Source organism: Vibrio sp. Vb0598, assembly GCF_033338935.1.
Lineage (GTDB): Bacteria > Pseudomonadota > Gammaproteobacteria > Enterobacterales > Vibrionaceae > Vibrio > Vibrio alginolyticus.
In genome coordinates this window covers 57,672-115,342 of sequence record NZ_JAWOTP010000017.1, presented here as the reverse complement: position 1 = coordinate 115,342, position 57,671 = coordinate 57,672, and the positions used below count along the sequence as shown (strand labels likewise).

General features: G+C 44.3%; 55 protein-coding genes and 1 other annotated feature (2 of these 56 cut by a window edge). Of the genes, 17 read left to right on the top strand and 38 right to left on the bottom strand.

Annotation, left to right across the window (positions count from 1 at the left end; all coding sequences use genetic code 11):
- A protein-coding gene (gene murQ, locus R7Q38_RS17030; protein ID WP_005381910.1) for an N-acetylmuramic acid 6-phosphate etherase crosses the window boundary here: on the top strand, positions 1-377 show its 3' portion. The gene continues 553 nt to the left of window position 1, outside the view; the window shows 377 of its 930 coding nt (coding positions 554-930); its start codon lies beyond the left edge, outside the window; its stop codon occupies positions 375-377.
- Positions 378-428: 51 nt separating this feature from the next.
- Here the strand turns inward: murQ and R7Q38_RS17025 are convergent, their stop codons facing one another.
- The gene (locus tag R7Q38_RS17025; RefSeq protein WP_005381911.1) at positions 429-701 is read right to left on the bottom strand and encodes a hypothetical protein; all 273 of its coding nucleotides are present in this window, start codon (positions 699-701) and stop codon (positions 429-431) included.
- A 115-nt stretch (positions 702-816) separates the two neighbouring features.
- Positions 817-1,158 carry a DUF2799 domain-containing protein gene (locus R7Q38_RS17020; RefSeq protein ID WP_064368998.1) on the bottom strand — a complete coding sequence of 114 codons (342 nt, stop codon included), beginning with the start codon at positions 1,156-1,158 and terminating at the stop codon, positions 817-819.
- 280 nt (positions 1,159-1,438) lie between these two features.
- On the opposite strand from R7Q38_RS17020, the gene R7Q38_RS17015 reads away from it, so the two are divergent.
- From R7Q38_RS17015 to R7Q38_RS17000, 4 genes are all read left to right on the top strand, one after another.
- Positions 1,439-2,923, top strand: a complete 1,485-nt coding sequence (locus tag R7Q38_RS17015; RefSeq protein ID WP_005381914.1) for a carbon starvation protein A — start codon at positions 1,439-1,441, stop codon at positions 2,921-2,923.
- A 188-nt stretch (positions 2,924-3,111) separates the two neighbouring features.
- Complete coding sequence (locus R7Q38_RS17010) at positions 3,112-4,782, top strand: sensor histidine kinase (RefSeq protein WP_005381915.1); 1,671 nt, start codon at positions 3,112-3,114, stop codon at positions 4,780-4,782.
- 31 nt (positions 4,783-4,813) lie between these two features.
- A complete protein-coding gene (gene btsR / locus R7Q38_RS17005) occupies positions 4,814-5,542 on the top strand; it encodes a two-component system response regulator BtsR (protein ID WP_005381917.1) in 729 nt (242 codons plus the stop codon).
- 71 nt (positions 5,543-5,613) lie between these two features.
- Positions 5,614-6,087 carry a low molecular weight phosphatase family protein gene (locus R7Q38_RS17000; RefSeq protein WP_064368997.1) on the top strand — a complete coding sequence of 158 codons (474 nt, stop codon included), beginning with the start codon at positions 5,614-5,616 and terminating at the stop codon, positions 6,085-6,087.
- 47 nt (positions 6,088-6,134) lie between these two features.
- Here the strand turns inward: R7Q38_RS17000 and ispH are convergent, their stop codons facing one another.
- The 6 genes from ispH to murJ all read right to left on the bottom strand — a co-directional run bounded on the left by ispH (position 6,135) and on the right by murJ (position 13,740).
- Complete coding sequence (gene ispH, locus R7Q38_RS16995; RefSeq protein WP_017636164.1) at positions 6,135-7,100, bottom strand: 4-hydroxy-3-methylbut-2-enyl diphosphate reductase; 966 nt, start codon at positions 7,098-7,100, stop codon at positions 6,135-6,137.
- A 23-nt stretch (positions 7,101-7,123) separates the two neighbouring features.
- Positions 7,124-7,555 carry an FKBP-type peptidyl-prolyl cis-trans isomerase gene (gene fkpB / locus R7Q38_RS16990; protein ID WP_005381922.1) on the bottom strand — a complete coding sequence of 144 codons (432 nt, stop codon included), beginning with the start codon at positions 7,553-7,555 and terminating at the stop codon, positions 7,124-7,126.
- Between the two features lie 144 nt (positions 7,556-7,699).
- Entirely contained in the window at positions 7,700-8,206 is a 507-nt protein-coding gene (lspA, locus tag R7Q38_RS16985; protein ID WP_005381924.1) for a signal peptidase II, read from the bottom strand.
- A 73-nt stretch (positions 8,207-8,279) separates the two neighbouring features.
- The gene (gene ileS / locus R7Q38_RS16980) at positions 8,280-11,108 is read right to left on the bottom strand and encodes an isoleucine--tRNA ligase (protein ID WP_169628311.1); all 2,829 of its coding nucleotides are present in this window, start codon (positions 11,106-11,108) and stop codon (positions 8,280-8,282) included.
- A 64-nt stretch (positions 11,109-11,172) separates the two neighbouring features.
- Positions 11,173-12,108, bottom strand: coding sequence for a bifunctional riboflavin kinase/FAD synthetase (gene ribF / locus R7Q38_RS16975; protein WP_017636167.1), 936 nt, complete (start codon positions 12,106-12,108; stop codon positions 11,173-11,175).
- 69 nt (positions 12,109-12,177) lie between these two features.
- The gene (gene murJ, locus R7Q38_RS16970; protein ID WP_025998736.1) at positions 12,178-13,740 is read right to left on the bottom strand and encodes a murein biosynthesis integral membrane protein MurJ; all 1,563 of its coding nucleotides are present in this window, start codon (positions 13,738-13,740) and stop codon (positions 12,178-12,180) included.
- Between the two features lie 305 nt (positions 13,741-14,045).
- On the opposite strand from murJ, the gene rpsT reads away from it, so the two are divergent.
- Positions 14,046-14,306 carry a 30S ribosomal protein S20 gene (gene rpsT, locus R7Q38_RS16965; RefSeq protein ID WP_005381938.1) on the top strand — a complete coding sequence of 87 codons (261 nt, stop codon included), beginning with the start codon at positions 14,046-14,048 and terminating at the stop codon, positions 14,304-14,306.
- Positions 14,307-14,610: 304 nt separating this feature from the next.
- Here rpsT and R7Q38_RS16960 read toward each other — a convergent pair whose 3' ends face one another.
- A complete protein-coding gene (locus R7Q38_RS16960; protein ID WP_005381940.1) occupies positions 14,611-14,919 on the bottom strand; it encodes an ArsR/SmtB family transcription factor in 309 nt (102 codons plus the stop codon).
- Positions 14,920-15,207: 288 nt separating this feature from the next.
- On the bottom strand, positions 15,208-16,098 hold the full coding sequence (gene nhaR, locus R7Q38_RS16955; RefSeq protein WP_005381942.1) for a transcriptional activator NhaR: 891 nt from the start codon (positions 16,096-16,098) through the stop codon (positions 15,208-15,210).
- Between the two features lie 386 nt (positions 16,099-16,484).
- Between nhaR and R7Q38_RS16950 the strand changes: the two genes are divergently transcribed.
- Positions 16,485-17,630: a Na/Pi symporter gene (locus R7Q38_RS16950; protein ID WP_025768431.1), complete on the top strand. Its 1,146-nt coding sequence runs from the start codon at positions 16,485-16,487 to the stop codon at positions 17,628-17,630.
- A gap of 147 nt (positions 17,631-17,777) precedes the next feature.
- Positions 17,778-18,920 (top strand): flavohemoglobin expression-modulating QEGLA motif protein, encoded by a 1,143-nt coding sequence (locus R7Q38_RS16945; protein ID WP_318114298.1) that lies wholly within the window; start codon positions 17,778-17,780, stop codon positions 18,918-18,920.
- A 70-nt stretch (positions 18,921-18,990) separates the two neighbouring features.
- Here the strand turns inward: R7Q38_RS16945 and R7Q38_RS16940 are convergent, their stop codons facing one another.
- From R7Q38_RS16940 to rppH, 5 genes are all read right to left on the bottom strand, one after another.
- Entirely contained in the window at positions 18,991-19,842 is an 852-nt protein-coding gene (locus tag R7Q38_RS16940; protein WP_005381947.1) for a thymidylate synthase, read from the bottom strand.
- Positions 19,843-19,851: 9 nt separating this feature from the next.
- Positions 19,852-20,673, bottom strand: coding sequence for a prolipoprotein diacylglyceryl transferase (gene lgt / locus R7Q38_RS16935; RefSeq protein ID WP_005381948.1), 822 nt, complete (start codon positions 20,671-20,673; stop codon positions 19,852-19,854).
- A gap of 87 nt (positions 20,674-20,760) precedes the next feature.
- Positions 20,761-21,552 (bottom strand): sulfite exporter TauE/SafE family protein, encoded by a 792-nt coding sequence (locus R7Q38_RS16930; protein ID WP_005385965.1) that lies wholly within the window; start codon positions 21,550-21,552, stop codon positions 20,761-20,763.
- A gap of 6 nt (positions 21,553-21,558) precedes the next feature.
- Complete coding sequence (ptsP, locus tag R7Q38_RS16925; protein WP_104975865.1) at positions 21,559-23,805, bottom strand: phosphoenolpyruvate--protein phosphotransferase; 2,247 nt, start codon at positions 23,803-23,805, stop codon at positions 21,559-21,561.
- A gap of 2 nt (positions 23,806-23,807) precedes the next feature.
- Positions 23,808-24,329, bottom strand: coding sequence for an RNA pyrophosphohydrolase (gene rppH, locus R7Q38_RS16920; protein ID WP_005381953.1), 522 nt, complete (start codon positions 24,327-24,329; stop codon positions 23,808-23,810).
- A gap of 619 nt (positions 24,330-24,948) precedes the next feature.
- Here rppH and mutH point away from each other — a divergent pair.
- Positions 24,949-25,629 (top strand): DNA mismatch repair endonuclease MutH, encoded by a 681-nt coding sequence (mutH, locus tag R7Q38_RS16915; RefSeq protein WP_017635066.1) that lies wholly within the window; start codon positions 24,949-24,951, stop codon positions 25,627-25,629.
- A gap of 15 nt (positions 25,630-25,644) precedes the next feature.
- Here the strand turns inward: mutH and R7Q38_RS16910 are convergent, their stop codons facing one another.
- The gene (locus R7Q38_RS16910) at positions 25,645-25,956 is read right to left on the bottom strand and encodes a DUF6482 family protein (protein ID WP_005381772.1); all 312 of its coding nucleotides are present in this window, start codon (positions 25,954-25,956) and stop codon (positions 25,645-25,647) included.
- 154 nt (positions 25,957-26,110) lie between these two features.
- On the opposite strand from R7Q38_RS16910, the gene R7Q38_RS16905 reads away from it, so the two are divergent.
- On the top strand, positions 26,111-27,145 hold the full coding sequence (locus R7Q38_RS16905; RefSeq protein WP_005381774.1) for an NADP(H)-dependent aldo-keto reductase: 1,035 nt from the start codon (positions 26,111-26,113) through the stop codon (positions 27,143-27,145).
- Positions 27,146-27,276: 131 nt separating this feature from the next.
- On the opposite strand, the gene R7Q38_RS16900 is transcribed toward R7Q38_RS16905, so the two are convergent.
- The 7 genes from R7Q38_RS16900 to xerD all read right to left on the bottom strand — a co-directional run bounded on the left by R7Q38_RS16900 (position 27,277) and on the right by xerD (position 36,008).
- Entirely contained in the window at positions 27,277-27,528 is a 252-nt protein-coding gene (locus R7Q38_RS16900) for a hypothetical protein (protein ID WP_005381776.1), read from the bottom strand.
- A gap of 529 nt (positions 27,529-28,057) precedes the next feature.
- Positions 28,058-29,392: a cyclic-di-GMP-binding transcriptional regulator VpsR gene (gene vpsR / locus R7Q38_RS16895; protein WP_017635067.1), complete on the bottom strand. Its 1,335-nt coding sequence runs from the start codon at positions 29,390-29,392 to the stop codon at positions 28,058-28,060.
- A gap of 243 nt (positions 29,393-29,635) precedes the next feature.
- The gene (gene lysS / locus R7Q38_RS16890; RefSeq protein WP_137281723.1) at positions 29,636-31,153 is read right to left on the bottom strand and encodes a lysine--tRNA ligase; all 1,518 of its coding nucleotides are present in this window, start codon (positions 31,151-31,153) and stop codon (positions 29,636-29,638) included.
- A 34-nt stretch (positions 31,154-31,187) separates the two neighbouring features.
- A protein-coding gene (gene prfB / locus R7Q38_RS16885) for a peptide chain release factor 2 (protein ID WP_100068604.1) occupies positions 31,188-32,286 on the bottom strand; the annotation gives its coding sequence in 2 pieces (ribosomal slippage) (positions 31,188-32,210 and positions 32,212-32,286; 1,098 coding nt in all).
- Between the two features lie 173 nt (positions 32,287-32,459).
- The gene (gene recJ, locus R7Q38_RS16880; RefSeq protein ID WP_017821504.1) at positions 32,460-34,199 is read right to left on the bottom strand and encodes a single-stranded-DNA-specific exonuclease RecJ; all 1,740 of its coding nucleotides are present in this window, start codon (positions 34,197-34,199) and stop codon (positions 32,460-32,462) included.
- A 43-nt stretch (positions 34,200-34,242) separates the two neighbouring features.
- Positions 34,243-35,031: a bifunctional protein-disulfide isomerase/oxidoreductase DsbC gene (dsbC, locus tag R7Q38_RS16875; protein ID WP_005381786.1), complete on the bottom strand. Its 789-nt coding sequence runs from the start codon at positions 35,029-35,031 to the stop codon at positions 34,243-34,245.
- 59 nt (positions 35,032-35,090) lie between these two features.
- Complete coding sequence (gene xerD / locus R7Q38_RS16870) at positions 35,091-36,008, bottom strand: site-specific tyrosine recombinase XerD (protein WP_005381788.1); 918 nt, start codon at positions 36,006-36,008, stop codon at positions 35,091-35,093.
- 157 nt (positions 36,009-36,165) lie between these two features.
- Here xerD and fldB point away from each other — a divergent pair, with 157 nt between their 5' ends.
- A complete protein-coding gene (gene fldB / locus R7Q38_RS16865; RefSeq protein WP_005381790.1) occupies positions 36,166-36,684 on the top strand; it encodes a flavodoxin FldB in 519 nt (172 codons plus the stop codon).
- A gap of 85 nt (positions 36,685-36,769) precedes the next feature.
- Here the strand turns inward: fldB and brnQ are convergent, their stop codons facing one another.
- Entirely contained in the window at positions 36,770-38,080 is a 1,311-nt protein-coding gene (gene brnQ / locus R7Q38_RS16860; RefSeq protein WP_005381792.1) for a branched-chain amino acid transport system II carrier protein, read from the bottom strand.
- Positions 38,081-38,410: 330 nt separating this feature from the next.
- Here brnQ and R7Q38_RS16855 point away from each other — a divergent pair, with 330 nt between their 5' ends.
- Positions 38,411-39,130, top strand: coding sequence for a tRNA1(Val) (adenine(37)-N6)-methyltransferase (locus tag R7Q38_RS16855; RefSeq protein WP_053306891.1), 720 nt, complete (start codon positions 38,411-38,413; stop codon positions 39,128-39,130).
- A gap of 107 nt (positions 39,131-39,237) precedes the next feature.
- Positions 39,238-40,461, top strand: coding sequence for an ATP-dependent RNA helicase SrmB (gene srmB, locus R7Q38_RS16850; RefSeq protein WP_005381797.1), 1,224 nt, complete (start codon positions 39,238-39,240; stop codon positions 40,459-40,461).
- 109 nt (positions 40,462-40,570) lie between these two features.
- Here the strand turns inward: srmB and yaaA are convergent, their stop codons facing one another.
- Positions 40,571-41,347, bottom strand: a complete 777-nt coding sequence (gene yaaA, locus R7Q38_RS16845; protein ID WP_005382848.1) for a peroxide stress protein YaaA — start codon at positions 41,345-41,347, stop codon at positions 40,571-40,573.
- Positions 41,348-41,457: 110 nt separating this feature from the next.
- Positions 41,458-42,891, bottom strand: a complete 1,434-nt coding sequence (locus tag R7Q38_RS16840; RefSeq protein WP_005381800.1) for an alanine/glycine:cation symporter family protein — start codon at positions 42,889-42,891, stop codon at positions 41,458-41,460.
- Between the two features lie 721 nt (positions 42,892-43,612).
- Here R7Q38_RS16840 and R7Q38_RS16835 point away from each other — a divergent pair.
- The gene (locus tag R7Q38_RS16835; RefSeq protein WP_005381805.1) at positions 43,613-43,798 is read left to right on the top strand and encodes a DUF3545 family protein; all 186 of its coding nucleotides are present in this window, start codon (positions 43,613-43,615) and stop codon (positions 43,796-43,798) included.
- A 236-nt stretch (positions 43,799-44,034) separates the two neighbouring features.
- On the opposite strand, the gene R7Q38_RS16830 is transcribed toward R7Q38_RS16835, so the two are convergent.
- The 3 genes from R7Q38_RS16830 to nfo form a co-directional block, all read right to left on the bottom strand.
- On the bottom strand, positions 44,035-44,586 hold the full coding sequence (locus tag R7Q38_RS16830) for a hemerythrin domain-containing protein (RefSeq protein ID WP_005381807.1): 552 nt from the start codon (positions 44,584-44,586) through the stop codon (positions 44,035-44,037).
- A gap of 113 nt (positions 44,587-44,699) precedes the next feature.
- Entirely contained in the window at positions 44,700-45,380 is a 681-nt protein-coding gene (ung, locus tag R7Q38_RS16825; protein WP_005382846.1) for a uracil-DNA glycosylase, read from the bottom strand.
- A 289-nt stretch (positions 45,381-45,669) separates the two neighbouring features.
- On the bottom strand, positions 45,670-46,554 hold the full coding sequence (gene nfo / locus R7Q38_RS16820; RefSeq protein ID WP_017821508.1) for a deoxyribonuclease IV: 885 nt from the start codon (positions 46,552-46,554) through the stop codon (positions 45,670-45,672).
- A 326-nt stretch (positions 46,555-46,880) separates the two neighbouring features.
- Between nfo and grcA the strand changes: the two genes are divergently transcribed.
- On the top strand, positions 46,881-47,258 hold the full coding sequence (grcA, locus tag R7Q38_RS16815) for an autonomous glycyl radical cofactor GrcA (protein ID WP_005381814.1): 378 nt from the start codon (positions 46,881-46,883) through the stop codon (positions 47,256-47,258).
- A 111-nt stretch (positions 47,259-47,369) separates the two neighbouring features.
- Here grcA and R7Q38_RS16810 read toward each other — a convergent pair whose 3' ends face one another.
- The 5 genes from R7Q38_RS16810 to thrL form a co-directional block, all read right to left on the bottom strand.
- On the bottom strand, positions 47,370-48,029 hold the full coding sequence (locus R7Q38_RS16810) for an NADPH-dependent FMN reductase (RefSeq protein WP_213885730.1): 660 nt from the start codon (positions 48,027-48,029) through the stop codon (positions 47,370-47,372).
- A 139-nt stretch (positions 48,030-48,168) separates the two neighbouring features.
- Complete coding sequence (gene thrC, locus R7Q38_RS16805; RefSeq protein WP_054822994.1) at positions 48,169-49,449, bottom strand: threonine synthase; 1,281 nt, start codon at positions 49,447-49,449, stop codon at positions 48,169-48,171.
- Complete coding sequence (thrB, locus tag R7Q38_RS16800) at positions 49,446-50,402, bottom strand: homoserine kinase (protein WP_017635074.1); 957 nt, start codon at positions 50,400-50,402, stop codon at positions 49,446-49,448. Before thrB ends, thrC begins: the two co-directional genes overlap by 4 nt.
- A 20-nt stretch (positions 50,403-50,422) precedes the next feature.
- Positions 50,423-52,882 (bottom strand): bifunctional aspartate kinase/homoserine dehydrogenase I, encoded by a 2,460-nt coding sequence (gene thrA / locus R7Q38_RS16795; protein WP_104975858.1) that lies wholly within the window; start codon positions 52,880-52,882, stop codon positions 50,423-50,425.
- 53 nt (positions 52,883-52,935) lie between these two features.
- Positions 52,936-53,055 (bottom strand) — a sequence feature (Thr leader region).
- A complete protein-coding gene (gene thrL, locus R7Q38_RS16790; RefSeq protein ID WP_074192076.1) occupies positions 52,991-53,068 on the bottom strand; it encodes a thr operon leader peptide in 78 nt (25 codons plus the stop codon). Its footprint overlaps the feature before it by 65 nt.
- A 423-nt stretch (positions 53,069-53,491) precedes the next feature.
- Here thrL and R7Q38_RS16785 point away from each other — a divergent pair, with 423 nt between their 5' ends.
- A complete protein-coding gene (locus R7Q38_RS16785; RefSeq protein ID WP_239939148.1) occupies positions 53,492-53,962 on the top strand; it encodes a ribonuclease regulator in 471 nt (156 codons plus the stop codon).
- On the opposite strand, the gene R7Q38_RS16780 is transcribed toward R7Q38_RS16785, so the two are convergent.
- Both R7Q38_RS16780 and R7Q38_RS16775 read right to left on the bottom strand, forming a co-directional pair.
- Positions 53,959-54,441: a putative 4-hydroxy-4-methyl-2-oxoglutarate aldolase gene (locus tag R7Q38_RS16780; RefSeq protein ID WP_005381822.1), complete on the bottom strand. Its 483-nt coding sequence runs from the start codon at positions 54,439-54,441 to the stop codon at positions 53,959-53,961. The two genes, R7Q38_RS16785 and R7Q38_RS16780, sit on opposite strands and share 4 nt — an antisense overlap.
- Before the next feature lie 64 nt (positions 54,442-54,505).
- Positions 54,506-54,913: a DUF3293 domain-containing protein gene (locus R7Q38_RS16775; RefSeq protein WP_053306886.1), complete on the bottom strand. Its 408-nt coding sequence runs from the start codon at positions 54,911-54,913 to the stop codon at positions 54,506-54,508.
- Positions 54,914-55,274: 361 nt separating this feature from the next.
- Here R7Q38_RS16775 and arcA point away from each other — a divergent pair, with 361 nt between their 5' ends.
- On the top strand, positions 55,275-55,991 hold the full coding sequence (gene arcA, locus R7Q38_RS16770) for a two-component system response regulator ArcA (protein ID WP_005381824.1): 717 nt from the start codon (positions 55,275-55,277) through the stop codon (positions 55,989-55,991).
- Positions 55,992-56,076: 85 nt separating this feature from the next.
- Here the strand turns inward: arcA and R7Q38_RS16765 are convergent, their stop codons facing one another.
- The gene (locus R7Q38_RS16765; protein WP_005381825.1) at positions 56,077-56,526 is read right to left on the bottom strand and encodes a hypothetical protein; all 450 of its coding nucleotides are present in this window, start codon (positions 56,524-56,526) and stop codon (positions 56,077-56,079) included.
- 1 nt (position 56,527) lies between these two features.
- Positions 56,528-57,671: the final stretch of an aerobic respiration two-component sensor histidine kinase ArcB gene (gene arcB, locus R7Q38_RS16760; RefSeq protein ID WP_005381826.1), read on the bottom strand. Its footprint extends 1,211 nt past the window's final position; 1,144 of the gene's 2,355 nt are visible here — the last part of the coding sequence; its start codon lies beyond the right edge, outside the window; it ends in the stop codon at positions 56,528-56,530.

Below are 57,671 nucleotides of genomic sequence, written 5' to 3'. Positions count from 1 at the left end.
TTGCGATTAGCCCCGTTGTTGGACCTGAAGCGTTAACGGGATCCACTCGCTTAAAATCAGGGACGGCACAAAAACTCGTACTAAACATGCTCACTACCGCAAGCATGATTCGCCTGGGCAAAAGTTATCAGAACTTAATGGTAGATGTGAAAGCGACGAATGCAAAGCTAGTTGCAAGAGCGGCTCGTATTGTTATGCAAGCAACAGATTGTACTAACCAAGAGGCTAAAACGGCGCTCAAAGAAACGGACTACGACGCCAAGTTAGCGATTTTGATGATTTTAACCGGGCTGGATAGAGAAAGCGCGACTGAGCAACTGAACGCCAAGCAAGGATATTTAAGAAAAGTCGTGATCGCGCAAACTAATCAATCTTAATCAATAAAGCGCCTCACTTATTTAAAAGTCAGGCGCCTTTTATGGCTTAATTTAGTAGTTCAATCGTTCAATGTGAGTAATACCGACTTTACCTTCAAGGTCACTGAACATATGAACCATTGCTGGGTATGGTTGTGCTCCAGGGTAGACAACTTCTGCATTACAGAAAAACGCATAGTTTTGTCCGGCTACGACTTGAGTAGCCACAACCAAAGGGGAGTATTTGACACCGACAAACCCCTCGATACCTTTAGCAAATACTTCTTTATTCTCTGCTGTGAGTTCATGAAATGGACTCCAGCCACCAGCCATTTGCGTTGACATAATGTGATTCCTTTTTTTGCTGTGCTCACTATCAAGCAATATGAACATAGTTTAATAAGGAAGATTTTGCCACATTTATGTGATGCAGACAGTGTAACAACGGCTTTATTGACTATTAATTTGAGTATTCATTCCAACCACGTTGCCATTCCATGCGGAATTTTTGCGCTTGCTCAGTACCTTCACAAACCCCTTCGTAATACTGACCAGATAACCCCATTTGATACGCAAAAGCAGGATTACAGTACTCACGTAAACCTTCTAAATAACCTTGGTCGTAGTCATTTTGCTTAACACTACCCAACTCACGAAGCTCGCTCATCGTGCGCGATGTGTGTCCGGTTATGCCATCTTGATATCCGATCTGATGCCAATCTCCCGACTTGGCAAGATCTGCTGTCGTTGCTGTGCATCCTGCAAGTAAAGCCAGTGCCAGACCTACCGTTACCTTTTTCATGGTTCTTCCTTAAGTAATTGTTTTCAAAAATAAGCTTACCACTAATTATTGGCGCTTGCCGCTGAGCTTGCAGATTTAACCACTGATGACTCAAATCAGCCGCTCAAGACTGTCATCAACCTTTCGCCATTTTTAAAAACCGCTCAAGCAGCATATCGACCACTCAGTGCTCTATTCGACCACTCATCTACTAACCGAATGCATTTAACACAAGTGACGCATAACATGCATCCTGAGATTAAAAAATTACCCTACCCAACTAAGACCAAGGACAATTGCTATGATGTGGTTTCTAACCTGTGTCGCAGCCCTAATCGGCGGATACTTCATCTACGGCGCTTTCGTCGAGAAGATTTTCGGCATCAATGAAAAACGCCAAACGCCAGCTCACACCAAATCGGACGGTGTTGACTTCGTTCCAATGTCAACAAAGAAAGTTTACCTAGTTCAACTACTTAACATCGCAGGTGTTGGTCCAATTTTTGGCCCGATCATGGGGGCACTATACGGTCCTGCGGCGATGCTTTGGATTGTAGTCGGTTGTATTTTTGCTGGTGCAGTACACGATTACTTCTCAGGCATGCTTTCAGTGCGTAACGGCGGTGCATCTGTACCTACCATTACAGGTCGCTACCTAGGTAATGGCGCAAAACACTTTATGAATATTTTTGCCATTGTCCTATTACTTCTAGTTGGCGTAGTGTTCGTTTCAGCCCCTGCTGGCATGATTACTAACCTCATCAATGATCAAACAAGCTTGAGCGTAAGCATGACTACAATGGTTATTGCTATCTTTGCTTACTACATCATTGCGACGATTGTTCCCGTCGATAAAATCATTGGTCGTTTCTACCCACTGTTTGGCGCCCTACTTATCTTTATGTCTGTTGGCCTAATGACAGCCGTTGCTTTCTCTAGCGAACACACAGTAATGGGTGACTTCCAAGTTTCGGACATGTTCTCTAACCTCAACCCAAATGACATGCCGTTATGGCCTGCATTGTTCATCACTATCGCATGTGGCGCTATCTCTGGCTTCCACGCAACTCAGTCTCCACTGATGGCGCGTTGTATGGAAAATGAGAAAAACGGTCGCTTCGTATTCTACGGTGCAATGATTGGTGAAGGTGTTATCGCGCTAATTTGGTGTGCTATCGCTCTGTCTTTCTTCGGCTCTCTAGACGCTCTATCCGAAGCTGTGAAAAACGGTGGTCCTGGTAACGTGGTATACAGCGCATCATTTGGTCTGCTAGGTGTGTTCGGTGGTATCCTTGCGTTCCTGGGTGTGGTTATCCTACCAATTACGTCTGGCGATACAGCGTTCCGTTCAAGCCGCTTGATCCTTGCTGAATACTTCAACATGGAACAAAAAACGCTACGTAACCGTCTACTGATGGCACTTCCACTGTTCGTTATCGGCGGTATCTTAACTCAAGTAGACTTCGGCATTATCTGGCGCTACTTCGGTTTTGCAAACCAAACAACAGCGGTAATGATGCTTTGGACTGCGTCCGCTTACCTACTGCGTCACAACAAGCTGCACTGGATTACCACTATCCCAGCTATCTTCATGACCACGGTATGTGTCACGTTCATCTTAAACAACAGCTCGCTAGGTTTTGGTCTGCCAATGCAACTATCAACTATCGTAGGTATTGTGTTTGCCCTAGCTGTGACAGGTTACGTTATCAAAACCTCTAAGGGTAAAGGTGAAACTGAACTGGCTGACGAAGAGAAACCACAAGCCGTATCAGAAACAGCGTAATACTCGTCACATCTGAGTGACTAAGATAGGAGCCTGCCAATTGCAGGCTCTTTTTGTTTTATACCCAAGTCACTTTAAGACTCAGAAAGCACAGCATCATTTACTTAGCTGTTCTTATCTATCTGAGCCAAGCATCTTGAGGTTACTTAGGTATACAATAACAACATTGATTCTAGGTTAGGTTCACTATGGAACTGGTCATCTCCCTTTTACAACAGATGTGTGTGTACTTAGTTTTGGCTTACATGCTAAGTAAAACGCCAATCATCTTACCTTTGCTGAGTATTTCTTCGCGCTTAAGCCACCGCCTAATTTGTTACGTACTCTTCTCTGGCTTTTGTATTCTCGGCACCTATTTCGGTCTGCACATCAACGATGCTATTGCCAATACTCGTGCGATCGGCGCAGTTATGGGCGGGCTGTTTGGTGGACCTGTTGTAGGTTTCGCCGTCGGATTTACTGGTGGCATCCATCGATACTCTCTTGGTGGTTTTACCGACCTAGCCTGTGCAATTTCAACCACCGCCGAGGGCGTAATTGGTGGCTTGCTCCACGTTTACCTTATCAAGCGAAATAAAGGCGCATTGCTGTTTAATCCAAGCGTCGTATTCAGCGTTACGTTTGTTGCAGAAGTGGTGCAAATGATTTTGCTGCTCGCCGTCGCGAAACCTTTTGATCAAGCCTATGAACTGGTGTCCGCTATTGCAGCGCCTATGATCATCGCGAATTCATTTGGTGCGGCGTTGTTCATGAGTATCCTGCAAGACAGAAAAGCAATCTTTGAAAAGTTTTCTGCGACGTTTTCGCGTCGAGCGCTCACCATTGCAGATCGCTCAGTGGGAATTCTAAGCAACGGCTTCAACACCGAAAACGCAGAGAAAATCGCGCGTATTATTTACGAAGAAACCAAAGTGGGCGCTGTCGCGATTACTGACCAAGAAAAAATCTTAGCGTTTGTGGGCATTGGCGATGATCACCATAAACCAAACACGCCGATTTCATCGCAAAGCACATTAGACTCCATGGAGAAAAACGACATCATTTATCTTGATGGTGCGGAGCGTCCATACCAATGCTCCATTGCAAAAGATTGCAAGCTCGGATCTGCGCTGATCATCCCACTGCGTGCAGGGAAAGAGGTCATTGGTACCATAAAGCTGTATGAACCGAAGCGTAAATTGTTCTCGACGGCCAACATGTCGATGGCGGAAGGAATAGCCCAGCTTCTATCTAGCCAAATCCTTTATGGCGATTACCAACAACAACAAGCCTTACTCGCCCAAGCAGAAATAAAATTGCTTCACGCTCAGGTGAATCCACACTTTTTGTTTAATGCACTCAATACTATTAGTGCGATTACTCGTCGTGACCCTGACAAAGCGCGCGAGCTAATCCAAAATTTATCGCACTTCTTCCGCAGCAATTTAAAGCAGAACATTAATACCGTGACGCTAAAGGAAGAGCTTGCACATGTGAACTCGTACTTGAGCATCGAAAAAGCGCGTTTTACGGACCGCTTAGAGGTTGAAATCGATATTCAACCTGAATTGCTGGACATCAAATTACCAAGCTTTACACTCCAGCCTTTGGTTGAGAATGCCATTAAGCATGGCATTTCAAACATGCTTGAAGGTGGTAAAGTTCATATATACAGCGAAGCACACCCACAAGGTCACTTGATTACCGTCGAAGACAACGCAGGCAGTTTTGAACCGCCAAAAGAAAACCACTCAGGGCTAGGTTTAGAAATTGTCGACAAACGTCTCACTAATCAATTTGGACGTGATGCAGCGCTAAAAATTACGTGCGAGCCACATCAATTTACTAAAATGAGCTTTATCATTCCCCCAAAATCATAAAAGCACGCTGAAGCAATAAAGGTAATGTTGGATGTTAACCGCACTCGTCATTGATGATGAACAGTTTGCTCGTGAAGAGCTAGCAGAGTTACTGGATGAAACAGGCCAAGTTGAGGTCGTGGGCGATGCCTCAAATGCAATCCTTGGCCTAAAAAAAATCAATGAACTTAAGCCTGATGTGGTGTTTCTCGATATCCAAATGCCTCAAGTCACGGGGATTGAACTACTTGGGATGCTTGATCCAGAAACCATGCCTTATGTGGTTTTTGTCACGGCTTATGATCAGTATGCGATTCAAGCATTTGAAGACAATGCCTTTGATTACTTGCTCAAACCTGTCGACCCATGCCGGTTAACTAAAACGGTCAAACGGCTAAATAAAGTCATTAGCCAATCCGCCCTAACGCAACAACTGTCTGCTATTACACCTGACACGTTGGATCAGATACCGTGCATCGGACACAACCGCATCGTTATCATGGCCACCGACACGGTGGAATGTGCTTACAGTGATATCAGCGGCGTGCATGTACGCTCCACCAGCCAAACCGCGAGCACCCAACTGACATTAAAAACGTTGGAAGAGAAAACCCCTCTAGTCCGCTGCCATCGTCAATACTTAGTCAGTATTAAAGCGATTAGCGAAATCAAGTTACTGGAAAATGGGTTAGCGGAAATCATCACCAAAACAGGCTTTGAGATACCAGTAAGCCGCCGCTACTTAAAGGTGCTCAAAGAGATGCTCGGCATTAGCCACTAACACAAAAACTTCACACATCATCGCTGAGTTTCCGCTAGCGTATAAATAGGACGCTCTGAAAAGACGAGGCGATGATGTATAAAGTTTTATTCATATGTAAGCACAACGCTGGACGAAGCGTCCTCGCGGAGTCAATCGCAACCAATATCCTGTCAGCAGATTTTAGTGTCACCAGTGGAGGCTCACATCCCACAGGCAAGGTGCACCCAGTGGTGCAAAAATATTTAGATGACCACCAACTCCCCATTCCGCATATCCACACACATTCATGGGAGGAGCGAACTCAGTTTCTTCCCGACATCGTTATTATTCTCTGTGATTCTTTACATCAAGAAACCGCTCCTCAGTGGCTTGCAGGTGGTGTTCGAGTAAACTGGCAAGTTGATGCTTTTCCGACCGATGGTTCTGATGAAGACATGTACGCACATTGCGAAAAGGTTGCTCAATCGCTTGAGCGAAGAATCACGAAGATGTCTGATATGATTATCGATGGTTTAGGAAAAGACCAAATTCGTGATTACCTAAATGAGTTAAGAGAGATGTAAAAAAGGCGACCCACAAGGTCGCCTTTTGAATATTCGATAAATGGAGACTAATCCACTTGCTTGATTTGCAGTTCTTTAGGTACTTCAAAGAACATATTCTCTTCACGGCCAAGTACTTCATCAACCGCTTCGGCACCAACGAGTTCTTTGATTCGCTCTAGAATCTGATTAACGAGCTCTTCCGGAGCAGATGCTCCCGCAGTCACGCCGACCTTTGTTTTGCCTTCAAACCACTCAGGTTTGATATCTTCCGGACAGTCGGTTAAGTAGCCAGGTGTCCCTAGCTTTTCAGCTAGCTCTTTAAGACGTGTAGAGTTTGATGAGTTTTTAGAACCCACCACAACCATCACATCTACGTCACCAGCTAATTCACGTACGGCATCTTGGCGGTTTTGTGTCGCATAACAGATATCGTCTTTACGTGGACCTTGGATATCTGGGAACACGCGGCGTAGCTCTTCGATAACATCGGCAGTTTCATCGACAGAAAGCGTCGTTTGGCTTACGTAATGAAGATCGGATGGATCTTTCACAATCGCCTTCAGTTTCTCAACATCGGCTGGAGTTTCAACCAAGTACATACCACCGGTTTCACTGGCGTATTGCCCCATCGTACCTTCGACTTCAGGGTGACCTGCGTGACCAATCAGAACCACTTCCATATTACGACGGCTCGCACGCGCCACTTCCATATGCACCTTAGTTACTAAAGGACACGTTGCGTCAAATACGGTCAAATCACGCAGCTTGGCTTCCTGACGAACCGCCTGCGATACACCATGAGCAGAAAAAATCACAATGTTGTTGTCTGGCACTTCATGCAGCTCTTCAACGAAGATAGCACCACGTTGTTTTAGCCCTTCAACCACAAAACGGTTATGCACCACTTCATGACGCACATAAATCGGTGGCTGATACATCTCTAGCGCACGCTCTACGATGCTAATCGCACGGTCTACACCAGCACAAAAGCCGCGTGGGTTAGCTAATAGGATTTTCATTTCATTGCTCATGGAAATTATCTTTATTGGGTTCGCTATTCTACTGACAAAATTTCAACTTCGAAAGTCACGTCTTGTCCCGCTAGAGGATGGTTGAAGTCCACAGTGACTGAATCGCCTGCAATCTCTGTAATAATGCCCGGGATTTCCATGCCATCAGGGCCACTGAAGGCCATGATTGTACCAACTTCCACTTCTGCATCACCTACAAATTTAGTGCGATCCATATAGTGAATATGATCAGGGTTTGGCATACCAAACGCGTCTTCTGCCTTTAGCTCAATCGCTTTTTGTGCGCCTGTTTCGAGGCCGATCAAGCATTGCTCAAAGTTTTCACTCAAGCTGCCATCACCCATAACAAACTTCGCTGGTTTACCCATGTTATGAGTACTATCTGCAACCGAGCCGTCTTTCATTTTAATCGTAAAGTGAAGGGTTACTACCGATTCATTGGTTATTGTTGTCACGTTAATGCTTCCTTGTTCTTGGGTTATTACGCTGTCAGCTTGGTCTTTTTATACATTGATATGCTGATTGGCGCTCCAACATAATAAAAAGCGTCGCTCGAATCAACGGACGACGCTTAGGGTTATTCGATATATCGCAAAAGGTTACTTGTTAGCGTCTTTTTTACGGAAGCCATCCAGAATAATCATTGCCGCACCAATACAGATCGCCATGTCAGCAAGGTTGAATGCTGGCCAGTGGTAGTTACCCCAGAAGAAGTCTAGGTAATCAACAACAAAGCCATGAACGACGCGGTCAAACACGTTGCCCACTGCACCACCAATAATCAGTGCATAAGCAATGTTGTTCCATTTTTCTTTTGCTGGAAGCTTGCTCATCCAGTAGGTCAAAAGACCCGTCACAACAAACGCGATACCTGTAAATAACCAACGCTGCCAACCAGCTTGATCGCTCAAGAAGCTGAAAGCGGCACCGTAGTTATGAACGTAAAGTAGGTTGAAGAATGGCAACACCTCAATTCGGTTTGCCCATCCGTAGCCCATGTTGTCCATCACCACCAATTTGATGCCAATATCTGCAATAAATACCAGAATTGCTAACCACAGCCAGCGAACTCCAGATTGCTTTAACGTCAGTGCTTTTTCACTCATTACTTTACCTACAAACAGCCCCAGTAAATACTGGGGCTGTTAATTTTAAAAAAAGTTCAGTCGTTCTAGGCAATTACGCGAATTTACGTACTTCACCTTCGCCGTCTACGTTAGACACACAACGACCACAGATTTTCTCGTGACCTTCAATTGTGCCTACGTCTGGCGTGTGGTGCCAACAACGATCACACTTCTCGCCTTCAGCTGCTGCTACTTCAACAAACAAGCCTTCGATATCTGTGGCTTGTGCTGCATCCGTCTTCTCACCTAGAGGCTTAACTTTCGCCGCAGAGGTTAGTAGAACAAAGCGCAGTTCATCTTCAAGTTTGTTGATCTTCGCCGCTAGTGCGTCATCAGCAAATAGAGTCACTTCAGCTTGTAGTGCACCACCAATGGTTTTCTCTTTACGCGCATCTTCTAGAAGTTTGTTAACCGCACCACGAACCGCTTGGATCTCAGTCCAGAATTCGTTGTTCAGCTCTTCACCTTCAGCAAGACCGAATAGACCGTCAAACCACTCACCAGTGAATACGAACTTGTCGCGCTCGCCTGGCATTTCGTTCCATATTTCATCTGCAGTGAACGACATGATAGGAGCCATCCAACGAACAAGCGCTTCAACAATGTAGTAAAGCGCAGTCTGACAGCTACGTTGAGCGTTGCCGCCACGTTTTGCTGTGTACTGACGGTCTTTAATTACGTCTAGGTAGAAAGAGCCCATTTCGATCGAACAGAATTGCATTAGACGCTGAGTCACACCGTGTGTGTTGTACTCTTCGTATGCTTTAACGATCTCTTCTTGTGCTGCTAGTGCACGACCAACCGCCCAGCGATCTAGCGCAACCATCTCTTCAACAGGAACGATGTCTGTTTCAGGGTTGAAGCCGCTCAGATTAGCTAGGAAGAAACGCGCTGTGTTACGGATACGACGGTACGCATCTGCGCTACGTTTTAGGATTTCATCAGAAACCGCAACTTCACCAGTGTAGTCTGTTGAAGCAACCCATAGACGAAGAATGTCAGCACCTAGCTTGTTAGTTACGTCTTTTGGCGCAACCACGTTACCGATAGATTTCGACATCTTACGACCGTGACCATCAACCACGAAACCGTGTGTCAGTACTTGTTTGTAAGGCGCTTCATCTTTCATCGCGATAGATGAAATTAGAGAAGACTGGAACCAACCGCGGTGTTGGTCAGAACCTTCTAGGTATAGGTCTGCACTGTTGCCGTTGTACTCTTCACGAGCATCAACAACAGAGAAGTGAGTGACACCTGAATCGAACCATACGTCTAGCGTATCTAGCACTTTTTCGTATTGGTCAGCGTCAGCACCTAGTAGTTCAGCGGCATCTACATCCCACCATGCTTGAATGCCTTTCTCTTCAACCAGCTTCGCGACTTTCTCGATCAGCTCTAGCGTGTTTGGATGAAGTTCTGCTGTTTCTTTATGAACAAACAGAGCAATTGGCACACCCCAAGTACGTTGACGAGAGATACACCACTCAGGGCGACCTTCGATCATACCTTCGATGCGGCTTTGACCCCACTCAGGCATCCACTCTACATTCTTGATTGACTCTAATGCTTTAGCACGTAGGCCAGCTTGGTCCATAGAAACGAACCATTGAGGTGTAGCACGGAAGATGATTGGAGTCTTATGACGCCAACAGTGTGGGTAGCTGTGCTCGTAAGCGTGGTGGTGTAGTAGTGCACCTTTTTCTTTTAGTACTTCTACTACTGCATCGTTCGCTTTAAATACGTGCTGACCAGCAAATAGCTCTGTATCTGGTAGGTAAACACCGTTTGAGCCAACTGGGTTTGCTACTTCTAGGTTGTACTTGTTACCAACCGCGAAGTCTTCTTGACCGTGACCAGGAGCAGTGTGAACAACACCAGTACCTGAATCAGTCGTAACGTGATCACCAAGGATCGCCGGTACAGTGAAATCGTAGAATGGGTGTTGGAATTGAGAAAGCTCTAGGTCCGCACCTTTAGCAAAGCCAAGGTTGTGGAAGTGCTCGATACCCGCACGGTCCATTACGTCTTTCGCTAGCTCAGCAGCAACGATGATACGCTCAGCGTTGTCGCCTTCTGTTTGGATAAGCACGTACTCTAGATCATCACGTAGACATACTGCGCGGTTTGCAGGCAGTGTCCAAGGTGTTGTTGTCCAGATAACGATAGATACGTCACCGTGACCTTCATGACCTTCTGTCAGTTCAAATTTAGATAGCAGTGCCGCTTCGTCAGCCGCTTTAAAACGAACGTCGATAGATGGCGATACTTTATCTTTGTATTCTACTTCCGCTTCAGCAAGAGCAGAACCACAGTCTGTACACCAGTGAACAGGTTTGAAACCTTTTAGCAGGTGACCATTGCTTGCGATCTTACCAAGAGCACGAATAATGTTCGCTTCAGTTGCGAAATCCATAGTGCGGTATGGCTTGTCCCACTCACCCATGATACCAAGGCGTTTGAAGCTCTCTTTCTGACCTTCAACCTGACCTGCTGCGTATTCACGACATTTCTCGCGGAATTCCGCTGCTGTCACTTTTTGGCCTGGCTTACCTACTTTCTTCTCTACCATTAATTCGATTGGTAGACCGTGGCAGTCCCAGCCTGGGATGTAAGGTGCGTCAAAACCTGAAAGTGTTTTGGATTTAATAATAATGTCTTTAAGAATCTTGTTTAGTGCGTGACCAATATGAATGTCACCATTTGCGTAAGGAGGGCCATCGTGCAATACGAATGACTTTTTGCCTTTCTTAGCTTTACGGATTTCACCGTAAAGATCTTCTTTGTACCAACGCTTAAGCATTTCTGGCTCACGATTGGCCAGGTTGCCGCGCATTGGAAACCCTGTTTCAGGTAAGTTCAGGGTATCTTTATACTCACTCATCGATTCTTAATTCCGTTATATTGGGCGAAAATTAGACATTATGTTGAACGGTGGAATAAACCGCTCAACGCTTAAGCTGACGCAGCCACACCCTTGCTGCTTCAGCATCCAATTCGATTTGTTGTTTAAGTGCTTCAAACGACTCAAACTTTTGCTCATCTCGAAGTTTATGCAAAAGTTCCACTTCTAGTTGCTTGCCATATAAATTGGCATGAAAGTCGAATAAGTGCACTTCTAACTGTTGGCGAACACCATTGACGGTTGGTCTTTGACCAATATTAGCAACACCACCAACTGGCTTATTTCCTAAGCCAAGCGCTTGAACAACATAGACTCCGGAAACCGGAGAAACACAGCGTTTCAAAGGAATATTTGCAGTAGGGAACCCAATGGTTCGACCTAGCTTTCTTCCATGAGAAACACGACCGCTGATGCTGTAGTTTCTTCCCAGCATCTGTTGCGCGGAATGCAAATCGTCACGCGCCAGCGCTTGACGGATAGCCGTACTGCTGACACGTAATTGTTGTAAACAAAAGCTCTGGGTACTTACGACATCAAAGCCGTATTTTTCCCCTGCTTCCTGCAGCATTGCAAAGTTACCTGTACGGCCTTTGCCAAAGCAGAAATCATCACCAACGACAAGAAACTTAACACCCAAACGCTCGACCAACAAGTCACGGATAAACTCTTCCGCGGTTAAATTTGCAAAATGGCGATTGAAATTGACACACAGTAAGCGGTCAATATCGAGCTTACTCAATTGCACGAACTTATCGCGTAATCGAGTCAACCTTGCAGGTGCCTTGTCTTTGGCAAACAGCTCCATCGGCTGAGGTTCAAAGGTCATCACAACAGAAGGCAAGGATAGCCTGTCCGCTTGCTCAGACACTTGCTGCAATACTTGTTGATGGCCTTTATGGACACCATCGAAATTGCCAATAGTCAGCACACAACCATGATGTCGCGGGTTGATATTGTGAATGCCTCTAATCAGTTCCATTGGATACTGCTTTCTGCCTCTGTTTTACTTTACACTGTGTGAAACTGACGGATTATATACTAATCACCCTCAGTCTGTCCCAGCTTTTAGGTCTTTTAAACGCGCACCAGTTAAAAATAGAACCACTAGGTAAACTACGGCTCCTAAACCGATCAACATCCCTAGCACCGCGCTTCGGTGAGCAAAGCTCCAGCCCAGCCATACTGACATATCTTCCAGTTGCCATAAGATTGCCGCCACCATCGCCGCGCCAGCAATAGCTAAACGTATAATAAAGAAGACGGTTCGCTTAGTGATTTGGTATACCTCTGCGATGTGCAGGCCACGATACAGCAGTGCCATATTCACAAATGCCGATAGTGCCGTCGCGATAGCCAAGCCAACGTAGCCATAGAAGTACGCAAAAATTGCATTAAATACCATGTTGGTCACCATCGCAATGATGCCGTATTTCACTGGCGTTTTAGTGTCTTGACGCGAGTAATAACCCGGAGCGAGCACTTTAATCAGCATAAAGTTCAACAAGCCTGAAGCGTAAGCAAAGAGTGACAATGATGCTTGATGTACGTCTTGTGGCGAAAACTCACCTCGCATGAATAACACCATCAACATAGGTTTTGCCAGTACCATCAAACCAAGCATTGCAGGAAGGCCAAGTAAGATCACCATGCGCACCCCCCAGTCCATGGTTTGTGCGAATCCTTCATTTTGTGCGTCAACATGTTTGCGTGATAATGCTGGTAAAATCACCGTTGCAATAGCAATACCAAACAGACCTAACGGGAATTCCAACAAGCGATCTGAATAGTACAACCAACTGATCGAACCGGTTTGCAGAAAGCTGGCAATAAAAGTATCAAACAACAAGTTGATTTGGCTTACCGACACACCGAACAAAGCAGGAATCATTAAGGTTCGGATCTTCACCACGCCCGGATCGCGCCAGCCCCATTTCGGCTTAACCATAACCCCCGCTTTAATAAGGAAAGGGATTTGAAATAAGAACTGAACCAAACCACCAAGGAAAACACCGATGGCAAGACCAATCTCTGGCTGTGGCATCTGCGGCGAGATAAACCATGCTGCCAAAATGATCATCACATTGAGGAAGACAGGAGTAAACGAAGAAACCGCAAACTTACCTAGTGTATTGAGAATGGCTCCCGATAGGGCAACAAAAGTGATGAACCATAAATAAGGAAAGGTAATCTTGAGCATCACGCTAGCAAGTTCGAACTTCTCAGCCGCGGGACCACCATGCATCCAGTCTAGGAACCAACCAAAACCAAACAGTGCAGTCACCACTCCGGAACCTAGAACACCTAAGATGGTAACAATTGAGACTATCACCCCTAATGTACCCGCCGCACGAGCAATGAGCTCCCGAGTTTTATTCATGTCGCCTTGAGCATGGCTTTCCGTTAAAACAGGTACAAACGCTTGGGAAAAAGCACCTTCAGCAAACAAACGTCGTAAAAAATTAGGAATTTTATTGGCGAAGAAAAAGACGTCTGCGCTTGCTCCTGCCCCCATTAAATTTGCCACTACAACATCACGAACTAGGCCAAGAACGCGGGAAATAAATGTCATAGCACTGACGATCATGCCAGACTTGAGTAGTCGTTTACTCACTGTAACCTCGGAATATCACCATAAGACAGCTAACCCTATACTGTTTCTCTGACAGGTGCTGTAAATAGACGTCAAAAATCTATCCGCGGGTTGTAAGGAATAAGTGTGCCTTTCGCGGATAATTATTAGCATTGGTATAAAAATGCTGTTAGAATCCCCGCCATCTTAACCGCGATAACCTCTCTTACCAAAATTTGTTTTGGCTTAGATCGGTTTTTGCACAAATCATTTGACATTTAAGCGCAAATGAGGGATATTCCTCGCCCTTAAATTGTCACAGAACTAAGTTTTTGGGAGTTAGACCCTTGGCAAATAGTAAATCTGCTAAGAAGCGCGCTATCCAAGCTGAGAAACGTCGTCAGCACAATGCTAGCCGTCGCTCAATGATGCGTACTTACATGAAGAAAACTGTTGCTGCTATCGAAGCAGGCGACAAAGAAGCTGCAACTGCTGCATTCGCTGTAGTTACACCTATCCTAGACCGCATGGCAACTAAAGGCCTTATTCACAAGAATAAAGCAGCTCGCCATAAGTCTCGTTTCGCTGCACAAATCAAAGCTCTTTAATAGAGTCCTGATTTTACAGTGAAGAAAAAACCGACCTTGTGTCGGTTTTTTTATATCTACAAAATTTTCTTAATAAAAAAAGCTGGCAATGCCAGCTTTTCTTTTTCTGAATGTCCCATTTAAAGACATCAGCTTATTCATTACCCATATAACGCTCATACTAGAAAGCACTAATAAAACACTTGAGAACAAAGCAAATTGATCGATGAGTAGTACCCTATCATCAAAAGTTTAACGCCACTCTCAAATATTCCAACAAGTTAGATTCACACTCTAAGATGAGCAGTATATTAGGACTATTTAATTAATGTTGAGCACTCTCAGCACAATAAAGACTATGCAGTGTTTTTATTAACGCTTTCACTTCATCACTCTTTAATGTGTAGTACACCGTTTGTGCTTCTTTCCTTGTCGTGACTAACTCATCACGGCGAAGCCAAGCAAGATGCTGAGATAATGCCGACTGGCTTAGCTCTAACTTTGCACACAGCTCTCCCACGGACAGCTCTTGGTTATGCAGCATACAAAGGATTTGTAGGCGTCTCTCGTTTGCCATCGCTTTGAGCAACACGACGGCTTTTGCGGAGTTCTGCTCCATTTCTTGTAGATTCATGTGTTGGACCTCTAGCTACAACTTACTTATTCCAACCCTGGCCAGCTTGTTGTGTTGCACTGATTTATATATCTAAGAAAATCAAGATACACTTCCAGAGTCTTCATTATTAGAACCTCTAATTTAGTTGTTAGTGATACACCAATATTATCCACCAAGGATTTTAATTGGTGCGCCATCAATAATTAATAGTTTTGCTCACTAAAACAAGTATCTTGCTTACTTAGATATTATTTAGAATTATATTTTTATTGATAGTAATCTATTTATTTACGCAACGATACGGGTTTACTCAAACATTTGACTGAAATCAGCATCACAAACATTTTTTACCGCGGGGTGTTGGATCATTCGTTCCGCAAAAATCACGTAGTACTCTTCTTTTAGCCCATCGACATGGCCAATTAGCTGTAAATTTCGGTCGTCTTCAATCTCCGACATGTATACGGTCGGTGCCAAGAAAATCACATCATCGTGGTACCGAGCAAAAGCTTTCATCAACGCAACATCATCAAACTCCCCCAGCACATTGGGTTGAAGGCCTTGACGATCAAACCATTGAATAACTTTACGCCCCATAGCCGTTCGGCTCGCGGGAATCAGAAGTTTTTTTTGTTCCAAGATCTCAGGGAATCGCACATTTTCAATTTCAGAAGAAGCAAAAAAGCTCATGCTACTTTCACCTAACTTTTTGCTATAAAGGCCAGGACTTTGAGTAGAATCAACGGGACAATCCGAAAGGATCATATCTAGCTTGTGCTGAGAAAGGCGTTCAAGTAGCAGTTCGTGGGTCGATTCATAACAGCGTAAATGAATACTGTTATCTTCCGGGACGGTCGTCATCAGTACTTTACTGACCAAGCGTTTAGATAATGCATCGGCTACACCAACTTCAAATAGAATGTTCGAGTGCTGGCTGTAATTGACGATATCTAACATCTCATAGCTCAAACCGAACATCCGGTCGGCGTACTTAAACACAAGCTGACCTAACTCAGTGGGCTCAACTGTACGACCATTGCGCTTGGTTAACTTTCCTTTCATGCGCTCTTCAAGCGCTTTAATCTGTCCTGTCACGGTTTGCGGTGTCAGGAAGAGCGCGTCAGCCGCCTTAGTTACAGAGCCCTGTTTGCACACCATCCAGAAATAATAGAGATGGTTGTAGTTTAGATGTGACATGATCGAGTCCCGAAAAGAAAGTGATACTTTTTATACCAAATGTGACAGAGACAAACAATAAACTCGACAAAACCATACAATACCTTACAAAAGCATAAGTTTTACCGAAAGTATAAAGTCAATACTGTCATAAAAGTTGAACTGATGCGCATTTTTTCTACAAAAAAAGCGCAAAAACCAAACAAAACGAAATCAAAATTTAACCATTAAAATCAATAGGTTAAAAATTAATTTTCTTCTTCTTTCACGCCATTATCAAAAAGAACAATAAAAATCTCTCACAGCAAGAAATTTGTAATATTACTGAAATATTTGTTCTCTAACATCGCCCGCAGATTCAACTACAGACCGAAAAATGAACTGAAAGGTCAACGGAGAAAATTATGATGAACCAAGCTACTTCAACAGTGGCACCAATTTCGAGCACAGCTCGTTGGTTACGCTGGGCTAACTTGGCATTCATGTTATATCTGCTTCTTCTAGCAGTATCTATGGTTGGTAGTGGCTTTAAATGGGCAACTGGCGATCAAGCTAAGGTGCTATTTGAATTTGCCGCACACCCAGTTGCAGGTCTAATGATCGGCTTGGTGGCAACAGCCTTAATTCAGTCTTCAAGTACTGTAACGTCTATTATTGTAGGCTTGGTTGCAGGTGGCTTACCTGTAGAAACCGCTATCCCTATGGTGATGGGTGCTAACATTGGTACCACAGTGACCAATACGCTTGTGTCTCTTGGCCACGTGCGCTGTAAAGAAGAGTTCAAACGTGCATTTGCAAGTGCAACCATTCACGACTTCTTCAACTTGCTTGCTGTCGCTATTTTCCTTCCGTTGGAAATGATGTTCGGCATTTTAGAGAAAGTTTCTCACTGGCTTGTTTCTCCACTGCTTGCTACTGGTGATATGAGCATTAAGGGCTTCAACTTTATTAAACCAATTACAAAGCCAGTCGTAGGCGCAATTAAAGAGCCACTTTCTACCTTCGGTGATACTGTTGGCGGCGTCATGCTTATTGCTTTGGGTATTGCGACTATCTTCGTTGCAATCACAGTGATGGGTAAATTGATGAAGAGCCTAATGGTTGGTCGCGCACGTGAAATTTTGAAAAACGCCATCGGTCGTGGTCCTATTCACGGCATCGTATCAGGCTCAATCGTGACTGTTCTAGTACAATCTTCCTCAACCACGACAAGTTTAATGGTTCCGTTGGTTGGTACTGGCGTGTTGAAAGTACGAGATATCTACCCTTTCACTCTGGGTGCTAACATTGGTACTTGTATTACAGCACTACTAGCAGCGACAGCGGTATCTGGAGAGTTCGCAGTATTCGCACTACAAATCGCTCTAGTCCACTTAGTATTTAACATCATGGCGACGCTGTTTATCTTTGGAATTCCATTCCTACGTGAGATTCCGGTTAAAGGCGCTGAGATGATTTCTGAAATGGCTATTAAGAATAAAGCAGTTGTTGGTGGTTACCTAATGTCAGTATTCGTTATTCTACCAGGTGCAATTCTAGCCCTAACAACGTAACAACAACGACATACCATCGCTTATTGTTTAGGCTCCACATAGTGGAGCCTTTTTTATGATAATTAAACTGTTCAAATCGATTGTCCGGTGATAATTTGAGCCACATCAGCATGCTTATGCTGAGCTATCTCATTTGGAGTCGACAACATGACGCAGCTTAATGACGCTATTTCTGATCAGCTACTCGCAATAGACGAAAACCTAACCCAACTGGTTGCTGATATTGATATCCTCAGTAGCGTGAATCCTCTTAATTATGCTCAAGAAAGAGAACGTTTCATTAAAAACAAATATTCTCAAGAGCCTAATTTTCAATATTCAATTACTAACGTAGATACCCACAGCGCAAAGCGACGCCTATATGAGCTACCTCTAGAAAACATTCAAGACACCCAACTGCAGAGGCTATACGCGGATGTAATTCAGTCTTATGCAGATAAACTGGATCAAGTGAATACCATCGGCACGCAAGAGTTTCTTTATAACTCCTTACGCTATTATGGGGAACCGAGCGCCAAAGATATTGCCAACGCCCATTTCATATTGCACCTTCCTACAGAAGAAGAAAAAGAACCTCAGCACGATAGCCGTGCAATAGCACGTTTCATGCAAAATTTTGCTCAACGCAATGGGTATGCATGTGAAATACAGGTGTTGGACGGGATGTTAGCAAACGCACTAGTTTCAGGGTCTCGAGTCAAAATTAACCACGCGGCGTACATCACCACTGATGAGCTGGAGGCTCTTGCACATCATGAAATGGGAGTACATCTCCTGACTACGCTTAACGGTCGTCAACAACCGCTAAAAGTCCTGAGCTTAGGTTGTCCTGCCAATACCAACACTCAAGAAGGGCTGGCTATATTATGTGAGTATCTGTCAGGACATTTCAGTATCAAGCGCCTAAGAACCTTAGCCTTACGAGTTCTGGCAGTAGAGTCGATGATCAAGGATCGCGATTTCCGCCATACGTTCATGCTATTAAAAGAACAGTATAAAGCTTCTGATCTTCAAGCATTTACAACGACTGCCCGAGTCTATCGAGGTGGAGGTTTAACGAAGGATTACTTGTATCTTAGAGGATTCCGAGAGGTGCTCAATGCCTATGATAAATTGGGCGATGACTTTTCACTATTGTTGTGCGGGAAAACTGAGCTGAAGTACTTTGAGCTTATCCGTTCATTAGTGAGTAAAGAAATATTCACTCAACCTAAGTTTATTAGCCCGGCACTATCCACACCGATGCAGACCAGCCCAATTCACCGTTATATTGTCAGTGCACTAAAATAATACCTTCTAAGTACAAAAAAGAAAAAAGCTCCATTCGGAGCTTTTTCTATATCTTGAAGAACGATACTCGTTACACTGAGAATGGGTAACGAATAGGATCGTGATGCTCGTACCCTTCAACCCAAAAGTCATCCAGTGTGACCCATGTTTCCAAATCTTCTAGAGATTTAATCTCTGGGTTGATATGGAACGTCGGCGCTTTTAATGGCTCACGCTTCAACTGAACATCGCGCATCAGTTCAAGCTGGTCTTCATAAATGTGAGCATTCACAATCTTATGAAATGCCTGACCAGGTTTCTTGCCCGTAATTTGCGCCATAATCGCCAAGAACACGTAAACTTGAACCATATTGAAGTTTAAGCCAAGCGGTACATCACACGAACGCTGAGTACTATTCAGGTAAAGCGTATCATCCAGCAATGAAAAATGGTGACTGTACATACAAGGACGCAAGCACCCCATGTGGAACTCACCCGGGTTGTAGAAGTTCAAGATTTCACCGCGGTCATCAACGCCACGCGTTAAGTCATCCACTATCTTACGTAGCTGGTCAACATGACCACCATCAGGTTTCGCCCAGGCGCGCCCTTGAACCCCATAGACACGGCCCATGTCGTCTTCGCCTTTACGGTATGGGTTATTCAACCAGGCATCATTTAGGTTGGCATTGGCATCCCAGGTTTTCGTGCCCAGCTTACGAAAATCTTCCGCATTATCGTAACCACGAATGTACCCTAGTAGCTCTGCAACGGCTGCTTTCCAAAAACTTTTACGTGTGGTGACCAACGGAAATTGATTGTTCGCAACATCGTAGGTTAAATCCGCGTTGATTACGGTCAGGCAGCGCTTGCCTGTACGCTCATTTTCAACCCAAACACCTTGGTCAACGATGCGTTGACACAAATCTAAATACTGTTTCACACCAATACCTTACTTCGTCTTTTGTGGTAATTCGTCTTTGTAATGACCACGTTTGTATGCCCAAACCATCATGAGGACACCGATAACCACCATTGGCAGGGATAAAATCTGTCCCATGGAAATAAAGCCACCGAATAAACCCAAATGAGCGTCTGGTTCGCGCACGTATTCTACTAGGAAACGGAAGGTTCCGTAACCCGCAAGAAAGAGTCCTGAAACAGAACCTAGAGGACGAGGTTTCTTGATGAACCAATTCAAAATGAAGAAAAGGACGATACCTTCAAGCGCCATTTCATAAAGCTGTGATGGATGACGTGGCAGTGGACCGCCATTTGGGAAAACGATCGCCCAAGGCACATCCGTTACTCGGCCCCACAACTCGCTGTTCATGAAGTTACCTAAACGCCCCATACCCAAACCAAATGGCACAAGCGGCGCGATAAAGTCAGCAACACCGAAGAAAGTTCGCCCGTTTTTGTGTGCATACCAGAACATCGCAGTAATCACACCCAGTAAGCCCCCGTGGAAAGACATACCACCAGTCCACACTTTAAATAGATACAAAGGGTCAGCCAGGAAGAGCTCAAAATTGTAGAAAAGCACGTAGCCTACACGGCCACCAATCACCACGCCAAGGAAGCCTGCGAACAACAAATCAGAAACCTGCTCTCGTGTCCAACCACTTCCAGGCTTATCCGCACGTCGGTTCGCTAACCATAGAGCAAACATAAAGCCAACAAGGTACATCAAACCGTACCAACGAACCGAAACAGGACCAATAGAGATTAAAACCGGATCAATATTGGGAAATTCAATATATCCCTGAGACATAAATCATTCTCTTCTTATCACAACAAAATAAATATACCCAAGTAACCTCTAGATGCTTGGTTCAGCGAGAATGACTTGGGTACAAACTTAGAGCAGCATGGTCGCTGCAACAAACATTAAGAACACCGCGAATATCTTTTTTAATACCGCTGTTGGAAGGTTAGTTGCGAGCTTCGCACCCACTTTTGTTGTGAGCATCGAGGCCATAGCAATCGCTAATAAAGCGGGAAGATAAACATAGCCAATACTGTATGAAGGTAAGCCTTCCACTTTATAGCCATGTAAGATGAAGCCGATCATACCAGAAATAGCAATCACGCAACCACAAACGGAGGATGAGCCCACCGCTTTACGCATCTCTATCCCATGTTTATTTAAAAATGGTACCGACAGTGAGCCACCACCAATACCAGCAAGGCTTGATACGACACCAATTCCCGTGCCGTAAACTACAGTCACAGGGCTGCTCGGCATAGGTTTACTGCTCGTAACTTTAATGGAACGAAACATTTGTACTGACAGGCAAAGAACAATGACACCAAACACTTTCGGCAAATAGTGTGTAGGGATCCACTCAGCAATATTGGCACCAACAAAGCCACCAATGACCACACCAGGCATCAACCATTTTACGACAAACATATCGACATTGCCGAGCTTAAGGTGATTCATCGCCGATGAGCCAGACGTGACAATAATACTCGCTAACGAAGTGGCTAAGGCCATGTGCATACTCATTTCTGGAGAGATCCCAGCAAGAGGAAGCAAATACAACAAGGCAGGAACAACAATCAAACCACCACCGATACCGAGTAACCCCGCCATCACACCCACAAAAGCGCCTAGCGCCAACAATAACAAAAATAAAGAGACGGTCACGATTTCCTACTTTTTACCTGCACGGATAAAGCCCGCAAAGCCCTGTTGAATGAAGAAGTCATGCATCATTTGATGAATGTCCTCCCCATAGGACTTTGTCATTGCTTGCTCCGCTAATTTTTCTAATTCTTCTTGTTGGCTATGACGAATCAAATATTTCACCTTAGCCACATTGGAGGTGTTCATACTCAAACTGGTATACCCTAACCCAAGTAAGAGAAGAGCGCCAAATGGATCACCCGCTAGCTCACCACAAATACACACGGGCACCTGATATTTATCACACACCTCATGGATTTGCTTAAGCGCTAACAGTACCGCAGGATGCATAGATTCATAGACATCCGCTACGCGCGAATTGTTCCTATCTACCGCTAATAAATACTGAGTTAAATCGTTTGTCCCGACAGAAACAAAATCAACACGGTGAGCGATCGTTGGCAACAGATACACCATCGATGGTACTTCAATCATGACCCCAATTTGTGGGAATTGAATTCTATCATCAAGCAAAACGGCTTCGCTGTGAGCTTGATTAATCAAGCTAATGGCATCGTCTAGCTCTTTTACCCCTGACACCATTGGCAATAAGATACTTAAGTTTCCGCTTTCTGCACTCGCTCTTAACATTGCACGCAGCTGGATCAAGAAAATGTCTGGATGATCCAATGTAAAACGAATGCCACGCCAGCCTAGAAACGGATTATCTTCTTCGATGGGCAAATACGGCAAAGGTTTGTCACCACCAATATCCAAAGTACGCATCACTACTCGTTGATTCGGATAGCTGTTAAGTATTGCTTGGTATTGATGATACTGTTCATCTTCCGAAGGAAAGTGATGCTGAAGTAAAAATGCAATCTCAGTTCGGTACAACCCAACACCATCAACACCTGTGTTGATGGCAATATTACTGTCTGCACTGAGTCCCGCATTCAGCATAATTTCGATATGGTGATTATCTTGCGTAACCGCAGGGAGTGCGAGGTCCTTGTTTACCATGGCAAACAGTTCAGACTCTTCGCTTACTAAGCTGCGATACTCTCGCAACAACTGGCGGTTTGGCTCTAAGAAGATCTCACCCGTATAGCCGTCGACTATCCCGAGTTTGCCATTCACCACATCCGGATTAATGTTGGCGCCCATGACTGCAGGGACCCCAAGAGCTCGAGATAAAATGGCAGCGTGAGAGTTTGCGCCTCCCTCTAATGATACGACGGCTAACAAAAACTCTTTAGGTACAGAAGCGAGCAAGGTGGCAGTGAGTTCGTTCGCCACCAAAATAATGGGACGATCAATTGCAGAATTTTCTTGCTCACTGTTGTGCAGAAAATAGAGCAGCCTTTGCCCTAACTCTCGGATATCTTGCGCTCTTTCACGCATGTATACATCCGACATTCTTGCAAATCGATTCGAGTATGACTCTACAACTTGGCGTAACGCCCAGTCTGCCCTGTCTCCTTTTTCAATCTGCTTCTTCAAATCACCGCGAAGCATCGGATCATTCAGTAAGTGAGTAAACAGATCGAAGATCGCCAGCGCATCTTTGTTGATTTCACTGTCCAGTTTTTTCCGCATGCGGCGAAAGTCATTTAACGCTCGCTCTATGGCCACCAGTAGTGTCTCGTGCTCGCGTTCCTTATCTAACGTGGACGAAGGGAAAATATCCGATAAACTCGGCTGGGTATTGTCGAACCAAAACTCTCCAATCGCGACACCAGTAGACGCAGGCAAACCTTTTAATACCGTGGGTTTAGATGCTAACTGCCAATGCCCAAGATTCTGCGCATGTGCAATGAGCACCGCTAACTGAGCGGATAAGGTAACAAGAAACGATTCTTCCATTTCACTAAACAAGCGCGGCGTTTTTTGTTGGATCACCAACACACCTAAAACTTGTTTACGATGAATGATTGGAGTAGCTAAAAAAGAGTGGTAAATCTGTTCGCCGAGTTGAGGAAAGAATTTGAACTCGGGGTGTTTTGAGGCTTCGGCAAGGTTAAGGGGTTCAGCGCTTCGTTTTACCAACCCAACCAAGCCTTCATTGAAGTTGATATGAATACTATCACCTTCAAAAATAAGGCCTTGAGTTGCCATTAACTCAAGGCGCTGCATTTCTTCATTAGCAAGATAGATAGTACAGCACTCAGTACTAAGGGCAGCACAAGTCTCTTTCACCAATATATCGAGTGCCAGATGCACATCATCGACCCTGGAGACTTTCTCAACTATTTCCCTTAGCTGACTGAGCATGATTATCCTCTACGTTGCTTTTTTCTTTTCCCTTTCGCTTTTCTCTCTCGAAAAGGCATGGCTAAGGATGCAAATTCTTTCATCGCTCGTCGATAAACATCTCGCTTGAAAGAAACAACTTGCCTAACTGGATACCAGTAACTTACCCAGCGCCAACCATCAAATTCAGGGGATTTTCCGCGTTGCATATTAATGCGAGACTCATCGCATTCTAATCTCAGCAGAAACCATTTCTGTTTTTGGCCGATACAAACAGGCTTGGAGTCCCAACGCACCAATCGCTTTGGTAGCTTATATCTTAACCAATGACGACTTGTTGCAATGATCTTAACGTCTTTTTTCGTTAAACCGACTTCTTCGTATAACTCCCTGAACATGGCTTGTTCAGGGGTTTCACCTTCGTCAATCCCACCTTGTGGAAATTGCCATGAGTGTTGCCCGTATCGTTTAGCCCAGAAGACCTGACCATGGTTATTACATATCACAATACCAACATTAAGTCGGTAACCATCGCCATCTATCACTGGCTAACCTCTATGAATAAATTTTTTATTACCGTGATTTTTCCACATATCCCCATTACTAGCAAACTTACTGATGTGATATGAGCAAGATTTATTACCTTTTCAGCATTTTTGGATATCTTTTAATCAAACCATACCTTATCAACACAAGAGTGAGACATTGCCCACATTTATTCACCTTTTCTGTGAATAACTTTGTGAAGAATTCAATTCAAATGAGTAATTCAGTTTAATCCCATCAAATGAAAAACAAATGAATAAACAAAAAAACAAACATAAAACATTGATAAAAAAGTATTTATTTTTAAAAATAACGATAATTCGATCTTCAATTTCTTGATGATCTTTTCACCAAACTCAGATCGGTCAAAGATCCACCAATAGGCTATTTATCCACACTTACCTGCTATTCGTTTAGATGATTACAACAAAATCAACCCCAAAAATGCATTTTAACCCCTGTTTATTCATACAGACCCCGTCAGGATCTTATCAATACCTCCTCCACCTGTGGATAAGTTATGAATTGATCGTTCTTACACCGCCTCGGTGAAATCTTAAACAGTAGATTTGGTCGGAGTTTGATAAACTATATTTTTTGTAATACCACCTTGTAACTATGAAACCAGAACCACAAACAGAAGCAGAGCTATTGGAACGAGCACATGATATGGCAGGACTCAGTTTTGCTGAGTTGGCCGCCGAGGCGAATATGATTGTTCCTGAAAACTTAAAACGTGATAAAGGTTGGGTGGGTCAATTACTCGAATGGCACTTGGGCGCTCCAGCTGGCAGTAAACCTCAACAAGATTTCGCAAACCTAGGGATCGAGTTGAAAAGTATTCCGATCAGTTATTCTGGCAAACCTTTAGAAACAACCTTTGTTTCTGTGGCTCCCCTCACTGGTGTTCATGGTCTTACATGGGAAACAAGTCATGTTCGAAACAAGCTATCTCGTGTGCTTTGGGTACCCGTAGAAGGAGAACGAGAAATCCCACTCGCTGAAAGACGTGTGGGCAGTCCACTCATTTGGTCACCAGATGAAGAAGAAGAGCGGATTTTGCGAAATGACTGGGAAGAGTTAATGGAGATGATCGTCTTGGGAAGATTTGATCAAATTTCCGCCAGACACGGAGAAGCGCTGCATCTTCGCCCTAAAGCCGCAAATGCAAAAGCGCTCACCGAAGCATACAACTCAAATGGTAAGCCGATGAAAACTCTGCCCCGAGGCTTTTACCTTAGAACACAGTTTACTGAACAGATCTTACTCAAGCACTACATTAACACTCAACCAGAATAAAACCATATCAGCTATTTAGTGCGTCACGAGCGATAACTCAATATCGCAGTACGAGGCTGCCTCTTCAGTGCCACATTCGTCATACGCATTGCGCAGCCTTAAATACGCTTTATCGACCCCTAGCCTCAATAGTTCTTCTTTTACTAAGTCTAGAGAGCCAAAATGTATCGGGTCTTCACCGTCTTTAATCGGCTCAAGTTGATGCTTGTACTCCACAGCTAAAAGATAGTCAGAGACATCAGAACACCCAATCACAAATACTTTGGGAGTTTTATAAGTATCTTTATGTGGACCATGTAGCCACATGTCCAATTGATGCTTCTGCATAACATACCTCCTTCACACGATCATTTAAGTGTAGTTAGGCTAACTGTAGCTTTCGAGTTTGCTCTTCCTTTATACGTAAATCATTTGCGATTGCGGCTAAAAATCCCCTATATTGGAGTCACTTATTTAGTCGGTAACTCTTCAAGGACGTGATATGCAATACACAAAACTACCGCACTCATCACTTGAGATCAGTAAAATCTGCCTCGGCACTATGACGTTTGGCGAGCAAAACACAGAAAAGGACGCCTTTGAGCAGCTCGACTTTGCCCTCGATCATGGGGTGAACTTCATCGATACCGCAGAGATGTACCCTGTACCGCCAAACTCGGAAACACAAGGGCTCACCGAGCAATACATCGGTAATTGGTTAGCAAAAAGCGGCAAAAGAGAAAAAGTAGTACTGGCAACAAAAGTGGCAGGCCCTCGAAATGTTCCTCACATTAGAGACAACATGAGCCTTAATCGTCGCCACATCCATACAGCAATTGATGACAGCCTTAATCGTCTACAAACCGATTATGTCGATTTGTACCAACTACATTGGCCGCAGCGTCAAACCAACTGCTTTGGTCAACTCAACTACCCATACCCTGACAAACAAGAAGAAGTCACGTTAATTGAAACGTTGGAAGCGCTTACTGAATTAGTGAATGCAGGTAAAGTGCGCTATATCGGCGTATCCAACGAGACGCCGTGGGGGGTGATGTCGCTACTGCGTTTGGCAGAAAAACACGATTTGCCAAGAATTGTCTCCATTCAAAACCCATATAACTTATTGAACCGCAGCTTCGAAGTTGGCTTGTCTGAAATCAGCCATTACGAAGGCGTTCAGTTACTTGCCTACTCTCCTTTGGCATTTGGCTGCCTGAGTGGTAAATACCTAAACGGGGCAAAACCTGAAGGCGCTCGATGCACTAAGTGGGAGCGTTTTGCGCGCTACTTCACTCCACAAGGTGTTAAAGCGACCGAAGCTTACGTCAATTTAGCTCAAGAGCATGGTCTAAACCCTGCACAAATGGCGCTCGCGTTTGTCAATCAGCGTCCATTTGTTGCTTCTAACATTATCGGAGCAACAAACCTAGACCAATTAAAGGCCAATATCGACAGTATTGATTTGCAACTTAGCGACGAACTACTTACTGAAATTCAAGCAATAGGTACAACTTACTCGAATCCTTGCCCTTAACGGTACCACCTTCAAACGAAAACAGCTGATCTTCAAGATCAGCTGTTTATCAAATGAAGTATGACTTCATATCGCACGTTAAGCGTGTTGACTGACTCGTTAGCAACTCTGCCAGTCCAACACGCTAACGATTACGTCATTATTCGCGACGTTAAGACTCGACGAAGGTGACGAACTCGACGTTCAACTTTTACTGCATCCGGAACATTGGCACGTGTAGAACGACCATCGCGATCTAAACCAATATCCCTCAATAGATGAACATTCGTCCATGGAATATCATGAGCAGTTCGGCGTATGGTACGCTGCCATTGCTTTTCTTCGCGTTTAAGGTCTGCTTTCAATAGCAAAGTGGCCAATTGTAAGTAAATAGAGTGACGCATAATATTTTCTCCGATTATCGATGTATTCGACTGGGAAAAATAGTGCGTAAAATGAACAGAAATATTCTGTTGATACTAAGCCGCTACTTTCCCGCAGCCTAGTAATAAATATGATAGGTTACGGATTAATTTTTATCTTGTGAGCCAGTGGTATTGGTATCATCCGATTTAAGGGTTATCGGAGCGATAGGCATACGATCAGCGCAAGCAGTGGTGTTAACAACGTAATGTTTCATCTTGCGCCTCCTAGCTAAAAATTAATCCGTTTATGAAAGGTATAACTCATTGAGTTACGGTTAAATTGTAAGCTTTGATGAATATATATCAAACATTTTTTGCCTTTTTGATTAAAAACAAATCAATACACCGCAATTTAGTTTCATATACTTTTATGTATAACATATTCACCTGAGGAATATATAAATTTGCGGATTTTATAAATCAAACCAAACAAAAAATAAAAAGAGCGGCTCTGTGGCCACTCTCTTTTATTGTATTTATTCGCCTATTTGACACAGGGAAAGGCCAACTACATGGCTTGTTCGGAAATCAAGTTATGTTTATTAAGTAGTCGATACATGGTTGCACGCGAAACTCCGAGCTCTTTCGCCGCATTTGAAACTTGACCAGAATGAGATTCCAAAACAACCAGCAACGCATCACGTTCACTCTTCTCTCGGATTGATTTCAAGCTGCGCTTTGAGTCATTACGTTGAGGTAAATCTAAGTGATGCTCTTCAATCATTACGCTGTCGGACATTAATACCGCTCGCTTCACTTGGTTCATCAGCTCACGCACATTTCCAGGCCAGAAATAACGTGTCAGTGCCTTGAATGCATCCTCAGAAAAGCTTTTTGCTTGCGAGTTGTACTCTTTTGAGAACTCTTGTAAGTAGAAACGAGCCAGCAATGCGATGTCACTCGCACGTTCTTTCAAGCTAGGGACATTGATGCGCAGAACGTTGATGTAATGGTAAAGTTCTTCATTGAAGTCACCGTCAATCAAAGCTTTTTCAACATCTGACGAGTTAGCAGCAAGAATGCGTACGTTAACCGCTTTTACGCCATCTTTGGTATCAATGGTGCCTTCTTGCAAGAATCTCAGCAGATTCATTTGCTGCTCTTTTGAAATGGTAAGAATGTCATTAAACAACACGGTGCCACCATCTGCTTGTTCAAGCAGGCATGCTTCCATATCTTCATCGGCGTTAATACCAAATACTTCAGCTTGGAAACGTTGTTCATTGAGTGCGCGACAGTTAATTGCCATAAACGGTTTATGAGAGCGTGAAGAGACTTTATGGATGGCCCTAGCAACCGCCTCTTTACCAGTCCCACTTTCCCCAGAAATCAGAATGCTGACGTCCGTTGGACCAATGCGCTTCACTTGATCGCGTAAACGTTTCATCGGGATAGATTCACCGATCAGACCCATATCTAAACTGCTACCAAAACTAGGCCAAACTTTTTTCTCCAACTTAAGCATGCCAAGCTGGTGACCTATTGTGCTTAATAACTGTGCATCTGGGATCGGCGCTGTGAAAAAGTCGATACAAAAGTTAACAATGAACTGGCATATGGTGTCAGTGCCAAGCTGAGATTCACGAATAAACGCTAACCAACGTACGTGTTTGTGAGAGCTGACTAAGTTCGCCAAACCATTCAAGCTGAACTCGTCATGGCTGAGATCAACAATACCGATACATGGACCAATATCTTCTAACAGCGTATTAGCTTTGCGTAAATCACCTACTTGGTGACACTTCCAGCCCACTTGCTCCAGTACCGATAACCAAGGCTCATAAGTACCGCCAACTACCACAAGCGATCCCGGGATGGAATCCATCTTAAACTGCCCAGCCATTCTCTAACCCTTTTTCATTGTTAATAGAAATTTTGTGCCACAAACTTATCTTTGCGAGCGGGTAACATTATCGAGACTCCGCCCCCTCACGTCTGTCTCAGTATTAAGACTATGCAATAGATTGAGATTTGGCGAATGTTTATTTGCATATCCCATTAAAAGGCAAATGCAACAACTTGAATTAACTTAACTAAAAGGCAAAAAAAAACCACCCGAAGGTGGTTTTTTACTCATCCTATCGAATTACGCTTGCGGGCGCATTGCAGGGAATAGGATCACGTCACGGATAGTGTGCGTGTTAGTCAGTAGCATAACCAAACGGTCGATACCGATACCTTGGCCTGCTGTTGGCGGTAGGCCGTGCTCTAGAGCAGTGATGTAGTCTGCATCGTAGAACATTGCTTCGTCGTCACCAGACTCTTTCGCTTCAACCTGTGCTTTAAAGCGTGCATCTTGGTCTTCAGCATCGTTAAGCTCTGAGAAACCGTTCGCTACTTCACGGCCACCGATAAAGAACTCAAAGCGGTCTGTAAAGAACGGGTTATCATCGCTACGACGAGCCAACGGAGAAATATCTGCTGGGTAACCAGTGATGAACGTAGGCTGCATTAGCTTAGGTTCTGCTGTTTCACCAAAGATCTCTTCAAGAAGCTGACCACATGTCCAGAAAGGTTCTACTTCAACGTGAACAGATTTCGCGATAGAAACCATTAGATCACGGTTTTGTAGGTCTTCTTCTGTTAGCGCTTGGATTTGCGCGTGGTCTGGGTTGTAGTGCTTGATTGCTTCGAACATGCTCATACGAGTGTAAGTACCACCAAACTCAACCGTTTCATCACCGTAAGGCATTGACGTTGAACCTAGAACTTCTTGCGCCACTGAGCTTAGTAGTTCTTCAGTTAGGTCCATCAGATCTTTGTAGTCTGCGTACGCCATGTAGAATTCCATCATTGTGAATTCTGGGTTGTGGCGTGGAGAAAGGCCTTCGTTACGGAAGTTACGGTTGATTTCGAATACGCGATCAAAACCACCAACAACTAGACGCTTCAGGTATAGCTCTGGCGCGATACGTAGGTACATTGGCATGTCTAGTGCGTTGTGGTGCGTGATAAATGGACGCGCACTCGCACCGCCAGGGATAACGTGCATCATTGGCGTTTCAACTTCCATGAACTGCTTAGAGATCATGAAGTTGCGGATTGCAGACATGACTTTAGAACGTACTACAAACGCTTGACGAGAGTCTTCGTTAACGATCAGGTCAACGTAACGTTGGCGGTAACGCATCTCTTGGTCAGTTAGACCGTGGAACTTCTCTGGAAGTGGACGTAGTGCTTTGGTTAGCAACTCGTACTCTTCCATGTTCACGTATAGGTCACCTTTACCAGACTTATGAAGTGCACCTTTAACACCGATGATGTCACCGATATCTAGACCTTGGTATTTTTCTTTAAGTACTTTTTGAACCGCTTTGTCAGCGTAAGCTTGGATACGGCCAGAAGTTTCTTGAATTACCAAGAATGGACCACGTTTAGCCATGATACGGCCAGCGATTGCTACTACGTGGTTAAGCTCTTCTAGCTCTTCCTTCGTCTTTTCACCGAACTCTTTCTGAAGGTCGCCCGCTAGTGTGTCACGACGGAAGTCGTTTGGATGGCCGTTCGCTTTGCAGCTCTTTCGGATTGCATCCAGTTTAGCGCGGCGTTCAGCAATCAGCTTATTTTCTTCTAGTACAGTTTCGTTTTGAACAGCATCAGTCATTTTCGATGTATCCTGTTTTTGTCGGTGAAAAGCTTTATAGACCTGATTTCAGGCTAGCTTCAATAAATTTGTCCAGATCGCCATCAAGAACCGCTTGAGTATTACGGTTTTCAATGCCCGTACGGAGGTCCTTAATACGTGAGTCATCCAATACGTAAGAACGGATCTGGCTACCCCAGCCAATGTCAGACTTAGCGTCTTCATTAGCTTGTTTTTCCGCATTTTGCTTTTGCAATTCAAGCTCAAATAGCTTCGCTCGAAGCTGTTTCATTGCCTGATCTTTGTTCTTATGTTGAGAACGGTCATTCTGACACTGAACCACTGTGTTCGTAGGTACGTGCGTAATACGTACCGCAGATTCTGTGGTGTTTACGTGCTGACCACCTGCGCCTGACGCACGGTAAACGTCAATACGTAGGTCGGAAGGATTAATGTCGATGTCGATGTTTTCATCAATCTCTGGATAGATGAACGCAGAAGCAAATGACGTATGGCGACGACCGCCTGAATCGAACGGAGATTTACGAACAAGACGATGAACGCCCGTTTCAGTGCGTAACCAACCGTACGCATACTCACCAGAGATGCGAACTGTTGCCGACTTAAGACCCGCGACTTCACCTTCAGAGACTTCAATCACTTCAGCTTTGAAGCCCTTCGCTTCTGCCCAACGTAGGTACATACGCAGCAGCATGTTAGTCCAGTCTTGTGCTTCTGTACCACCAGAGCCAGCTTGCAAATCGATGTAACAATCAGAGCTATCGTGGTCTCCAGAGAACATACGACGGAATTCAAGCTTTTCTAGCTTCTCTTCCAACTCAGCAAGTTCTGGTTCAATTTCGTCAAATGTTTCTTGATCTTCTTCTTCTACAGCCAGCTCAAGAAGACCTTCTACATCTTCCACACCTTGCTCTAGTTGATCAATGGTTTCAACAACCGCTTCTAGTGATGCACGCTCTTTACCCAGTGCTTGCGCACGCTCAGGTTCGTTCCATACATCTGGTTGTTCAAGTTCTGCGTTGACTTCTTCTAGACGCTCTTTCTTCGCGTCATAGTCAAAGATACCCCCTCAGGACATTTGTGCGCTGAGACACGTCCTGCAGACGGTTTTTAATTGGATTGATTTCAAACATGTTTACTCAACATTTTAGAATAGAATTTAACCGAGAAATTCTACTGAAAAATGTGACCGAGATACAGGAAAATTTCGGATGAGAAATCAGATTGCGGTGAGAGAGAGCACGGTCATAAAATTTTACGCCCACTTAGGGGCAACCGTACTCTATAAGAAAGGTTGATCTAGGTATTACTTAGCTTCGATATGGTCGATCATCAATTGCAATGATTGATTACCACGAAATTCATTCACATCCAGCTTATACGCGAGACGTACTGTTTTAACCGATGCATCTGGCCATCGACGTAGATCAACATTGAATGCGATACCGTCGATCATCACATTGGTAGGGTGACCTTTATAAAGCGGCTCTAACATCAATTTAAGATGCTTCTCACCCACCAGCTTTTGATGCAGTACTTTAAACTCACCATCAAAGATTGGCTCTGGGAAAGCTTGTCCAAAAGGGCCACCCGATCGCAGCTGTTCAGCAACATGCATAGAGAACTCTTCCGGCTTAAGTTCGCCATCTGACATGATCACGCCTTTTAGCGCCGCTTCATCGAGTTCCTTTTTTACCACTTCATCAAACAAACGACTGAAACGCTCAAAATCCTGCTCTTTAATCGTTAAGCCTGCTGCCATGGCGTGTCCACCAAACTTGATGATCAAACCCGGGTTTTGCGTGTCGATGAAATCCAACGCATCGCGCATGTGTAGCCCCGGAATAGAACGACACGAGCCTTTAATCGTCCCTTCTCCACCATCAGCAAATGCAATGACTGGACGATGAAACTTCTCTTTAATGCGCGAAGCCAAAATACCAATCACACCTTGGTGCCAATCACGTTGGAATAAGGCTAAGCCATAAGGAAGCTCATTGCCTTCACCAAACTGAAGGCGCTCACAGAAAGCCATCGCTTCTTGCTTCATGCCTTCTTCAATCTCTTTACGAGTCTGGTTCAAGCCATCCAATTCACTTGCCATGCGACGAGCTGCGTGGATGTTGTTACACATCAGCAGTTCAACACCGAAAGACATGTCATCAAGACGACCTGCTGCGTTAATACGTGGACCTAAAGCAAAGCCAAAATCGGACGCAACTAAACGACGCGCATCGCGCTTAGCGACCTCAATTAACGCTTGGATGCCGGGACGCGCTTTGCCCGCACGAATACGTTGCAAACCTTGGTGTACAAGAATGCGGTTGTTTTCATCCAATGGAACGACGTCGGCGACGGTACCCAGTGCAACAAGGTCAATCAGTTCCATCAACTTGGGCTCTTGCATCCCCTGTTCTGCAAACCAATTGTGTTTTCGCATATGAACGCATAGTGCCATCATGAGATAAAACGCGACCCCCACCCCCGCAAGCGCTTTAGATGGAAAGCTACAGCTCTCAAGGTTTGGGTTCACCATTGCATCCACATCAGGCAACACTTGTCCTGGCAAGTGGTGATCGGTAACGAGCACGGTAATGCCATTTTCTTTTGCGTAACGCACACCTTCGATTGATGAGACGCCGTTATCCACCGTCATGATCATCTCAGCGCCAAGCTCTAAGGCTTGGTCAACGACTTCTGGACTTAACCCATAACCGTCTTCAAAACGATTTGGCACTAAGTAATCCACATTGTGACTACCAAGCATACGCAGCGCGAGTACTGATAATGCTGAGCTTGTCGCACCATCAGCGTCAAAATCACCGACAACGATGATGCGTTTTTGTTCTTTTATCGCCTGAAACAAAAGATCGACAGCTTGCTCAATCCCCCCGAGTTTTTGATATGAATGCAACCCACGGGCCGACGTTTCTAATTGTGAAAGATCCGTTATCCCACGGTTGATGTAGATACGTTTAAGAATCGGAGGAATGGAATCAGGAAGAAGGGAAAGATCTGGTTCAGGACGTCGTTGAATTTCTATCATGCTTGAAAGAGCCGACAACTTTGCCGGCTCTGCTCCTAAAGGATTATAGTTGCTTTAAACGTTTCAATAGCTCTGCAGGTGGTAGGTAGCCACCAACCATTTCGCCATTCGGTAAGAAGATTGCTGGCGTACCAGAAATACCCAATTGGCGACCTAGATTGTAATGCGCCTGGATGGTTTCTTTACACTGTTTCAAGTCTTTCGCAGGGTTATCAAATGTACGATTCACTTTCGCGTTGTGCATTGCCGACGCCGGATCTTCAGCACACCAAATCGTTGCCATTTGCTCTGCCACAGGGCCAGTTGCACCTTGGCGAGGGTAAGCCATGTAACGCACTGTAATACCTAGATCATTATAGCCTTGCATTTGGCTATGCAGACGCACACAGTAACCACAGGTGATATCTGTGAATACGGTCACAACATACTTTTCATCGTCGGCTTTGTATTCGATCATGCTATCGGAGAACTGCGCAATTTTCTCGGCGTTAAGCGGCGCTTGACGCTCTGCTATGACATCTTTGTAACTGCCATCATCATTAATGGCATAAAGCGTACCAGCGATAAAATGGCTACCATCATTTGAAGCAAACAGGATCCCGCCATTGGTTTGAATTTCCAATAAGCCAGCGACGTCTGATGGTTGAATATCAACGATAGATAAACCAAGCTTTGAGAACTTAGTTTTTAATGCTGCTTCATCAAAGCCGCTTTGTGCAGCTGGCGCCACTTGTTGCGCAGGAGTCTCCGTTTGAGCCTGACTTTCTTCTGCACCACAAGCGGTAACAAAAAATGGTAAAGTCAGCAGAGTTAGTCGGCGTAATACGCTCATGAAATTCACCTTAATGTAAAATCGTTTTTCCAAGAAGACATGGATGAATCTAACCATTGTTACGCTCTTGGGTGGTGTTGACTGTGGATCTGCTTCAATCGTTCAGTCGCCACGTGAGTATAAATTTGCGTGGTCGATAAGTCACTATGTCCTAAAAGCATCTGTACGACCCTGAGATCTGCGCCATAGTTCAATAAATGCGTGGCAAAGGCATGCCGCAGTACGTGCGGCGACAGCTGATCAGTATCAATCCCTGCTATCAAAGCATAGTACTTAATACGGTGCCAAAACGTCTGACGAGTCATTTGTCTTGCGCGTTTACTAGGAAAAACAATATCAGATGATGTATCACCAAGTAACGCAGGGCGCCCTTGTTGAATGAACGTCTCGATCCAATCGACCGCGTTTTCCCCCATAGGAACCAGGCGTTCTTTACCACCTTTACCAGTCACGCGCACCACCCCTTGGCGCAAGCTAACATTTTCCATGGTCAAACTGACGAGCTCTGTCACACGCAACCCTGTCGCGTAGAGTAGCTCTAGCATCGCTTTATCGCGCAATTCTATAGGGTCATTCGGGTCTGGCGCTTCGAGCAACGCGTCCACTTGCTCTTCACTAATATCTTTGGGTAAACGTTGTGGCAGTTTAGGGCTAACCAAGAGCGCACTCGGGTCATCAGCACGCACCTTCTCACGATGCAGGTATTGAAATAAACGGCGAATCGCCGACAACATACGCGCACGAGACGTCTGTTTGTAATCTAAATCTACAAGGTGGCTTTGATATTCTTGCAAGCCAGACAAACTGATAAAATCAAGACGGTATCGATGTTTTTCCATCCACACGAGCAGCTTCATTAAATCGTTTCGGTAGGAAGCCAACGTGTTCTCTGATAGGCCACGCTCCATCCACATCGCATCTAAGAATTGCTCAACAAGCGAAAAATCTTGTTGATTGACAGGCTGTTGTGCCGTCATGAATGCTTCCTTATCTGTTTATATTTACAGTATTTAGATTAAAGCACCTGCCAATCCAATACCATAAAAAATCATCCCACATAGGATATTCGCTGCAATCTTCCTCAATTTATGGTTAGAATCTTCCACAACAGCAACACAAATAACGACGAATATAATGAAAATCGGACTCTTTTACGGCTCAACGACCTGCTACACCGAAATGGCAGCAGAGAAAATTCGTACCCTTATTGGTGAAGACCTTGTCGACATTCACAATGTGAAAGAGACACCGTTATCACTAATGGCGGACTACGACTTATTACTCCTTGGCATCTCAACTTGGGATTTTGGTGAAATTCAAGAAGATTGGAACGCGATTTGGCAAGACATCGCGACCACACCACTGAAAGGCAAAGTTGTAGCGCTGTTTGGTCTGGGTGACCAAGAAGGTTACGGAGAGTGGTATTTAGATGCGATGGGCTTACTTCACGATGAATTGCAAGCCACAGGCGCAACCTTTATCGGTTACTGGCCAAATGAAGGCTACGAATTTGAAGCATCGAAAGCATTGATCGAAGATGGCAGCAAGTTTGTTGGACTTGCGTTAGATGAAGACTCACAGTACGAACTGAGTGATGAACGCATCGAAAAATGGTGTGAACAAGTTCTTGTGGAATTCCACGACACGCTTTAATAGCGCAAACACGTAATCATTAAAAAGTAAAAAGCCCGATGAAGTAATTCATCGGGCTTTTTATTATCTTGATAACGCGAAGTGATTACGCGGTTTCTTGTGCTAGCTCTGGGCGAGGTTTCGCGATGAAGAACATGCACACGATAGCCGCAAATGTTGGAAGCACCCAACCCATGCCGACTTCGAATAATGGCAACATGTTAAACGCAGAAACATCAATACCCGATACTTTTGCCGCATCAACCAACGCAAACAGCAGAGATACAAGCAGTACTGCACGGTAAGCAAAGCGTGGATTCGGCAGTTTGCTACGCACAAATGTTAGTGCAACCAACGCAATCGCCACAGGGTACAGCGCAAACAATACTGGCACTGACAGAGAAATCAGCTGCGCAAGACCAACGTTTGCAACCAATGCACAAACAGAACCATTAATCAGTACCCATTGCTTGTATGACAGTGGTGTTTTCGAGCTGAAGAAATCTGAACACGCAGAAATCAAGCCAATCGCGGTTGTCAGACACGCTAGCAATACGATGACAGACAGAACGATTTGACCGTATGGACCAAACAACGCTTGAACGTATTGGCTAAGCACTAGGCCACCATTATCAGCACCAGCAGCAACCGTTGCACTCGTCGCACCTAAGTAAAATAGTGAGATGTAAACAAACGCAAGACCAGCAGCGGCAATACAACCTGCATAGATCAGATATTTAGTAGTTGCAGAGCGCTCAGTAATGCCTTTACCGCGTAGTGCATCAACCATCAGCATGCCAAACATCAATGACGCGAACGTATCCATTGTGTTGTAGCCTTCTAAGAAGCCTTTGGTCAGAGGCTGCGTTAGGTATTCACCGTGCGCGCCAATCATATCGCCCTGAGGATCAAGGAAGACAGCGACAGCAAGAATGATCAAACCAACGAACAATGCTGGTGTCAGTACTTTACCGATAAGATCGATCAAACGGCCTTGGAACCATGAGAACATCATCGCTGCGATAAAGAAGATCACTGAGAACGCTGTCAGATGCGTTTGTGACGCCTCAAGGAAGAAAGGTTTCACCGCCATCTCGTAAGCCACTAGGCCTGTACGAGGCGCTGCAAACGCTGGACCAATGATGATGAAAATCAGTGCAGCCATAAGAACTGCCGCTTTTTTCGGAAGATCTTGCGTCAAGTGATCCCAAGAACCACCAGCAACAGCAATAGCAACGATAGTAATAAGAGGTAGACCTACCGCTGTTAGCAAGAAACCAAACATAGCTGGCATTAAGTTTTCACCCGCTAACTGACCCGCTAGAGGTGGAAAGATAATATTGCCCGCACCTAAAAAGAACGCAAATAGCATAAAGCCTACTGCGATAATATCTGTTAGTTTTAACGTCTGCTTCACAGATAACCCTTGTCTTTTAATTAATGAATGTTGTGTATGCTTAGACCACTTTTTGTATACCTAAAGTCAATAAGTACACGTGGTTCAATCTATAAAATTTTCGCCGCATAATGACGAAAGACTCATCATTTGGCAACCTTTAAGAAAAAAACACCATATTAATTTAGTTTTCAAACTTAAAAGCAGTGGATATAACCAGATCCAAATAACAGACCAGTTCTTTATCTCGATCAATTAACAATACAATTTAATAACCAACAAAACAACAATCTATACAATTAATAAACAATAGAGTAATCCACTTAATTATTGAGCAAATATAAAACAATCATGAAGAACAAAAAACTGAAAACTAAAGGTTTCAATTTTAAGCAATTTTGTATTGAGGGCGGCGAGAGTGGTATGCCAGTCAGCACAGATGGGGTAATGCTTGGTGCTTGGATTCAAAGCCCTAACGACGCTAAAATTCTCGATATTGGCACTGGCACTGGCCTGCTTGCCCTGATGTGTGCTCAACGCTTTACAGAAGCTCAAATAACCGCGGTCGATATCGAATTAACAGCCGTTGCTGCCGCGCAAAAAAATATGGCCCAGTCTCCTTGGTCAGATCGTGTAAGTGTGCATCACACCGACATACTGCACTTTACGCCGACACATCCATTCCAACGCATCATTTGTAACCCGCCCTACTTCAACAGCGGCGAGCAATCGAAACACAGTCAACGTGCAACCGCGAGGCACACTGATACGCTAGGCCATAACGCATTGCTACAGCGTTGCTATCATTTGCTTGATGACGAAGGGAGAGCTAGTTTTGTTTTGCCAATCACCGAAGGCGAGCAGTTCATTGAGCTAGCATTAAACCAAGGTTGGTATCTATCGAGGATCTGTCGTGTGCAACCATCAGAAAAGAAACCAGTACACCGATTGTTATTTGAACTGTCAAAACGACCTTGCGATTTGCAGACGTCACATTTAATTATCCGTTCAAATGACGGCTATAGTGATGATTTCATCCAGTTAACCCGCGAGTTTTATCTTAAGATGTGAAATAACATGTGATCCTTATCACCAATCACTTTATAATGTGCGACCTTTTTGTATTCTATGCTGTTGTGGCGAACCATTAACCAAGCTTTGCTTGTGGAGAACTCATTGTGATCAGAACCTTTGCTGAACTTGATCTAGACCAAAACCTACTTGAAGCCATTGAAGAGATGGGTTACGAACGCCCAACAAAAATTCAGGCAGAAGCGATTCCACAAGCGTTGGACGGTCGTGACATTCTAGCGTCAGCGCCAACAGGAACTGGTAAAACGGCCGCCTTCGTCCTGCCAGCATTGCAATACTTGCAAGACTTCCCTCGTCGTAAGCCTGGGCCTGCGCGTATTTTGATCCTAACGCCTACTCGCGAACTGGCGATGCAAATTGCCGATCAAGCACGTGCTTTGGCAAAAAATACCAAACTCAACATTTTCACCATCACTGGTGGTGTTCAGTACCAAGAGCACGCCGACATCCTTGCAACAACACAAGACATTGTGGTTGCGACACCTGGCCGTTTAAAAGAATACATTGATGCAGAACGTTTTGATTGTCGTGCAATCGAATGGTTAATCCTTGATGAAGCAGACCGTATGCTAGATATGGGTTTTGCTCCTACTGTCGATCGCCTATCTAACGAATGTCGCTGGCGTAAGCAAACCCTTCTGTTCTCAGCAACGTTAGAAGGGAAAGGCGTAGAAGGCTTTACCGCTGATCTGTTGAATGACCCAGCAGAGATTGATGCAAAATCACCGCTGCGTGAGCGTAAGAAAATTGCTCAGTGGTATCACCGAGCTGATGATGCTGAACACAAACTGGAATTACTAAAACACATTATTACTCAGCAAGCTGAGCGCACTATCGTCTTTTTAAAGACTCGTGAGCGTTTGGCTGAGCTACGAGCGCAGCTTGAAAGTGCACAGATTCCATGTTCTTGGATTCAAGGTGAAATGCCGCAAGATCGTCGTAACAATGCGATTTCTCGCTTCCGCGATGGTACTGTGAACGTGCTGCTAGCGACGGACGTTGCTGCGCGTGGTATCGATCTTCCGGATGTATCACACGTTATCAACTACGACATGCCGCGCACGGCTGATGTTTACCTTCACCGTATCGGCCGTACGGCTCGCGCAGGTAAGAAAGGTAACGCTATCTCAATCGTAGAAGCACACGACCAACCAATGATGGATCGCGTTGCACGTTACGTGAAAGAAGACATCAAAGAGCGTTTCGTGAAAGAGATGCGTCCTAAACACAAAAAGCCTGTGTTTAAGAAGAAAAAGAAAAAAGACGACAAGAAAAAAGTAGCGAAAAAGAAAACCGCTAAGAAGAAGTAATCTTGTTGGGGCCAAGTAGCTCAAGCTAGAAAATAACAAAGGGTTGGCAATGCCAACCCTTTTTCGTTTGTGCTGATAGAGATTAACGTCGATTACGTCTCAATCAGCTTTATTTTTGCTCTTCGCGTTTAAATACTAACTCTGTTGGCGTCGATTCATCTTCCACAAAGTAGTAACCCGCCGTATCAAACTTAGTCAGGTCTGCCACGCTCTCAACACGGTTTTCAATGATGTAACGCGCCATCATACCGCGCGCTTTCTTCGCGTAAAAACTGATGACCTTGTATTGACCATTCTTACAATCTTTGAATACTGGCGTGATCACTTGCGCATCTAAATTCTTTGGCTTAACCGCTTTAAAGTATTCATTTGATGCAAGGTTGATAAGGACATTATCGCCTTGAGCAGAAATCGCTTCGTTAAGCTTGTCCGTAATAACATTGCCCCAAAACTGGTACAAGTTCGTACCCTTGTCGTTTGCAAGCTTGGTACCCATTTCAAGGCGGTATGGCTGCATCAAATCAAGTGGTTTTAGTAAACCATAAAGACCCGATAGCATACGCAGATGATCTTGAGCATATTCGAAGTCCGCTTCAGATAAACTTTCGGCGTCTAGCCCTGTGTAAACGTCACCTTTAAATGCAAGAATGGCTTGTCGTGAGTTTTCAGTGGTAAACGTTTCACTCCACTCTTGGAATCGACCCACATTTAAATCGGCAATCTTGTCGCTCACTTTCATTAAAGAGGCAACATCAGCAGGAGTCAGTTTGCGGCAAACATCGATAAGCTCTTTTGAGTATTCGACCAACTCAGGTTGAGTAAATTTTTCTGTCGCTAACGGAGACTCGTAATCAAGAGTCTTCGCTGGAGAAACTACGATAAGCATGACTTTCCCTTCTCTAATTTTGTTTTTAATAGGGTACAAAAAAAGCCATGCATTGTCTGCATGGCTTTTTACATCGTACTAATAGCTTTCAACTATGAGTGATAGCTCACTTAGTCTTTTTTATCGTTGTACCAAATGCCTTCTTCAAGCTGAGATTTCAGCTCTGGGAAGTCATTCGCATCAAATGTTGGCACTTTGCCTTCACCAAGCTGGCGATTGTAATCTTTGGCCAGTTTAATCACGATGCCAGATAGCAAGATGATCGCCACCAAGTTGACTATCGCCATCAGACCCATAGAGACATCAGCAAGCGACCATACGACTGGTAACGAAGCTAGTGCACCAAACATCACCATACCAAGAACAATAACGCGGAAAATGCTTAAGCCCGCTTTATGATTGTGCTCTAGGAAGATTAAGTTCGTTTCAGCATACGAGTAGTTTGCAATGATTGAAGTAAACGCAAAGAAGAAGATTGCCACAGCAACAAAGATGCCGCCCCAATCGCCAACTTGTGAGCTCAATGCACGCTGAGTTAGCTCGATACCCGTCACTTCTGTTGCTTGACCGACATACTCACCAGACATCAGGATGATAGCCACTGTTGCAGAACAGATAACGATCGTATCCATGAACACGCCTAGCATCTGTACGTAACCTTGAGACGCTGGGTGTGGTGGGTAAGGTGTTGCTGAAGCCGCCGCGTTAGGTGCCGAACCCATACCTGCTTCATTCGAGAATAGACCGCGCTTGATACCGTTAATCATTGCCTGTGCAATTGCGTAGCCAAGACCACCTGCTGCTGCTTCTTGCAGACCAAATGCACTCTTAAAGATAAGCATCAATACATCAGGTAATTTCTCTAGGTTAGAGAACATGATGAACAGCGCTAGGGCTAGATAAAGTAGTGCCATGATCGGAACGATCATCTCAGCAACTCTTGCGATACGCTTGATGCCACCGAAAATAACAATTGCAGACAGTAAAACAACGGCAATACCGACATACAGGTTATTCCAACCAAATGCGTTGCTCATTGCATTGGCAATTGAGTTAGCTTGTACGGCGTTGAATACCAAACCAAAAGCGATGATTAGGAAAACTGAGAACAACACGCCCATCCAACGCATGCCCAGGCCTTTTTCCATGTAGTAGGCAGGGCCACCACGGTAGTTGCCATCATCATCTTTGGTTTTGTATAGCTGCGCCAGTGTGCTCTCAGCAAACGATGTTGCCATACCAAGCATTGCAATCAGCCACATCCAGAAGATCGCACCAGGACCACCCGCAGTCAATGCAACTGCAACGCCCGCCATGTTACCTGTACCAACACGTGCAGCAAGACTAGTACAAAGCGCTTGGAAAGAAGAAATACCAGCTTTGTCTGCTTTACGGCTGTTCTTAAGAACAGAGAACATGTGGCCGAAATGGCGGAACTGAATGAACCCTAATCGAACGGTGAAGTAAATACCAACACCAACAAGAAGATAAACCAGAATCGAACCCCAGAGGAGATCGTTCATCAAATTGATTAAGTCTGTCATGTGTACCTCAAAGTGAGTTGCGCCAGTCTATGCGTCCTAGCCATCCACCAAATTGCCTGCTAAGTGTCAAAGTGTGCTTAGCTTTTTAAGTAATGTTTATGGGCAATCTAGAATCGTAAACGTCGCTTCATGCATCCATTTTACGTACCAGCGTATTTTTTGACGGGCGGATAATGCAACCTAGGAGCGCAAAAATCAATATGCAACAATAAGAATAACATTGTTATTTTTCACTATAAAGTCACCAAAAAATAACATAAACAGAAGACTTAACACTCAAACTGCGCAACATTTCAATTACCAAACACCAACATAAATAATTATTCCTCATTAAATGGAATGGTAAACCGTATAAACAAGAACAAGCTAGTATTCACAAGGTGTTACATAAATTTACGCTAGTGGCTTACCATCTAATTGAACACTATTTCATCAAACTGATTTTATGCAACTTTAACCTTTGCGCAGAGCACCCATTCATCAAATCGAATTAACATAGAAAATCTCTCTATTTAATCGTTTTCTTGAGATCGTTTGTGCATTTTTTATCCACATCGTTGCAATAAAAAGTGTGATTTTGAGAATATTTTTGCACGAAAATGTCATGCTACCGACACAAATGCGAAATATATCATGGTTATTCTCACGGCTATTGTGGTACTTAAAAAACTCCACAAGGACTGGTTACAACAGTTTAGCTTAAGAAAGGTAAAGGTGGCTTATGGAAGGCTTTCAACTAGATGACATTTTTAATCTGGATACTACCTCAACAACCAAATCTCGTGCCAAACCAGTAAAGCGAAAGTGGCGTGAAATAGAAGAGATGAACGACAGACGCAATTTGCTTAAAGAGCTGCGCGAACTTGATGTCTGTACCGATTATAACTTGGAAGACATTAAACTCTAATTCAAACAAAAGGCACCTTACAGGTGCCTTTTGTTTTTTGTTTACAGTGACCGTAAACACCGTGAGTTTATGTACCAAGGTTTAAGTATGAATACCATTATTACTCAATGAGAATCTTCCGTACTTTTTGCCGAGAAATATGCACACTAAATTTTCGGTTGATTCCCAATAAATAAGAAATGTATCTCACAAACCCGAGAGACGGCTTTCGCTCGCTCAGGTTTCATCATTCAGTCTTAAACATATTCAGTATCACTTTGACGAACACGTTCGGCCAACTGCTTATAACGATCAGCAATCGTGTCACCAAACACAGGGTCATCCTCACTGACGCTCCATAAGCTCTCGACATGCTGCCAATCTTCTGTGGTAAATAACTCTTCAATGAGAGGCAAAATTTTTCGCTCTTCTAGCTCCAAGTGGTGCCTTTGCGATTCTATGAAATCTTCTAGGTGAGCGACAAACATGTCTTGTGGCACAACAGCATCCTGAAGGATCATCTCTATCACGGATGAAAACTCTCTGGTTTTACTCGCTAACTCTAGATGTTCTTTCTCTAAATTTTCCATGGTTTGTTGCTTACCATAGTGTTCAAGAAAGTGGTGATAGAGGATATCTTCTTTCGGGTGGTGTACTTTCTCCGAATGATTAGAGAGGTAATCAACAATTTCGCTTACTAACGCATAGTTGATTACACGTTCTTTTTTTATCTCATTAAGCTTATGGCGCAGTATCGCCAACAGACGAACCATATAACCATGTTCGCGTCGAATTCTTTCGATCATCATAGCGTCTCTCCTTAACACCTACTTTTAGTAAGTGTACATGAGAAATTTACTATCAGCCTCGAGCGTGCTCAAAAAAACAGCGATCATACCATCCATGATCGCTGTCTCTTCATTTATACCGTTAATGGCAAATGCCAGTTAATTGGTGCTTTTTCTTGTGATGTAAGCAACTGGTTTGCTTGAGAGAAATGCTTACAACCGAAAAAGCCTCGATGTGCAGAAAGTGGCGATGGGTGTGGGGCAGCTAACACATGGTGCTTATTGCGATCGATAAAACGACCTTTCTTCTGTGCATGTGAACCCCACAGCAAGAACACTACACCTTCTTGATGCTGATTAATGGCTTCAATCACTCGATCAGTAAACGTTTCCCAACCTGTCTTTGAATGTGAATGCGCTTTACCTTGCTCCACCGTTAATACCGTATTGAGTAACAATACGCCTTGCTCAGCCCAGCTTTGCAAAAAACCATGCTGAGGGATTTGGAAACCTTCAATATCTTGCGCCAGCTCTTTATACATATTAACCAGTGACGGTGGCGTTTTAATGCCAGGAAGTACAGAGAAACACAGGCCATGCGCCTGATTTGGGCCGTGGTATGGGTCTTGTCCTAGAATCACGACCTTAACGTCTTTGAACTCGGTAAAACGAAACGCGTTAAAGACATCTTTTGCGGGAGGAAAAATAGCTTTGCCTGCGGCGCGTTCGGCTTCAACAAAATTCAAGGTGTCTACAAAGTAGCTCTGCTTTTTCTCTTCGCCGATCACATCGTGCCAAGTGGGTGACTGATTCATGGAAAGTTCCTGTCCTAAATTTTGCTTCTATTCTAACGAGCGAAACTCAAACAAACAAAAACTTACCACGAACTTGAGACAAGTAATAAAAGACTAATGCTTCTGTGGCGTTCGAAAGTGCCCCTGTCCGGTAATGTGACGATTAGGCATCGGTAAGCGAAGCACGCGACGAGTATAAGCATAAGGAGTAAAAGAGAGTGGTCGAGACATGTTGGCATCCTTCTTTGCTAATTCAGAGATTGATGTTCAATGACTAAGAAAGAAAGGTGCCAACTTTGTGGTTACGCCATTAACTGTCAATGGCCGCTAAATGGAATTGACGCAACGTGTTGATCTCTTGCTGCCAAATATCTGGATCAATTGTTTCTAAAATCAGAGGGATACCATCAAAACGAGGGTCTTTCGCGATGTACTCAAAGCAATCCCACCCGATCTCTCCTTTACCAAGAGAATGGTGGCGATCTACTTTGCTGGCAAACTCTACTTTTGAATCATTTAGATGCATTGCTCTTAAATAGTGCATACCTACGATACGGTCGAACTCTGCAAAGGTGCGCTCGCAATCTTCTTTTGTACGTAAGTCATAACCAGCCGTAAAGGTATGGCAGGTATCAATACAAACGCCGACACGATCTTTATCTTCCACTTGCTCGATGATTTCAGCTAGGTGCTCAAACTTCCAGCCTAAGTTAGTGCCTTGACCTGCCGTATTCTCGATAACAGCGATCACATTCGGCACCGCTTTATGCGCAAGATTGATCGACTCGGCGATCGTCGCGAGACACTCCTGTTCAGAGACTTTCTTTAGGTGACTACCCGGATGGAAGTTAAGCAAAGTCAGCCCCAACTGATTACAACGCTCCATTTCATCAATAAATGCCGCGCGGGATTTATTCAGCTTTTCTTCTTCCGGCGCACCCAAGTTAATCAGATAAGAATCATGGGGAAGAATATGTTCTGCTCCGAAACCCAGCATTTTACAGTTCGCTTTAAACGCACTGATGGTTTTTGCTTCTAAAGGCTTCGCCACCCACTGGCGTTGGTTTTTTGTAAATAGTGCGAATGCATTCGCGCCAATTTCACGAGCTCTCAACGGAGCTTGATCGACCCCACCAGCAGCAGAGACATGTGCACCAATGAGTTTATTCCCAAGCTTGTTTTTCATGTTTGTCATTTAATCACTTTAGACTTTCAGTATTGCTACCTAAATACAGATAGTTGCGTTAACCAGTTTAAACTTTAATCTCAATTTGTAGTAAATTTACAACAAAACCAATTATTAAATATTTTTTATATTATCAAATAAATTGTAATTAGTTTGTTTTCAAAGGTTTTATTGATTTAACTCAATAAAATTACCTTAATAAAAATAATGTTTTTGGTTGTTTATTGACTTAAATCAATATTAAAATAGTGGATATTAGCTATATAATACTCAGCTCAACGAAAATTCGAAAATTAACACCAATAATCACCACGTAAGTGGTCTAGGAGATAGTGATGATCCAAGGTATCCAAATTACAAAAGCGGCAAACGACGACCTACTAAACTCTATCTGGCTATTAGATAGCGAAAAAAATGAAGCTCGTTGTGTTGCTGCAACTGCTGGCTACGAAGCAGACCAAGTTATCGCAATCAGCGACCTAGGTGAATACGAAAGCCGTGAAGTTGCAATCGAAACTGCTCCTCGTATCGAAGGCGGCCAACACCTAAACGTGAACGTGCTTAAACGCGAAACACTAGAAGATGCAGTTGCACACCCAGAGAAATACCCACAACTAACTATTCGTGTTTCTGGTTACGCAGTACGTTTTAACTCGCTAACTCCAGAGCAACAACGTGATGTAATCGCTCGTACTTTTACTGAGACTCTATAATCTCTCAGTAAACTAGCTCGCTAGAATTTAAAAAGCTTGGTCTGCAATGACCAAGCTTTTTTTGTTTCAGAATCCTTCTAAACCCTTTCTATAATGGAAAGCAACTCGCCTCTAAGGTGCATTTCTTTGCGAAGGATCTTTCTGAAACGCTTGCGCTAAAGAGGTTGGATCAAGCCTATCTCTTTGCAGTGACGCCCCTTCTGCCCACCAAATCAATTGATGCATAGTGCGATTCATATAGTTGTCCCACTGCGTCTGCTCCGACTCATCCGCAGCAACGCCCTGCTCATCAAACACTTCTTGCGCTTTCGGAATGTGGATCATCGCAGAGACAGGTAAACATCCAAGTTCAGATAAGAAGGTACGCATAGAAACGGCAGCTCTAACACCACCCCATTGTCCGGCAGAATAGGTCACGATAGCACTCGGCTTGTAAGAAAACAGCGAACTGCCGAAATGGTTAAGCGTGTTCGCCAGAGCAGGACTCATCGAATGGTTATATTCCGGGCTAACCATCACATACCCATCCGCATGTTTGATTTTATCTGCCAACTCACTTAGGTGCTGCGGAACTTTAGAGCGGTGATAAGCAAACTCGGGCTTAAACACATCACCAAAGTCGTAATTCAAAGGGTCGATGATTTCGACCGTATGTTGCGAATGTTGACTCGCGATGAGTTTTTCACACGCTTTACTGACTCGCATTCCTAAACGGGCTGGTCGTGGTGGCGTGCTGTTTCTCACTGAGCCAAGAAAAATCAAAAAATGCATGCTTCTCTTTCCATCTCATTTAGTTAAGTTCGTTTCTCAATAATAAAGAGAGTCAAAACTTACCGACAATAAAAAAGGTGAATGATTACTCATTCACCTCTCGTTATGTCTGTTTTTGATACTTACTATACTTTGAAGCTTACTGCACGCGGCGCAGTACTTGTTTCAATGCGTCAAAGTCTGCGTCGAGATCTTCCGATAGCAGCTCCATCGCAGCGTGCTTCGCTAGTGGCGCAGGAAGGTCGATATCTGATTCTAGAATATCATCCACCACTTCTTTGAACTTCGCAGGGTGAGCAGTACATAGGAACAGACCGGTTTCACCGTCTTGCAGCTGTTCTTCAAGCACTCGGTAAGCAATAGCACCGTGCGGTTCACACAGGTAACCCATGGCGTATAGATCTTTTACTGACTGTGCGCTTTGCTCATCAGATACTGCACCTTTACCTAGCGTCTCCAAGCCCCACTCTTTCACACGGCATAGCTCTTCGATACGAGGCCAGTTGTTTGGTTGGCTCACGTCCATCGCGTTCGATGTTGTTGCGACTGTTGGTTTTGGCTCCCACTTACCTGTTTCTAGGTAGCGTGGCACAGTGTCATTGGCATTCGTTGCAGCGATAAAGCGTTTGATAGGCAAGCCCAGCGCTTTTGCCAGTAGACCAGCAGTTAGGTTACCAAAGTTACCACTTGGTACTGATACCACTAGGTTTTCACGCTCTTGCTTGCTCATTTGCGCAGCTGCTTCAAAGTAGTAACAGATTTGCGCCATCAAACGGCTGATGTTGATTGAGTTTGCAGAGTTCAGACCGATCTCTTCACGCAGTGCAGAATCATCAAAAGCTTGCTTAACCAGTGCCTGACACGCATCAAAATCGCCATCGATCGCGACAGTATGGATGTTCTTGCCAAGCGTACAGAATAGCTTCTCTTGCAGTGGACTGATCTTGCCTTTCGGGTAAAGAATCACAACGTTGATGTCTTCCATACCGTAGAAAGCATGCGCAACGGCTGCGCCAGTATCGCCAGAAGTTGCAGTCAGAATGGTGATCTTGCCGCCGTCCGAAACCGCAGCAAGAGATTGCGCCATAAAGCGACCACCAAAGTCTTTAAATGCAAGCGTTGGACCATGGAACAGTTCCAGAGCGTAAACACCGTCTTTGACCTGATTAATTGGCGCAGGGAATTGGAATGCAGCATCAACCAATGCGTTAACTTGCTCTTCCGCTAGTTCATCACCAATCAGCGCTGATAGGATTTTCGTACTACGAGAGACAAAGTCTTCTGCAAGCAGCGCATCGATATCTTCAAATTTTGGTAATTCCGATGGAAAAAATAGACCTTGGTTACGGCCTAACCCTTGGCGAACGGCTTGGCCAAAGGAAACTTGTTCATCATTTTCTTTTATATTGTAAAGCTTCATAGCTCACTTCCTGTTACTTTCGAACCCTGCTTATCTAGACGACAAACGTGGACGAATCCTTCTTCGTTTTGTACGTAGTTTTGTTCTAACCAGCGAGCAACTCGCTCAGCGACATCTTTCTCTTTGCAAATACTGAACAGTGTCGGACCACTGCCAGAAATACCGGTTGCCAATGCACCCGCAGACGCTGCGTATTGACGTGCATTCGCAAAACCTGGAAGCAGTTTCTCACGATACGGTTCTGCGATCACGTCTTTGATCATTTTTGCAGCAAGTTCTGGCTGACCAGAATGACACGCATGAATAAAGCCCGCAAGGTGGCGACCATGAGCAATGATATCTTGTCGGCGGTATTGAGATGGTAGGATCTCACGCGCTTCCGCCGTTGATACCTTGATACCCGGATACGCCATCACCCAGTACCAATCATCAAAGCAAGGCACTTCTTGACTGATGATACCCAACTCTTCAAGCATCAGTTGCACACCACCAAGGTAACATGGCGCAACGTTGTCGTAGTGAATACCACCAGAGATCTTGCCTTCCATCTCTCCCATCAGCGCCAATAATTCTGTCTCGTTAAGTGGCTGTCCATGGAATCGGTTCAATGCATCTAATGCAGCGACGATAGAACATGCACTTGAGCCTAAACCAGAGCCAATTGGCATGTTCTTTTCTAGCGTCATCTCAAGTGGTTTTAGCTCAACGCCTTTTTTGTCTAACTCACGAGCAAACACGAGCCAACAGTCGTAGACGATGTTCTCTTTTGGTTCAGTTGGCAATTTCTCAACAAAATCACCCGCCGTTTTAAGGCTGAACGGATCAGCCCCAGATTTCACCAATACACGGTCACCCAATAGTGTGCCATCCACTGGAGACACGGCCGCCCCCAGCACATCAAAGCCAACGCTTACATTACCAATTGATGCTGGGGCATAAACCACTACATCCATATCACTTGAACTCATTATTGTTATACCCCTAGTTTCCAACCTAAAGTACGCATCACGTCAGAAAATACACCCGCAGCCGTTACTTCGGTGCCTGCACCATAGCCACGTAACACTAGTGGGATTGGCTGATAGTAACGGCTGTAAAATGCCAGTGCGTTTTCACCGTCCTTGATTTTATACATTGGATCGTTTTCATCCACCGCTGCGATGCTTACTGTGCACTTGCCCTCATTAATTTCACCAACGTAGCGCAGTACTTTGCCCTCTTCCGCTGCCTTTGCAGATAATTCTTTAAAGTAGGCGTCTGCTTCAGGTAAACGCGCCATAAATTCATCAACGCTACCAGAATCATCAAAACCTGGTGGCAGTGCTTGATCAACCACAACGTCTTCTAGTTCTAGAGACATGCCTGCTTCACGAGCTAGGATCAGAAGCTTACGCGCGACATCCATACCAGAAAGATCATCACGAGGATCCGGTTCAGTAAAACCACTTTCTTTTGCGATATTAGTTGCTTCACTTAGGCTCATACCTTCATCTAACTTACCGAAGATGTATGACAGAGAGCCAGAAAGAATACCGCTGAAGCGCTCTAGCTCATCACCCGCTGAGATTAGGTTTTGCAGGTTTTCGATTACCGGTAGACCCGCCCCCACAGTTGTTTCGTACATCAGCTTGCGACGAGAGCTGCGCGCAACATCGCGAAGCTGATGGTAGTAAGCCATGCTTGCTGTGTTTGCTTTTTTATTTGGTGTAACGACATGGAAACCAGCAGCTAAGAAATCAGCGTATTGATTCGCGATATCTTCACTTGATGTACAGTCAACCAATACTGGGTTGATGATGTGATTACGTTGAACCAAAGAAATCAAACGCGCTAGGCTGAACTCTTCTGTCGCAGCCGACATACGATCACGCCAATGATCGAGTGGCAGACCTTCACTATCAAGCAGAAGACCTTTGCTGTTTGCCAAGCCACACACGCGGATAACGATGCCTTTTTCCGCAAGCTTCGCCTGTTGACGCTCGATCTGATCCACCAGCTCACCACCAACGCCGCCAATACCAACCACGAATACGTCTAAGAAGTGCTTAGAGTTGAATAGGTTCTCGTGACACGCTTTGATCGCTTCAGAGATTTTATCTTCAGGAATCACGGCTGAGATTGCACGCTCAGATGAGCCCTGTGCGATGGCTACAATGTTTACGTTCACTTCAGCAAGAGATGAGAAGAAGCGAGATGCAACACCGCGCGATGTACGCATGCCGTCACCAACCAACGTTATGATTGAAACATTATCAATAAACTCGACCGGCTCTAATAAGCTATCTTTCAGTTCCAACTCAAACGCATCGGCCAGTACTTGTTGCGCTTTTGCTTTATCTTCTGCCTCAATACAGAAGCTAATGCTGTACTCAGAAGAAGACTGAGTAATAAGAACAATAGACACACCAGCGGAAGACATTGCGCCAAATACGCGGCTTGCCATGCCAACCATACCCTTCATACCTGGGCCGGAGACGTTAACCATGGTTAGGTCGTTTAGCGTCGTGATACCTTTGATCGCCAGATTGTCTTCACCAGTGTCTTGCCCAATCAGAGTTCCTGCACCTTGTGGGTTAAAGCTGTTTTTGATCAGACATGGGATGTGGAACTGCGCGATAGGAGCAATGGTCTTCGGATGCAAAACGGAAGCACCGAAGTAAGAAAGCTCCATTGCTTCTTGGTAGCTAAGAGATTTAAGTAAGCGAGCATCTTCCACTAAACGAGGGTCGCAGTTGTATACACCGTCTACGTCAGTCCAGATCTCACAACAATCTGCGCGCAGACACGCCGCAAGAACCGCCGCTGAGTAGTCTGAACCATTACGACCTAGTGTAACTAGTTCACCTTTCTCGTTACCGGCAGTAAAACCAGGCATGATGTTCACATGACCTTGAGGAAGAGGATTCTGGCGGAAGTTCTGAGTCGAAACTTCAACATCGACCATGGCTTCTAGGTGATCGCCTTTTGCGTATAGATACTCGACTGGGTCGATAAGATGCGCAGGTTGGCCTTTCGCTTCAAGCACTGCCTTCATCAATTGAATTGAAACGCGTTCGCCTTTGCTGATGATGCGTGCATTGACGTTATTTGGGCACATGCCAAGAAGGTTGATGCCATGAACGAACTGGCGTAATTGAGAGAGAGAAGTTTTCACTTGGTTATCGAAAGCTGAACCATCGATATTGGGTAGTACTGCTTGGATTTGAGTGAAGAGCGTTTTAAACGACTCCTCCAACTCTTTGATTTGTAGTTCTGCTTCACCATTGCGCAATGCGCCTTCAATGACCGCAACCAATTTGTTTGTTGTTTTACCAGGAGCGGAAAGAACAACCGCTACTTCTTCTTGTTGAGCGTTATTGGCAATAATGTCTGCCGCTCTCAAAAAGCGATCTGCATCAGCTAGTGATGATCCGCCAAACTTCAATACTCGCATCCCTTCCTCCGGTATATCTTCTTAAATTTGTCTAAATTCTGGATAAAAAAGCATAAAAAAAGGCCTGTATCTTGTTGGATACAGGCCTTTTTTGTGAATTTCTTTCGCTCAGCAGCCTGCCCCAACATGTGTCGTGTCGGTAATAATAATGGTCGTGGTCATTACTACTAGGCTGTTAGATGGCATAAATAAATATTCAACGTTAATTGTGTTTGCTTAACTCTACGTTTACCGAGTTTCTGATACATAGTCAACAAAAAATTGTTTATCTTTCCATCTTTCAGAGATTTCTGCTAAGCAATGTCATTGATATTTATAGTTAATTACACATTATTGATCATTTGGAAATCTACAGTTAGTTTTTGTAAAGGACTTAACTATCATCATCAGTTCGGTTTTTTATCTAATAACTAGTCTAATCTTTGCCATAAAACGTACGATCAAATAATTCGAGAGGGTTGTGACACATAACAACAACTTAACTGTGACTTATGTTCATAGGATCGAATTATTTAGAAAATAGGTGAGCTAGCTTTCATATTCTATGCTTTAATAGTGAGAAGCTTTGGGCGCATACTAATAAAAAAGTTGACACAAGGAGTGGTGAACATGAAAAGATGGCTTTTTCTGTTGCTGTTTTTTGTGCCTGGTGTTTGTCTAGCAAACGAGCTTCCGCCGCTTCCAGGTAAATCATCCCCTTCTCCTCATAAACTATTCATTTCCAGCGACAGTTACCAGTCTGACAGTTTTGATGTTTGGAATATCGATACGGGTTACGCCTACGAACTTTTTGATTCGGTAGACGTTTATGTCGGTGCGCGAGTCAATAACTCTCCTACCCAAAATCAAAGTGGTTTTTTGAGTGGGATCAGCTATCACTTTAATGATCGTGTCACGCTGAAAAGTACAGTTCGCTCTTACAAGAACGAAACAGCGGAAGGTATTCGCCAAGACGACAGCAGCCTCGCGGCTGAAGTCTCAAGTCGCGTAAAAATTACCGATAAACTGGATCTTCACGCGACTCTTGATTACCAAGATTGGCAACAAGGCTTTGAAGTTGGTCTAGGCTTTCGTTTTTAGAAGTCCAGCTTTTGCTTAGAAATCAATACACCGTTCCAGTCCGCGTAAACGTAGTGCTTAGGTTGAACGATTTGGTTTTGCATCGTTAAGGTTACGTTTACCTCTCCTATCCCGCGTTTCTCTGTTTTAAACGGGTTGGTACCAAGAGCTTGAACGCCGATGTCCATTTGAGATATTTGTGCTACGTCGCGTATTGCACCATAGACAATGATGCCTTCCCACCCATTTTCTATTCCGAGTATCGCTAATTGATCGCCGAGTAATGCTCTCTGACACGATCCATGTCCGTCAACAATCAATACTTTACCCGTTCCATCTTCGCCCAGTACTTCACGCACTTTCGAGTTATCGTGATAGCAGCGCACCGTAACGATTTCACCGTAAAAAGCGCTACGTTGACCAAAGTTCTGCAATGGTAAAGTAAGCAAGCTCACTTGGTCTTCAAATTGGTCACAAATATCGGGTGTAATGTCTCTCATATTTCCTCCGTGAATTTTCTCACCCAAGCGATGCTTCAGTGAGCAGTATCCTTTTCTATACCTTCTATACGAGCCGAGGTTTAATGGAGCCTAACGTATGAAAAACTTTCGGCTGCGAGCACGCAATAAGATAAAGTTGGTCATTAATGACGTAATAAATCGCGTTTTGTTGAAAGTCATTCGCCAATTCAACGGCTACCTCTGGCGACAACTCGACGGCAAAGCTTTCCTCATACCATGTAAAAGCGCTATCACCTACCGTGACAGGCGCGTAATTAACGTGCTGTAGCTGTTTTTCTAACGCGTGATTGTTTATGCTGTTCTCTTCTTTGGACCTCAAGTTACTGTATGGGTTCCAAGCGGTTATCACAGCATAGTTTGAAACACGCCACTCGGCTTCGAATCTGAAAAAAGATTCTGAATAAGCATTCCATAACGATGCGTCTATGTTCGTATTACTTTTTTCTATCATAAGTCTTAAACGATTAATAACAGTTACATTTCATCAATTGATATAAATCAACAAACTGAATGGAATTAACATTTGAGCATTGTTAGCATGCTGTTAACAATATAAAATCCGCTCAATATCTTAGGGTGTTTACGTTTCAGGCCCCACTGAAAGCAGGAAATGAAAGGTAAACAAGCCCTTTAGAATAAACGTCGCCATTGGATACTGGTGAGTTGGCAAAATTCCATGGAGGGCGGATAACTGAAAGAAGTGTTTTTTTGATCAACTTGATTTATTATCAAAATCACATTACCTGTATGTTATATTTTTGCCTAGAATTTATTCTATTAGCACAATTTTGTCACAAATTTAGGTACCGCCAATGCAAACCCCGCAGATTCTTATCGTTGAAGATGAGCAAGTAACTCGTAACACTCTTAAGAGTATTTTTGAAGCAGAGGGATACGCTGTTTTTGAAGCCAGTGACGGTGAAGAGATGCACCAAGTGTTGTCTGATAACTCAGTCAACCTGGTTATTATGGACATTAATCTTCCAGGCAAGAATGGCCTTCTACTAGCGCGTGAATTACGCGAGCAAGCGAACATTGCTTTAATGTTCCTGACAGGCCGTGACAATGAAGTAGACAAGATCCTAGGTCTTGAGATTGGTGCAGATGACTACATCACTAAACCATTCAATCCACGTGAGCTAACTATTCGTGCACGTAACCTACTTAGTCGCTCAATGAGCTCTAACGCGGTGCAAGAAGAGAAGCGCTCGGTAGAAAAGTATGAATTCAACGGTTGGGTACTAGACATCAACAGCCGCTCTCTAGTAAGCCCTGCTGGTGATAGCTACAAGCTACCTCGCTCTGAGTTCCGCGCATTACTGCACTTCTGTGAGAACCCGGGTAAGATTCAAACTCGTGCAGATCTTCTTAAGAAGATGACTGGTCGTGAACTTAAGCCACACGACCGTACTGTAGACGTAACGATTCGTCGTATCCGTAAGCACTTTGAGTCTGTTTCAGGTACGCCAGAAATCATCGCCACTATCCACGGCGAAGGTTACCGCTTCTGTGGCGATCTAGAAGACTAGATTTAACCGCTAATATGCGAAGGGCTTGCTCATTGAGCAAGCCCTTTTTGTTTTAGGTCTAACGACTAATGCAACATCATTGCGGTTAATAAACCTTGTTAATCTTCACGTACTTTTCGACTAACCAACGCTGTTTACCCGCATCGTCTAGAAGCACTGCGATATCAACCGATTTTTCTGTGTTCACATCAATGTGAGACGAGAACGCCACCTCCCATCGGCTTTCACTGTGCGTTCGAGTATCTAAAGACGCACTGTCCACCAACCACTCTTTTTGCCCCTGTTTAATAATAAGAGCTTCTGCCGTTAGATTTGCAGGAAGTAACTGATCTCCTTCGAGGTAAAGTGCACCTTGAATACTTTGCTCTTCCACGTCCCCAATATTCGGCATGAGGTTCACCCATAAATTACTTTTGAGCTCAACATTAACCTCATTAATCGTAATCTGACTGTTTTGTTGCCAATTCACATTTGGAACGGAACTACAGCCTGCCATCAATGCCATGGCTAATGCCAATGGTGCGATTCTTTTCATGTTATTTCCTTTGTTCCAACCAACTTTTGAGGACTTGAATATCGTTTTGGTATTCATTTTTGATCTCTTCAACCCAGTCTGAAATGTTTTCCCACCATGCTGGCATATCGGGCGATTGCGCTTTTTGCGCCACACTTTGGATACGTTTCAGGCCAATTGAACCTGCAGCACCTTTGATTTTATGCGCTTCAGAAACAATCCCATCTTGATCTTTCGCTGTCATGTTTGAATCTAAGACATCGATATAGTCTGGCATCATATCTTCAAACATTTTTATGCTGTCGTAGACAGGTTTTGCACCAACAATGTCGACGTAAGACTCTAACATATCCATATCGAGCAAATGTGTCTCAATCACAGGAGAAGGCACTGGCTCTTCCACTGTTTCGGGACCGCTCACTACTTCCTTAGGTTGTTCTAACTGGTGAGCGAAGAATTTATCAATCACTGACTGAATGGCATTCACTGCCAGCGGCTTACTGATCGCATCATCCATGCCGTTATCTAAGTATTCACGACGATCTTTCATTACATTAGCAGTTAAGGCGACCAATGGAGGAAGATTGTTATAATGCTTGCGGTAATAATTGGCGACATCAAAGCCCGTCATATCAGGCAGTTGGATATCCAACAACGCTAAGTCGTATTTTTCTGGCACAAAGTTCACTAACGCTTCTTGGCCCGTCATTGCCACGGTGACAGAGTGCCCTAGGCTCTCAAGTAACGATTTAGCCACAGTTACGTTAAGCTCGATGTCTTCGACCATAAATATGTTGAGGCGCACATTGTCGCGTTTCGCATCAATGACTGGCTCAGCTAGTTCAACAATCGGAACGTGGATCGATACAGTAAAAGTGCTACCAAAGCCTTCCTCACTGGTAACCGTAATGTCACCATCCATCATATTGATCAGTTGCTTAGATACCGCCAAACCAATACCTGTACCGACCGCATGCAGGTTGTCCTTGCCTGATTTCACTTGGTAGTACATCGCAAAGATCTTATCTAGCTCTTCGTCTGGGATACCAATACCTGTGTCTTCCACTTCCATAATAATGGTCGCAAAATCGTCTTCGACATCCGCGCTCACTGTCATCACAACGCCACCTTCTTTGGTGAACTTCATTGCGTTGCTGACCAAGTTC

Coding starts and splice junctions, on each gene's coding strand:
- nhaR (WP_005381942.1), bottom strand. CDS start 16,098: ATGTCACATCTAAACTACAACCATCTCTATTATTTCTGGATGGTGTGC.
- R7Q38_RS16840 (WP_005381800.1), bottom strand. CDS start 42,891: ATGACAGACTTAATCAATTTGATGAACGATCTCCTCTGGGGTTCGATT.
- R7Q38_RS17015 (WP_005381914.1), top strand. CDS start 1,439: ATGATGTGGTTTCTAACCTGTGTCGCAGCCCTAATCGGCGGATACTTC.
- fldB (WP_005381790.1), top strand. CDS start 36,166: ATGAAAATCGGACTCTTTTACGGCTCAACGACCTGCTACACCGAAATG.
- arcA (WP_005381824.1), top strand. CDS start 55,275: ATGCAAACCCCGCAGATTCTTATCGTTGAAGATGAGCAAGTAACTCGT.
- thrB (WP_017635074.1), bottom strand. CDS start 50,402: ATGGATGTAGTGGTTTATGCCCCAGCATCAATTGGTAATGTAAGCGTT.
- R7Q38_RS16775 (WP_053306886.1), bottom strand. CDS start 54,913: ATGATAGAAAAAAGTAATACGAACATAGACGCATCGTTATGGAATGCT.
- nfo (WP_017821508.1), bottom strand. CDS start 46,554: ATGACAAACATGAAAAACAAGCTTGGGAATAAACTCATTGGTGCACAT.
- mutH (WP_017635066.1), top strand. CDS start 24,949: ATGAAACCAGAACCACAAACAGAAGCAGAGCTATTGGAACGAGCACAT.
- ispH (WP_017636164.1), bottom strand. CDS start 7,100: ATGAGCAATGAAATGAAAATCCTATTAGCTAACCCACGCGGCTTTTGT.
- R7Q38_RS16950 (WP_025768431.1), top strand. CDS start 16,485: ATGAACCAAGCTACTTCAACAGTGGCACCAATTTCGAGCACAGCTCGT.
- R7Q38_RS16945 (WP_318114298.1), top strand. CDS start 17,778: ATGACGCAGCTTAATGACGCTATTTCTGATCAGCTACTCGCAATAGAC.
- R7Q38_RS16900 (WP_005381776.1), bottom strand. CDS start 27,528: ATGCGTCACTCTATTTACTTACAATTGGCCACTTTGCTATTGAAAGCA.
- grcA (WP_005381814.1), top strand. CDS start 46,881: ATGATCCAAGGTATCCAAATTACAAAAGCGGCAAACGACGACCTACTA.
- thrA (WP_104975858.1), bottom strand. CDS start 52,882: ATGCGAGTATTGAAGTTTGGCGGATCATCACTAGCTGATGCAGATCGC.
- recJ (WP_017821504.1), bottom strand. CDS start 34,199: ATGATAGAAATTCAACGACGTCCTGAACCAGATCTTTCCCTTCTTCCT.
- R7Q38_RS17025 (WP_005381911.1), bottom strand. CDS start 701: ATGTCAACGCAAATGGCTGGTGGCTGGAGTCCATTTCATGAACTCACA.
- dsbC (WP_005381786.1), bottom strand. CDS start 35,031: ATGAGCGTATTACGCCGACTAACTCTGCTGACTTTACCATTTTTTGTT.
- ung (WP_005382846.1), bottom strand. CDS start 45,380: ATGAATCAGTCACCCACTTGGCACGATGTGATCGGCGAAGAGAAAAAG.
- vpsR (WP_017635067.1), bottom strand. CDS start 29,392: ATGGCTGGGCAGTTTAAGATGGATTCCATCCCGGGATCGCTTGTGGTA.
- R7Q38_RS16910 (WP_005381772.1), bottom strand. CDS start 25,956: ATGCAGAAGCATCAATTGGACATGTGGCTACATGGTCCACATAAAGAT.
- ileS (WP_169628311.1), bottom strand. CDS start 11,108: ATGAGTGAGTATAAAGATACCCTGAACTTACCTGAAACAGGGTTTCCA.
- ptsP (WP_104975865.1), bottom strand. CDS start 23,805: ATGCTCAGTCAGCTAAGGGAAATAGTTGAGAAAGTCTCCAGGGTCGAT.
- R7Q38_RS16785 (WP_239939148.1), top strand. CDS start 53,492: ATGAAAAGATGGCTTTTTCTGTTGCTGTTTTTTGTGCCTGGTGTTTGT.
- R7Q38_RS16960 (WP_005381940.1), bottom strand. CDS start 14,919: ATGAATCTACAAGAAATGGAGCAGAACTCCGCAAAAGCCGTCGTGTTG.
- R7Q38_RS17010 (WP_005381915.1), top strand. CDS start 3,112: ATGGAACTGGTCATCTCCCTTTTACAACAGATGTGTGTGTACTTAGTT.
- lysS (WP_137281723.1), bottom strand. CDS start 31,153: ATGACTGATGCTGTTCAAAACGAAACTGTACTAGAAGAAAATAAGCTG.
- thrC (WP_054822994.1), bottom strand. CDS start 49,449: ATGAAGCTTTACAATATAAAAGAAAATGATGAACAAGTTTCCTTTGGC.
- R7Q38_RS16810 (WP_213885730.1), bottom strand. CDS start 48,029: ATGCATTTTTTGATTTTTCTTGGCTCAGTGAGAAACAGCACGCCACCA.
- R7Q38_RS16780 (WP_005381822.1), bottom strand. CDS start 54,441: ATGAGAGACATTACACCCGATATTTGTGACCAATTTGAAGACCAAGTG.
- R7Q38_RS16905 (WP_005381774.1), top strand. CDS start 26,111: ATGCAATACACAAAACTACCGCACTCATCACTTGAGATCAGTAAAATC.
- yaaA (WP_005382848.1), bottom strand. CDS start 41,347: ATGCTTATCGTAGTTTCTCCAGCGAAGACTCTTGATTACGAGTCTCCG.
- R7Q38_RS16765 (WP_005381825.1), bottom strand. CDS start 56,526: ATGAAAAGAATCGCACCATTGGCATTAGCCATGGCATTGATGGCAGGC.
- thrL (WP_074192076.1), bottom strand. CDS start 53,068: ATGCCATCTAACAGCCTAGTAGTAATGACCACGACCATTATTATTACC.
- R7Q38_RS17020 (WP_064368998.1), bottom strand. CDS start 1,158: ATGAAAAAGGTAACGGTAGGTCTGGCACTGGCTTTACTTGCAGGATGC.
- R7Q38_RS17000 (WP_064368997.1), top strand. CDS start 5,614: ATGATGTATAAAGTTTTATTCATATGTAAGCACAACGCTGGACGAAGC.
- btsR (WP_005381917.1), top strand. CDS start 4,814: ATGTTAACCGCACTCGTCATTGATGATGAACAGTTTGCTCGTGAAGAG.
- lspA (WP_005381924.1), bottom strand. CDS start 8,206: ATGAGTGAAAAAGCACTGACGTTAAAGCAATCTGGAGTTCGCTGGCTG.
- R7Q38_RS16855 (WP_053306891.1), top strand. CDS start 38,411: ATGAAGAACAAAAAACTGAAAACTAAAGGTTTCAATTTTAAGCAATTT.
- R7Q38_RS16830 (WP_005381807.1), bottom strand. CDS start 44,586: ATGATGATCGAAAGAATTCGACGCGAACATGGTTATATGGTTCGTCTG.
- R7Q38_RS16835 (WP_005381805.1), top strand. CDS start 43,613: ATGGAAGGCTTTCAACTAGATGACATTTTTAATCTGGATACTACCTCA.
- ribF (WP_017636167.1), bottom strand. CDS start 12,108: ATGGAACTGATTAGAGGCATTCACAATATCAACCCGCGACATCATGGT.
- lgt (WP_005381948.1), bottom strand. CDS start 20,673: ATGTCTCAGGGATATATTGAATTTCCCAATATTGATCCGGTTTTAATC.
- xerD (WP_005381788.1), bottom strand. CDS start 36,008: ATGACGGCACAACAGCCTGTCAATCAACAAGATTTTTCGCTTGTTGAG.